Origin of the sequence: Curtobacterium sp. PhB128 (genome assembly GCF_004340725.1) — a bacterium.
Classification (GTDB): Bacteria; Actinomycetota; Actinomycetes; order Actinomycetales; family Microbacteriaceae; genus Curtobacterium.
The window spans coordinates 115343-169383 of sequence record NZ_SLUR01000006.1 but is presented as its reverse complement, the minus strand read 5'-3'; the positions used below and the strand labels follow the sequence as shown (position 1 = coordinate 169383).

60 protein-coding genes, 1 pseudogene and 1 riboswitch (2 of these 62 running past the window's edge) are annotated in these 54041 nt (G+C 71.7%); of the genes and pseudogenes, 38 read left to right on the top strand and 23 right to left on the bottom strand.

The features are described 5' to 3' along the window. Window positions 1-569, top strand: the 3' portion of a protein-coding gene (locus tag EDF23_RS12185; protein WP_131921770.1) for a DJ-1/PfpI family protein. It extends 250 nt beyond the left edge of the window; 569 of the gene's 819 nt are visible here — the last part of the coding sequence; the start codon falls outside the window, past its left edge; its stop codon occupies window positions 567-569. Between the two features lie 50 nt (window positions 570-619). On the opposite strand, the gene EDF23_RS12180 is transcribed toward EDF23_RS12185, so the two are convergent. Together EDF23_RS12180 and EDF23_RS12175 are read right to left on the bottom strand one after the other, a co-directional pair. Next, complete coding sequence (locus tag EDF23_RS12180; RefSeq protein ID WP_123292057.1) at window positions 620-1090, bottom strand: GNAT family N-acetyltransferase; 471 nt, start codon at window positions 1088-1090, stop codon at window positions 620-622. Then, complete coding sequence (locus tag EDF23_RS12175; protein WP_165901112.1) at window positions 1087-1884, bottom strand: LysR family transcriptional regulator substrate-binding protein; 798 nt, start codon at window positions 1882-1884, stop codon at window positions 1087-1089. Before EDF23_RS12175 ends, EDF23_RS12180 begins: the two co-directional genes overlap by 4 nt. A 33-nt stretch (window positions 1885-1917) precedes the next feature. On the opposite strand from EDF23_RS12175, the gene EDF23_RS12170 reads away from it, so the two are divergent. Together EDF23_RS12170 and EDF23_RS12165 are read left to right on the top strand one after the other, a co-directional pair. Next, entirely contained in the window at window positions 1918-2307 is a 390-nt protein-coding gene (locus EDF23_RS12170) for a DUF5997 family protein (RefSeq protein ID WP_123292059.1), read from the top strand. Window positions 2308-2345: 38 nt separating this feature from the next. Next, entirely contained in the window at window positions 2346-2852 is a 507-nt protein-coding gene (locus EDF23_RS12165; RefSeq protein WP_123292060.1) for a hypothetical protein, read from the top strand. Window positions 2853-2871: 19 nt separating this feature from the next. Here EDF23_RS12165 and EDF23_RS12160 read toward each other — a convergent pair whose 3' ends face one another. Further along, complete coding sequence (locus EDF23_RS12160; RefSeq protein WP_131921768.1) at window positions 2872-3312, bottom strand: phage holin family protein; 441 nt, start codon at window positions 3310-3312, stop codon at window positions 2872-2874. A gap of 197 nt (window positions 3313-3509) precedes the next feature. After that, window positions 3510-4985, bottom strand: a complete 1476-nt coding sequence (locus EDF23_RS12155; RefSeq protein WP_111084317.1) for an MFS transporter — start codon at window positions 4983-4985, stop codon at window positions 3510-3512. A 112-nt stretch (window positions 4986-5097) separates the two neighbouring features. On the opposite strand from EDF23_RS12155, the gene EDF23_RS19740 reads away from it, so the two are divergent. Both EDF23_RS19740 and EDF23_RS12145 read left to right on the top strand, forming a co-directional pair. Beyond that, window positions 5098-5664, top strand: coding sequence for a TetR/AcrR family transcriptional regulator (locus EDF23_RS19740; RefSeq protein WP_132100035.1), 567 nt, complete (start codon window positions 5098-5100; stop codon window positions 5662-5664). Between the two features lie 9 nt (window positions 5665-5673). Continuing rightward, window positions 5674-6201: an Lrp/AsnC family transcriptional regulator gene (locus EDF23_RS12145; RefSeq protein ID WP_123292064.1), complete on the top strand. Its 528-nt coding sequence runs from the start codon at window positions 5674-5676 to the stop codon at window positions 6199-6201. Window positions 6202-6241: 40 nt separating this feature from the next. Here the strand turns inward: EDF23_RS12145 and EDF23_RS12140 are convergent, their stop codons facing one another. Next, complete coding sequence (locus EDF23_RS12140; RefSeq protein ID WP_123292065.1) at window positions 6242-6673, bottom strand: GNAT family N-acetyltransferase; 432 nt, start codon at window positions 6671-6673, stop codon at window positions 6242-6244. A gap of 111 nt (window positions 6674-6784) precedes the next feature. Between EDF23_RS12140 and EDF23_RS19735 the strand changes: the two genes are divergently transcribed. From EDF23_RS19735 to ribH, 6 genes and pseudogenes are all read left to right on the top strand, one after another. After that, window positions 6785-8113, top strand: a complete 1329-nt coding sequence (locus tag EDF23_RS19735; RefSeq protein ID WP_165901104.1) for a hypothetical protein — start codon at window positions 6785-6787, stop codon at window positions 8111-8113. Window positions 8114-8201: 88 nt separating this feature from the next. Continuing rightward, window positions 8202-9971, top strand: a complete 1770-nt coding sequence (locus EDF23_RS19495) for a hypothetical protein (protein ID WP_207895486.1) — start codon at window positions 8202-8204, stop codon at window positions 9969-9971. A gap of 91 nt (window positions 9972-10062) precedes the next feature. Then, window positions 10063-12456, top strand: coding sequence for a DUF2156 domain-containing protein (locus EDF23_RS12125; RefSeq protein ID WP_131921767.1), 2394 nt, complete (start codon window positions 10063-10065; stop codon window positions 12454-12456). 166 nt (window positions 12457-12622) lie between these two features. After that, window positions 12623-12757: riboswitch (FMN riboswitch) on the top strand. A gap of 90 nt (window positions 12758-12847) precedes the next feature. Next, entirely contained in the window at window positions 12848-13555 is a 708-nt protein-coding gene (locus tag EDF23_RS12120) for a riboflavin synthase (RefSeq protein WP_131921766.1), read from the top strand. Beyond that, window positions 13555-14178, top strand: a pseudogene (ribB, locus tag EDF23_RS12115) (3,4-dihydroxy-2-butanone-4-phosphate synthase); the annotation flags it as partial. The gene EDF23_RS12120 and the pseudogene ribB, both read left to right, overlap by 1 nt. Window positions 14179-14231: 53 nt before the next feature. Beyond that, complete coding sequence (gene ribH / locus EDF23_RS12110; RefSeq protein ID WP_123292070.1) at window positions 14232-14711, top strand: 6,7-dimethyl-8-ribityllumazine synthase; 480 nt, start codon at window positions 14232-14234, stop codon at window positions 14709-14711. 82 nt (window positions 14712-14793) lie between these two features. On the opposite strand, the gene EDF23_RS19240 is transcribed toward ribH, so the two are convergent. The 5 genes from EDF23_RS19240 to EDF23_RS12090 form a co-directional block, all read right to left on the bottom strand. After that, complete coding sequence (locus tag EDF23_RS19240; protein WP_159574085.1) at window positions 14794-14964, bottom strand: hypothetical protein; 171 nt, start codon at window positions 14962-14964, stop codon at window positions 14794-14796. 66 nt (window positions 14965-15030) lie between these two features. Further along, window positions 15031-15579 (bottom strand): TetR/AcrR family transcriptional regulator, encoded by a 549-nt coding sequence (locus tag EDF23_RS12105; protein ID WP_123292071.1) that lies wholly within the window; start codon window positions 15577-15579, stop codon window positions 15031-15033. Between the two features lie 95 nt (window positions 15580-15674). Further along, window positions 15675-16589 (bottom strand): carbohydrate ABC transporter permease, encoded by a 915-nt coding sequence (locus tag EDF23_RS12100; protein WP_243648906.1) that lies wholly within the window; start codon window positions 16587-16589, stop codon window positions 15675-15677. Then, window positions 16586-17620 (bottom strand): sugar ABC transporter permease, encoded by a 1035-nt coding sequence (locus EDF23_RS12095; RefSeq protein ID WP_111084305.1) that lies wholly within the window; start codon window positions 17618-17620, stop codon window positions 16586-16588. Before EDF23_RS12095 ends, EDF23_RS12100 begins: the two co-directional genes overlap by 4 nt. After that, complete coding sequence (locus tag EDF23_RS12090) at window positions 17617-18927, bottom strand: ABC transporter substrate-binding protein (RefSeq protein ID WP_243648905.1); 1311 nt, start codon at window positions 18925-18927, stop codon at window positions 17617-17619. Before EDF23_RS12090 ends, EDF23_RS12095 begins: the two co-directional genes overlap by 4 nt. A 202-nt stretch (window positions 18928-19129) precedes the next feature. Between EDF23_RS12090 and EDF23_RS12085 the strand changes: the two genes are divergently transcribed. The 5 genes from EDF23_RS12085 to EDF23_RS12065 all read left to right on the top strand — a co-directional run bounded on the left by EDF23_RS12085 (window position 19130) and on the right by EDF23_RS12065 (window position 25562). Then, window positions 19130-21166: an aldo/keto reductase gene (locus EDF23_RS12085; protein ID WP_131921764.1), complete on the top strand. Its 2037-nt coding sequence runs from the start codon at window positions 19130-19132 to the stop codon at window positions 21164-21166. Next, complete coding sequence (locus EDF23_RS12080) at window positions 21145-22176, top strand: LacI family DNA-binding transcriptional regulator (RefSeq protein ID WP_131879331.1); 1032 nt, start codon at window positions 21145-21147, stop codon at window positions 22174-22176. The genes EDF23_RS12085 and EDF23_RS12080 overlap by 22 nt, the downstream gene beginning before the upstream one ends. A gap of 444 nt (window positions 22177-22620) precedes the next feature. Beyond that, the gene (locus tag EDF23_RS12075; protein ID WP_123292076.1) at window positions 22621-24144 is read left to right on the top strand and encodes an MFS transporter; all 1524 of its coding nucleotides are present in this window, start codon (window positions 22621-22623) and stop codon (window positions 24142-24144) included. A gap of 249 nt (window positions 24145-24393) precedes the next feature. Next, window positions 24394-24903 carry a flavin reductase family protein gene (locus EDF23_RS12070; RefSeq protein ID WP_111084301.1) on the top strand — a complete coding sequence of 170 codons (510 nt, stop codon included), beginning with the start codon at window positions 24394-24396 and terminating at the stop codon, window positions 24901-24903. A 44-nt stretch (window positions 24904-24947) separates the two neighbouring features. Beyond that, complete coding sequence (locus tag EDF23_RS12065) at window positions 24948-25562, top strand: superoxide dismutase (protein WP_111084300.1); 615 nt, start codon at window positions 24948-24950, stop codon at window positions 25560-25562. Between the two features lie 84 nt (window positions 25563-25646). Here EDF23_RS12065 and EDF23_RS19235 read toward each other — a convergent pair whose 3' ends face one another. After that, window positions 25647-26222: a hypothetical protein gene (locus tag EDF23_RS19235; RefSeq protein WP_165901111.1), complete on the bottom strand. Its 576-nt coding sequence runs from the start codon at window positions 26220-26222 to the stop codon at window positions 25647-25649. A 154-nt stretch (window positions 26223-26376) separates the two neighbouring features. Between EDF23_RS19235 and EDF23_RS12055 the strand changes: the two genes are divergently transcribed. Continuing rightward, a complete protein-coding gene (locus tag EDF23_RS12055) occupies window positions 26377-27348 on the top strand; it encodes a PfkB family carbohydrate kinase (protein WP_165901110.1) in 972 nt (323 codons plus the stop codon). Window positions 27349-27411: 63 nt separating this feature from the next. On the opposite strand, the gene EDF23_RS12050 is transcribed toward EDF23_RS12055, so the two are convergent. From EDF23_RS12050 to upp, 5 genes are all read right to left on the bottom strand, one after another. Further along, the gene (locus EDF23_RS12050; protein ID WP_131921762.1) at window positions 27412-28869 is read right to left on the bottom strand and encodes a serine hydrolase domain-containing protein; all 1458 of its coding nucleotides are present in this window, start codon (window positions 28867-28869) and stop codon (window positions 27412-27414) included. Then, window positions 28866-30215 carry a deoxyribodipyrimidine photo-lyase gene (locus EDF23_RS12045; RefSeq protein ID WP_131921761.1) on the bottom strand — a complete coding sequence of 450 codons (1350 nt, stop codon included), beginning with the start codon at window positions 30213-30215 and terminating at the stop codon, window positions 28866-28868. The genes EDF23_RS12050 and EDF23_RS12045 overlap by 4 nt, the downstream gene beginning before the upstream one ends. After that, complete coding sequence (locus EDF23_RS12040; RefSeq protein WP_123338832.1) at window positions 30212-30724, bottom strand: MarR family winged helix-turn-helix transcriptional regulator; 513 nt, start codon at window positions 30722-30724, stop codon at window positions 30212-30214. The genes EDF23_RS12045 and EDF23_RS12040 overlap by 4 nt, the downstream gene beginning before the upstream one ends. 278 nt (window positions 30725-31002) lie before the next feature. Further along, window positions 31003-31773, bottom strand: coding sequence for a winged helix-turn-helix domain-containing protein (locus tag EDF23_RS12035; RefSeq protein ID WP_123292081.1), 771 nt, complete (start codon window positions 31771-31773; stop codon window positions 31003-31005). Between the two features lie 497 nt (window positions 31774-32270). Continuing rightward, window positions 32271-32906, bottom strand: a complete 636-nt coding sequence (gene upp / locus EDF23_RS12030) for a uracil phosphoribosyltransferase (RefSeq protein WP_111084293.1) — start codon at window positions 32904-32906, stop codon at window positions 32271-32273. 76 nt (window positions 32907-32982) lie between these two features. On the opposite strand from upp, the gene EDF23_RS12025 reads away from it, so the two are divergent. After that, entirely contained in the window at window positions 32983-33417 is a 435-nt protein-coding gene (locus tag EDF23_RS12025; protein ID WP_123938773.1) for a nucleoside deaminase, read from the top strand. Here the strand turns inward: EDF23_RS12025 and EDF23_RS12020 are convergent. Then, window positions 33398-34354, bottom strand: coding sequence for a cation diffusion facilitator family transporter (locus EDF23_RS12020; RefSeq protein ID WP_123292082.1), 957 nt, complete (start codon window positions 34352-34354; stop codon window positions 33398-33400). The genes EDF23_RS12025 and EDF23_RS12020 overlap by 20 nt on opposite strands. Window positions 34355-34418: 64 nt before the next feature. Between EDF23_RS12020 and proC the strand changes: the two genes are divergently transcribed. Next, window positions 34419-35249, top strand: coding sequence for a pyrroline-5-carboxylate reductase (gene proC, locus EDF23_RS12015; RefSeq protein WP_131921760.1), 831 nt, complete (start codon window positions 34419-34421; stop codon window positions 35247-35249). A 12-nt stretch (window positions 35250-35261) separates the two neighbouring features. On the opposite strand, the gene EDF23_RS12010 is transcribed toward proC, so the two are convergent. Then, a complete protein-coding gene (locus tag EDF23_RS12010; RefSeq protein ID WP_111084290.1) occupies window positions 35262-35927 on the bottom strand; it encodes a TrkA family potassium uptake protein in 666 nt (221 codons plus the stop codon). A gap of 22 nt (window positions 35928-35949) precedes the next feature. Next, a complete protein-coding gene (locus EDF23_RS12005) occupies window positions 35950-37383 on the bottom strand; it encodes a potassium transporter TrkG (RefSeq protein ID WP_131921759.1) in 1434 nt (477 codons plus the stop codon). 74 nt (window positions 37384-37457) lie between these two features. On the opposite strand from EDF23_RS12005, the gene EDF23_RS12000 reads away from it, so the two are divergent. The 5 genes from EDF23_RS12000 (at window position 37458) to EDF23_RS11980 (ending at window position 39124) form a co-directional block, all read left to right on the top strand. After that, window positions 37458-37973: a metalloregulator ArsR/SmtB family transcription factor gene (locus tag EDF23_RS12000; protein ID WP_123292085.1), complete on the top strand. Its 516-nt coding sequence runs from the start codon at window positions 37458-37460 to the stop codon at window positions 37971-37973. A 100-nt stretch (window positions 37974-38073) separates the two neighbouring features. Next, window positions 38074-38268 (top strand): helix-turn-helix domain-containing protein, encoded by a 195-nt coding sequence (locus EDF23_RS11995; protein WP_022902482.1) that lies wholly within the window; start codon window positions 38074-38076, stop codon window positions 38266-38268. Window positions 38269-38396: 128 nt separating this feature from the next. Beyond that, window positions 38397-38495 (top strand): AURKAIP1/COX24 domain-containing protein, encoded by a 99-nt coding sequence (locus EDF23_RS11990; protein WP_003792170.1) that lies wholly within the window; start codon window positions 38397-38399, stop codon window positions 38493-38495. Between the two features lie 84 nt (window positions 38496-38579). Continuing rightward, complete coding sequence (locus tag EDF23_RS11985) at window positions 38580-38834, top strand: glutaredoxin family protein (RefSeq protein WP_123338836.1); 255 nt, start codon at window positions 38580-38582, stop codon at window positions 38832-38834. Further along, complete coding sequence (locus EDF23_RS11980; protein ID WP_123292087.1) at window positions 38831-39124, top strand: Dabb family protein; 294 nt, start codon at window positions 38831-38833, stop codon at window positions 39122-39124. Before EDF23_RS11985 ends, EDF23_RS11980 begins: the two co-directional genes overlap by 4 nt. A 133-nt stretch (window positions 39125-39257) precedes the next feature. On the opposite strand, the gene aspS is transcribed toward EDF23_RS11980, so the two are convergent. After that, window positions 39258-40598, bottom strand: coding sequence for an aspartate--tRNA(Asn) ligase (aspS, locus tag EDF23_RS11975; RefSeq protein WP_131921758.1), 1341 nt, complete (start codon window positions 40596-40598; stop codon window positions 39258-39260). Window positions 40599-40771: 173 nt separating this feature from the next. On the opposite strand from aspS, the gene EDF23_RS11970 reads away from it, so the two are divergent. Then, window positions 40772-41125, top strand: coding sequence for a hypothetical protein (locus EDF23_RS11970; RefSeq protein WP_131879312.1), 354 nt, complete (start codon window positions 40772-40774; stop codon window positions 41123-41125). After that, on the top strand, window positions 41115-41318 hold the full coding sequence (locus tag EDF23_RS11965; RefSeq protein WP_132084018.1) for a hypothetical protein: 204 nt from the start codon (window positions 41115-41117) through the stop codon (window positions 41316-41318). The genes EDF23_RS11970 and EDF23_RS11965 overlap by 11 nt, the downstream gene beginning before the upstream one ends. On the opposite strand, the gene EDF23_RS11960 is transcribed toward EDF23_RS11965, so the two are convergent. Further along, window positions 41295-41669 carry a MerR family transcriptional regulator gene (locus tag EDF23_RS11960; RefSeq protein ID WP_111084475.1) on the bottom strand — a complete coding sequence of 125 codons (375 nt, stop codon included), beginning with the start codon at window positions 41667-41669 and terminating at the stop codon, window positions 41295-41297. The two genes, EDF23_RS11965 and EDF23_RS11960, sit on opposite strands and share 24 nt — an antisense overlap. Window positions 41670-41738: 69 nt before the next feature. Between EDF23_RS11960 and EDF23_RS11955 the strand changes: the two genes are divergently transcribed. The 6 genes from EDF23_RS11955 (at window position 41739) to ccsB (ending at window position 48042) form a co-directional block, all read left to right on the top strand. After that, entirely contained in the window at window positions 41739-43229 is a 1491-nt protein-coding gene (locus tag EDF23_RS11955; protein WP_131879310.1) for a SulP family inorganic anion transporter, read from the top strand. A 68-nt stretch (window positions 43230-43297) separates the two neighbouring features. Next, complete coding sequence (locus tag EDF23_RS11950; RefSeq protein WP_123292091.1) at window positions 43298-43954, top strand: histidine phosphatase family protein; 657 nt, start codon at window positions 43298-43300, stop codon at window positions 43952-43954. Further along, window positions 43951-44571, top strand: a complete 621-nt coding sequence (locus EDF23_RS11945) for a TlpA disulfide reductase family protein (RefSeq protein WP_131879308.1) — start codon at window positions 43951-43953, stop codon at window positions 44569-44571. The genes EDF23_RS11950 and EDF23_RS11945 overlap by 4 nt, the downstream gene beginning before the upstream one ends. 45 nt (window positions 44572-44616) lie before the next feature. After that, a complete protein-coding gene (locus EDF23_RS11940; protein ID WP_123292336.1) occupies window positions 44617-45315 on the top strand; it encodes a cytochrome c biogenesis protein CcdA in 699 nt (232 codons plus the stop codon). Beyond that, the gene (locus EDF23_RS11935) at window positions 45299-47008 is read left to right on the top strand and encodes a cytochrome c biogenesis protein ResB (protein ID WP_243648904.1); all 1710 of its coding nucleotides are present in this window, start codon (window positions 45299-45301) and stop codon (window positions 47006-47008) included. The genes EDF23_RS11940 and EDF23_RS11935 overlap by 17 nt, the downstream gene beginning before the upstream one ends. Window positions 47009-47013: 5 nt before the next feature. Further along, a complete protein-coding gene (gene ccsB, locus EDF23_RS11930) occupies window positions 47014-48042 on the top strand; it encodes a c-type cytochrome biogenesis protein CcsB (RefSeq protein WP_123938775.1) in 1029 nt (342 codons plus the stop codon). Window positions 48043-48161: 119 nt separating this feature from the next. On the opposite strand, the gene EDF23_RS11925 is transcribed toward ccsB, so the two are convergent. After that, window positions 48162-49151: an o-succinylbenzoate synthase gene (locus EDF23_RS11925; RefSeq protein ID WP_123938609.1), complete on the bottom strand. Its 990-nt coding sequence runs from the start codon at window positions 49149-49151 to the stop codon at window positions 48162-48164. Window positions 49152-49284: 133 nt separating this feature from the next. Here EDF23_RS11925 and EDF23_RS11920 point away from each other — a divergent pair, with 133 nt between their 5' ends. Genes EDF23_RS11920 through EDF23_RS11905 form a run of 4 tightly spaced genes read left to right on the top strand, consistent with a single transcriptional unit; the run spans window position 49285 to window position 52846 of the window. Further along, window positions 49285-49695 (top strand): hypothetical protein, encoded by a 411-nt coding sequence (locus EDF23_RS11920; RefSeq protein WP_123292094.1) that lies wholly within the window; start codon window positions 49285-49287, stop codon window positions 49693-49695. A 22-nt stretch (window positions 49696-49717) separates the two neighbouring features. Beyond that, window positions 49718-50647 (top strand): 1,4-dihydroxy-2-naphthoyl-CoA synthase, encoded by a 930-nt coding sequence (locus EDF23_RS11915; RefSeq protein ID WP_111084280.1) that lies wholly within the window; start codon window positions 49718-49720, stop codon window positions 50645-50647. 16 nt (window positions 50648-50663) lie between these two features. Further along, complete coding sequence (locus EDF23_RS11910; RefSeq protein ID WP_131921757.1) at window positions 50664-51794, top strand: AMP-binding protein; 1131 nt, start codon at window positions 50664-50666, stop codon at window positions 51792-51794. 50 nt (window positions 51795-51844) lie between these two features. Continuing rightward, window positions 51845-52846, top strand: a complete 1002-nt coding sequence (locus tag EDF23_RS11905) for a 1,4-dihydroxy-2-naphthoate polyprenyltransferase (protein ID WP_123339055.1) — start codon at window positions 51845-51847, stop codon at window positions 52844-52846. A gap of 12 nt (window positions 52847-52858) precedes the next feature. Here EDF23_RS11905 and EDF23_RS11900 read toward each other — a convergent pair whose 3' ends face one another. Next, a complete protein-coding gene (locus tag EDF23_RS11900) occupies window positions 52859-53194 on the bottom strand; it encodes a DUF4229 domain-containing protein (RefSeq protein ID WP_131921756.1) in 336 nt (111 codons plus the stop codon). Window positions 53195-53258: 64 nt separating this feature from the next. Here EDF23_RS11900 and EDF23_RS11895 point away from each other — a divergent pair, with 64 nt between their 5' ends. Together EDF23_RS11895 and menD are read left to right on the top strand one after the other, a co-directional pair. Then, window positions 53259-53615, top strand: a complete 357-nt coding sequence (locus tag EDF23_RS11895) for a PLD nuclease N-terminal domain-containing protein (RefSeq protein WP_131921755.1) — start codon at window positions 53259-53261, stop codon at window positions 53613-53615. After that, window positions 53608-54041, top strand: partial view of a 2-succinyl-5-enolpyruvyl-6-hydroxy-3-cyclohexene-1-carboxylic-acid synthase gene (gene menD / locus EDF23_RS11890; protein WP_131921845.1) — the 5' end (the start) only. It continues 1312 nt past the right edge of the window; only the first 434 of its 1746 coding nucleotides appear in the window; the start codon lies at window positions 53608-53610; the stop codon falls past the right edge of the window. The genes EDF23_RS11895 and menD overlap by 8 nt, the downstream gene beginning before the upstream one ends.

Sequence of the window (54041 nt, the reverse complement as noted above, 5' to 3'; positions counted from 1 at the left end):
TGGCGGCGACGCTCGACCCGGTGCCGACCGACTGCGGGTTCGCGCTGGTCCCGACGACGACCATCGCCGACGCGGGTCCGGCGGACGTCCTCGTGGTCCCCGGCGGTGACGGCGCCTTCGACGCGATGCTCGACCCCGAGCTCATCGGGTTCGTCCGGCGCGAGGCCGAGCGCGCCACGTGGGTGACCTCGGTCTGCACGGGTGCGTTCGTCCTCGGTGCCGCGGGACTCCTCGCCGGCAAGCGTGCGACGACCCACTGGGCGTCGAAGCCGATGCTCGAGGCGTTCGGTGCGCAACCGGTCGACGAGCGGATCGTCGACGACGGTGCCGTCGTCACGGCGGCCGGCGTCAGTGCAGGCATCGACATGGCGCTGTGGCTGGCGGCCGAGCTCGCGGGGCGGGCAGCGGCCGAGGCGATCCAGCTGCAGATCGAGTACGACCCGCAGCCGCCGTTCGACGCGGGCTCCGCGGAGCGCGCCGACGCCGTCGTGGTCGCCCGCGCACGGGCTGCGGCCGAGGCAGCGCGCGGGGACCGGGTCACCCGCGCAGCGGCTGCCGTCCTGCCGTGACGACACAGCTACCGTGACGAAGCACCTGCCGCGACGACGCGGCAGGGCCTTCAGACCAGCGGCTTCTGCATCTGCGTCGCCGTGACCTCGTACCCGAGCGAGGCGTACAGGTCCTGCGCGCCGGTGTTGTAGCCGAACACGTTGAGCCCGATGCTCGTCGCCCCGTGCTCCGCTGCAGCCCGCTGGCCGAGCTCGAGTGCGCGGCGCGCGTGCCCGCGACGACGGTGCGGTTCGTCGATCTCGACGTCGAACACCCACCAGTCGGTCCCGCCCGGAGCGAACGGCCCGATCCAGAGGTACCCGACGGCCGTGCCGTCCTGGTCGAGGACGTCCCACACCAGGTGTCCGTCAGCCGGGGACCCGCCCGGGAACCACTGGTCGAGCGACTTCTGCTTGTTCGCCTCGGCCTGTTCGCGGGTCTCACCCGCCTGCATCCGCGACGCCACGTACTCGGCCATGGTCCGGTCGAGCCAGGCCGGGAGGCGCGTGGCCGGCATCTCCTGCAGGCGCGTGTCCGTCATCGGTTGCCCTTCGAACCCCGGCTCGGCTTGCCGCGCATCTTCCCGCGGCCGGGGGTGGGGCCCTTGCCGGTGTTCGACTTCTTGCCGCTGCCGGACTTGCCGCTGCCGGGCGACTTCGCCTTCGCCTTGCCGCCGGCGCCTCCGGCACCCGCTCCGCCCTTGGCCGACCCGCCCTTGCCCGATCCGCTGCCGGCCTTCGAGCCAGCTTGCGTCGCACGCAGGGCCTCTTCGACGTCGCGATCGGTGCCGGTCGGCTGGTTCCGCGAACTGTTGGCAGTGCGTCCGCGCACCACGCCGATGAACTCCTCGGTGGTTTCGGTGGCGTCCTCGTCACGCCAGACCAGCGCGATCTGCGTGCCGGGGGCGCCGAAGAGCGGGCGCGCGACGAGGTCCTTGCGGCTCGCCGCGCGGAAGAGCGACTGGGGGAGCACGACCACGCCGACGTTCGCCTCGACCAGGTCGAGCGCGGCGGCGATGTCGGCCGGCACCGGACCGGCGTCGACGACGTGCACCTCGGCGTCGGCGAGGTCCACCTCGGCCAGGTCGGCGAGGGGAGAGTCCTTCGGCATCGCGACCACGGCCGTCTCGGTCCAGAGCGGGATGGCGTTGTGCTGGTCGGAGACGGGCATGCGTGCGAAGACCATGTCGACCTCGCCGGCGAGCGTGTCGTCGACGTCGTCGGACCCGATCGGCCGCAGCCGCAGCTCGATCGAGGGGTGTCGATCCCGCCAGACACGGGCCCACTTGGCCGGGGAGACCCCGGGCACGAATGCGATGGTGAGTGCCGCGGTCATGCAGACGAGCATAGGGGCCGTACTCTAGGGGGCATGGCGCAGGAACAGACCATGAAGCCCGAAACGGCTGCGAAGAAGCTCGGCATCTTGCTGGCGGCCGCTCCGGAGTCCTTCCAGGGCGCTCCCGTCACACGGACCGCCTTCGACGAGCTCCGGACCGAACCCCCGACGTGGCTCGAGGACCTCCGACGCGACGGCCCGCACCCGCGACCCGTCGTGGCGCAGAAGCTCGGCATCTCGATCTCGGGGCTGACCCGTGCGGGGATCGACGACGCGCTCACCACGGCGGAGATCAAGACGCTGCTCGAGCAGAAGCCCGAGTGGCTCGTCCGTGAGCGCGAGACGCAGGCCGCCGTGCACGTCGAGAACGCCCGTGTGAAGCAGGAGCGCGCCGCCAAGGCCGCTGCCCGCGCCGAGGACTGACCCGCCCGGCACCGCGCCGCCGCAGCTGAGGACCCGCCGTGCACGAGACCGTCGCCGACGCCATGCTCGTCGTGCCGCAGTTCGCGTCAGTGTGCTGCATCGTCGGGGACCGCTACCGACCGCGCCCCGGCGTGATCGTGCCGGCCGCGGTGATGCTCGTCGCGATGCTCATGCCCGTCGTGCACGCGGGCGCGGTGTGGACGCTGTTCGCGGCGACGCTCCTGCTGTTGCTCGCACCGCTGCCGGTGATGCGCCGACGCCGTGCCGACGGCCGCCGCGCCGAGCCGATGGACGTGCACCGCGCGCTGTCGGCGGTCGTGATGGCCGGCATGCTCCTGATGGGCCACGCGACCGGCGTCGCCGACGGGCACGCGGGACACGGCATCGCGTTGTCCGCGGTGCTCGGTGCCGGCGTGATCGGCTACTGCGCGTTCAGCGGGTGGCTCCTGCGGTACGAGTGGGCGCAGGAGGACCGCCGGGCTGTGCGCAGCGGCGAGGTCTTCGCGATGACGGTCGCCGTCGTCGGCATGACCCTCGCGATGTAGCGCTCGAGCGTCGTCGGGGTCAGTCGGTCGTGGCCGACGAGTCGCCCGAGTGCGTGACACGGTCCTTCGCTGCGCGGAGGGTGTCCTTCGGCACCGGCGGCACGCCCCGTCGGATGCCTCGGAGTCCGACGACGAACAGGACGGCGGTGACGACGGCGAACACCACGAACGTGATCCCCGTCGCGGCCCAGATCGGCAGTGCCAGGGCCAGGAGCGCCACCACGAGGCCGGCCAGCAGCACGAGTGTGGTCAGTGCGAAGGCCACTGCGGCGCCGGTGAGCACCAGCCCGGTCTTCGCGCCGTTCGCCCGTTCGCTGATCTCCCGCCGAGCCGAGGCCACCTCGTCACGGACGGCGCGCAGCACGGGTTCCAGCGCCTTCTGCACCAGGCCGGCGGTGACGGTGTCGCGGAAGGACGGCTTGCTGCTCGTCGTGGTGTCGTCGTGGTCCGTGGTGCTCATGGGTCTCCTGTCCGGGGCGCGGTGATCGCGTCCACCTGCTGTGACGCGTCCGGTCCGATGATCGTCACGTCGGCGGCGGCCTGTTCGGTCGCTTCCCAGCTTGCGGAGCCGCCGGTGGCGGTGGGCGCGACCGCCGGGAGGCCCGCCCCGCGTCGACGACGCAGGACGGGCCTCCCGGGGTGGTCGGGCCGAGTGCCCTACTCGGCGATCTCCTCGAGGTCGTCGATGCCACGGGCCGCCGCCGCTGCGCGGCGCGCGCGCATCGACGGGGCCGCGAGCGCGGCGAGCACGGCGAGGACCGCCACGCCGGTGCACGCCCAGAACCCGATGGTGAAGGCGTCGTCCGTCGGCAGACCCTGCGGGGTGCTGTGCGAGGTGATGAGCGCCGCGATGACCGCGGTGCCGACGCTCGAGCCGATCGTACGGACGACGGTGTTGGCGCTGATGGCCTCGCCGGTCTGGTTCGCGGGGACGCTCTCGATGATGGCGTTCGAGCACGCGGCGAGGGCCAGGCCGATGCCGATGCCGGTCAGGATGCCGGAGACGACGACCTGCCAGAGCTCACCGTGCGCGATCGCGGGCAGCAGGAACGCGGCGACGATGGCGATCCCGCCGAGCAGCATGGGCGGCTTCGGACCGACCTTGCGGACGAGGATGCCGGCGATCGGCCCGGCGACGATCATCATCAGGACGGTCGGCAGCAGGAAGAGGCCGGCCTGGGTGACGTCCTTGCCGAAGCCGTAGCCGAGTGCGCTCGGCAGCTGCAGCAGGGTCGGCACGAGCACGAAGGTGCCGAACATCGCGAAGCCGAAGACGAGCGCGACGACGTGGGCCGTCCAGACGCCGCGGACGGCGAACAGGCGGACGTCGATGAGCGGTTCGGCGACGCGGAGCTCGACCAGGACGAACGCGACCAGTGCCACGGCGCCGAGGACCAGCAGGCCGATGGTCTTGCCGTCACCCCAGCCCCAGGTCTCGCCCTCGCTGACGGCTAGCAGGATCGAGACGAGCGAGACGGCGAGGACGAACGTGCCGACCATGTCGAGACGGCCGGGCTTGCGGACCGGCGACTCCGGCATGCCGAAGATCGCGCCGAGCAGGGCGATGACGACGAGCACGGCGGGCAGCCAGAACAGCCAGTGCCACGACAGGTGCTCGACGATCGGGCCGGCGGCGACGATGCCGACGCCGGCGCCGATGCCGAAGATCGCGGAGAGCAGACCGATCGTGACGCTGACCTTCTCCTTCGGCAGCTCGTCGCGGACGATGCCGATCGACAGCGGCATCACCGCGCCGGCGGCGCCCTGCAGCGCACGGCCGACGATGAGGACGCCGAGGTTCGGTGCCAGCGCGGCGAGCACGGCACCGACGAGCAGGATCGACAGCACGACGATCAGGACCTTGCGCTTGCCGATCATGTCGCCGAGGCGGCCGAGGATCGGCGTGAGCACCGACGCGGAGAGCAGGTAGGCGGTGAGCACCCAGCTCGTCGCGCTCGTCGAGGCGCCGAGGTCCTGTCCGATGGTCGACAGCGCCGGGGCGACGAGCGACTGCAGGACCGCGAACGACAGACCGCCGAGGGACAGGTAGACGATGATCGCCGTGCTGTTCGGCCGGTGTCCGGCGGTGGTGGGGTGCGAGCCCGTGCGGGGGCTCTGCATGGTGTCGGTCATCGTGCTCCGTGTCTCGGGTGATGTAAACAATTGCTGACTTGACGAGGGTACGCAGTTCTCACGCGATGTCAACACTTGCTTACATCCCGGGCCCGGCCGGTACGCTTCGACCATGAGCAAGGACGCCGCCGCCACCCGACTGCTGCTCGTACGAGCGGCGCGGCACCGGTTCGCGTTCGACGGGTACAAGGCGACGACGGTGCGGGACATCGCCGCCGACGCCGGGGTCAACGTCGCGCTGATCAACCGCTACTTCGGGTCGAAGGAGGGGCTGTTCCGCGCCTGCCTCGACCGGGTGGTGCAGGACCTCGGGGCCGAGCAGCCCGTCGAGCGCGGCCTCGAGCGCGCGCTGGCCGGCCTGGTCTCGCACGTGGTTCGCGCGCCGACCGACGACGACTCCCTCCAGCTCATGCTGCTGCTCCGGTCCTCCGGCGACGACGGTGCCGACGCCATCCGCCGCGAGACCCTCCGCCGGTACGCGGAACGGCTCGCCACGGCCGTCGGCGGCGAGGTCACCGAGGAACTGCTCGTCCGGGCCGAGATCGCGCTGTCGGTGGTGCTCGGGATGACGATGCTCCGGCGGTCCACCGCGGTGGAGCCGCTCGCGTCGGCCGACGACGACGTCGTGGCCGGGGCACTCGACGACGCGCTCCGCGCCCTGCTCGCACCGTCGCGGTAGCGTCGAGCCGTGTCCGACCGACCAGCCCGCCGTCCCGACCCCGCCCCGCGCCTCGACGAGGTCGACGAGCGCATCCTCTGGACCCTGGCCGGCGACGCCCGGATCCCGAACAACCGGCTCGCCGCCGCGGTGGGCATCGCGCCGTCGACGTGCCTGACCCGGGTCCGGGCCCTCGAGGACGCCGGGGTGATCCGCGGCTACCGGGCCGAGGTCGACATCGCGCGCCTCGGCTTCTCGATCGAGGCGATGGTCTCCGTCCGGGTCCACGCTGCGGCCCGCCACGAACTCCGGGACTTCGCGAAGCGACTGCTCCGGGTGCCCGTCGTGCAGGACGTCTCGTTCCTGGCCGGCGACAAGGACTTCCTCGTGCACATCGCGTGCGAGTCGACCGAGCAGCTGCGGGACTTCGTCGCCGACGAGCTCAGCGGCGACCCGTCGGTGGCGACGACCCAGACGAACATCGTGTTCGAGCGGCTCGTCGCCGACCGGTCCACGCAGGGCCGCTCGTTCGACGAGCTCCGCCGCTGGCGCGCCTGACGAGCCCGCCCACGCAGACGCGCCTGACGAGCCGGTCCGGTCAGCGCTGCCGGGTCATCGGGACGTGCGGGATCCGGTCCTCGAGGTACTCGTCCCCGGAGCGCACGAACCCGAAGCGGGCGTACCACTGCTCGAGGTGCGACTGGGCGCCGAGGGCGATGCTCGCGGAGCGGGACTCGGCGATCGCGGCCTCGATCAGCCGCCCGGACAGGCCCTGCCCGCGGGCGTGCGCCGCCGTGACGACCCGGCCGATGCGCTCGGTGCCGTCGGGTTCGCGCAGGAGCCGGAGCGTGGCGTCCACCGAGCCCTGGCCCGCCCAGAACTGCACGGTGCCGGGCTCGAGGTCACGCCCGTCGATGTCGCCGTACGCGGCGCCCTGCTCGACGACGAAGACGTCCTGTCGCAGGCGGAGGATCTCGTGCAGCGTGACGATGTCCAGGTTGCGGGTCGGGGCGGAGAAGATCGAGACCACGGACGGCCTTTCCTGAGAATTTCTTCCAGAACGGGGTGCGTTCCGGAACGGACCGGCGTACATTGCCGGTCAACCAGTCTACGTGCGCAGCCGAGTTCAGGAGGTGAGCGCATGGACACGACGTCGCGCGCACCCTGGCTCGCGGTGCTCCGGATCGCCCTGCTGGGCGTCGGGACCCTCGCTGCCCTCGTGCTGCTGTCCCTGGCGTTCGGGGCCCGTCCGGCCTCGGCTGCCGAGGCCGCGTCCACTCCGCCCGCCCAGACGCAGCAGCGCGGGATCGTCAGCGGTGTGGTCGACGGGCTCGGCGAGACTGTGCACGACGTGTCCGGCGGTGTCGGACAGGTCGTCGGCGGCGTCGTGGACCCCGTCCGCGCAGCGGTTGCGCCAGCTCCGAAGCCGGCGCCGGCTCCGGCTCCGGCGCCGGCGCCGGCAGCCCCGAAGCCGGCCCCGGCACCCGCGGCAGCCCCGGCAGCGCCCGCGCCTGCGCCGGCTCCCGTCGCCCCCGCCCCAGCAGCTCCGGCTCCCGCAGCTCCGACCCCCGCCGCTCCGGCGACCGCGCCCGCGGTGCCGGCCACGACCGCCCCTGCGGCCGAGCCGGCCACGCACCCGGTGCAGGGCGTCGTCGAGCACGTGGGCACCGCCTCCCGGCCCGTCACCGACACCGTCGCGACGGCGCTGCGCCCCGTCACCGGGACCGTGCAGACGGTCACCGACGCGCGACCCGTGACCACGGTCGTCGACACGCTCGACCACGTGGTCGGCAGCGTCCCGGTGGTCGGCCCCGTCGTCGGTGACGACACCCTCGGCACGGTCACCGCTCCGGTCACCGGCCTGGTCGACGACACCCTCGGCGGTGTCGGCACGATCGTCGGACAGGTCCCCGACGTCGTCGCGGGCGTGGTCCCGTCGGTCGGTGGCGTCCTGCCAGGAGGCACGGATCCCGTCATCGACGTCCCCGCACCTCCGCTCGTCGTCGGCACCACCCCGTCCGGCGTGCCCGGTTCGGCTGTCCCGTCCGCGCGACCGCCGCAGGCTGCCGCCCCGGCGACGACCCCGTCCGCGCCCACGGTCGCGTCGACCGACGATCATGCCGCTCTCGGAACGAGCGTCGAGCGCCGTCCCGGTCTGGCCGTCCCGTCCACCTTCGTGACCGGACCGCTCGCCGGCCCCGTCGCTGGTGCCGTGCAGGACGCGACGCTGGGCGGCGTCGCCCTGCTCGTCCCCGAGCCGGGCGACGGCCACGGAGCGCCGTCCGACCGCCAGGGCGGCGCGGGCGTCCTCGGGGGCAGTGCCACCTCGACTCCCGGCGGCGTCGCAGCCGTCGGCATCGTCGGCTCGACCGACGACATCGTCTCCCTCGCCGCGGGGTCTCGCGGCACGCTCTCCGACGACGCGGTCCCCGCATCGGTCGTCGGCGAGCACGACGTCGCCCCTGACTGAGATCGGTGCGCCTGTCCGGCACGGCAGGCACGCACACACACCGACCGCGACCGCGGTCGGCCAACGATCTCGATCAGGGAGTACGACCATGAACAAGTACGTCTCGAGAGGGCTCTGGTTCGCCCTCTTCGTCGGCGGCCTCACGCTCGGAGGGGCGGCAGCGGCGAACGCTGCCACGACCTCCGGAGCGGACGGCGCCGTGTCCGGAACCCAGGTGGTTCCGTCGGTGGACGCTCCGGTGTCCCTCACCGGCAACGCCCTCGGGGTGCTCGGCGACGCGGTGTCGTCGGTGACCTCGCCCGCCGCGGCTCCTGCGGCTCCTGCAGCCCCAGCCGCCGCTCCTGCACCGGCTCCTGCTCCTGCTCCTGCGCCTGCACCGGCCCCAGCTCCCGCGCCGACGACCTCGGGCGCCGACGGCACGGCCTCCGGCACCCAGGTGGCGCCGGCTGTGACCGCCCCGGTCTCCGTCGGTGGCAACGCCGTCGCCGTCGGTGGCGACGCGGTGTCGGCCCCGGCTGCTGCTCCGGCTGCGCCTGCTCCGGCTGCTCCGGTTCCGGCTGCCGCCGCTGCTCCGACCACGTCCGGTTCGGACGGCACCGGCTCGGGGACCCAGGTCGCCGGCGACGTGACCGTCCCCGTCACGGTCGGTGGCAACGCGGTCGCCGTCGGCGGTGACGCGGTGTCGACCACGACGCCGCCCACACCGGCAGCATCCACCCCGGCAGCACCGGCCGAGCCCGCTGCTCCGGCACCGGTCACCTCGGGTGAGGACGGCACGGCCTCGGGGACGCAGGTCGCCCCGGTCGTGTCGATCCCGGTGACGGTGTCCGGCAACGGCATCGGGGTGCTCGGGGACGGCACCGCTGCGGGGTCCGGCCCGGCGGCGACGCCGGCACCGGCCGCTCCGGCCACGACCACGCCGAGCACGTCCGGCGACGACGGGCTGCTCTCCGGCACGCAGGTCGGCGGACTGGTCGACGTCCCGGTCACGATCGGCGGCAACGGCATCGGGCTGCTCGGTGACGGCACCTCGGCAGGCACGACGCCCGCCGCGGGCACCGGCACGACCGCCGGTCCGGCTCCGGCCGCCGGTGGCACGACGGACGGGGCGGACGGCACCGCCTCGGGCACCCAGGTGGCCCCGGTGGTCGCGGTCCCGATCACCATCGGCGGGAACGGCATCGGCGTCGTCGGCGACGGCACCAGCACCGGCGGGGCGACCCCGGCGGGCACCACCCCGAGCAGCACGACTCCGTCCGCCGGGGGTGCGACCTCCGGTGACGGTGACCTGCTCTCCGGCACCCAGGTGGTCCCGGTGATCAGCCTGCCGATCACCATCGGTGGGAACGGCATCGGCGTCGTCGGCGACGGTACCGCCACCACGCCGGGCACCGGCACGACGCCCGGCGACGGCACGGACCCGGGCACCGACCCCGGCACGGACCCGGGTACGGACCCGGGCACGACCCCGGGCGACGGCACAGACCCGGGCACGACCCCGGGCGACGGCACGGACCCGGGCACGACCCCCGGTGACGGGACGGACGCCGGCGACGGCACCGTGGCCGGAACCGTGACCACCCCGGCCGGTGCGACCGGCGCGGACGGGCCGACCCGGGCCTCCACGGCGGGTGTGGTGACCACCACGGTCGCCGCGACCAGCGGGATCCCGGCCGTCACTCGGACGCTGGCCGACACGGTGAGTGCCGCCGGTGACGGCGCGACCGCGCTCGCCTACACGGGAGCGACCTCGCCGATCGTCCCCGTCGGGTTCGCGCTCCTGCTGCTGCTCGCCGGGGCGGGCACGCTCGTGCTCCGTCGCCGGCACTCGGCGGTCGACACCGACGGGCCGCGCTGACAGCAGGTGACCGAGGGGCGTCGCACCGCCGGCGCCCCTCGTCACCGTGCCCGGAGTTGTCCGAACGGCCGGCCGGCACCACCATGAGGGGGTGCGCTCCGCCCTCGTCCGGCAGCCGGTGACGGCCGCCATCACGTTCCTCGTGGTCGCGACCGCGGTCTTCGGCATCGTCGTCCGGGTGCTGCACGGTGCCGACCCGGCCTCGTACGGGCCCTTCCGGATCTTCGCGGCGTCCACCGGCGCGGTCGCGTTGCTCACCACGATCGCCGGCGTCGTCGTCCTCGTCGGTGCCGCCGAGCGGCTGATGGGGTCGTGGCGGACCGCCCTGGCGTTCGTCGTCACCACGGTCGTCGGCACCGCGGCCGGCGCGCTCACCGCGTTCGTCGACACGGACGGCCGCGACCTCACCGGCCTGCTGCTCGGGCGGGCGACGGCCTTCGACCCCTGGACCGCGATCGTCGGCACGATCGTGACCGCGAGCGCGTTCGCCGGACCGCTCTGGCGACGGCGCATCCGGGTGAACGCGCTCGCCGTCGTGGCCGCGCTCCTGCTCTACGCCGGACACGCCTCCGACCTGTACGCGGTGCTCGCCGCCGGGACGGGATGGGTGCTCGGTGAGCTGCTCCGCCGCACCCCGGAGCGCGGCGGATGGGTGCGCAGCTCGCACCGCGAGACCCGGGTCCTGCTCGGGACGGTCGTGCTGGTGTCGGCGATCGGCCCCGTGGTGGCGCTCGTCTCCCGCGCACGGATCGGACTGCTCGCGCCGATCGCCGCGGTGCTCGGCACCGGGCCGGTCACTCCCGTGAGCGGCTGCGGCACCGACGGGGCCGCTGGGCAGTGCCTCCGCGCGCTGCTCGCGTACCGCGCGACCGACCCGTGGACGCTGCTGCTCGCCATCGCGCCGTTGCTCGTCCTCGTGGTGGGCGGCCTCGGGCTCTTCCGGGGCAGCCGGTTCGCCGTCTGGCTCGTGGTGGCGGTCGACGTGGTGACGGCGGTCGCGGCCGCGGTGACCTACGGGGTGCTGCCGGCGCGGGCCGGTGGGCTGCAGGGCACCGCCGACGAGTTCGTCACGGCGCTGTCGGTCGGTGCGTCGATCGTGGTGCCGCTCGCGACCGCGGCCGTCCTCGTGCTCCGGCGCCGGTCGTTCACGGTGCTGCCCTCACGGCGGCGTGTGGTCGCCTTCGCGGTGACCGTCGTCGCTGCGGTCGCCGTCGTGGTCGGCACGGTCGCGGTGTTCGCGGCGTCGGCCCCGGAACACGTCGAGGACCCGCTCCGGCTCGCCGTCGCCGCCCTCGGCCCCCTCTCGCCCCTGACCTTCTGGGAGCAACTGCCCTCGCTCGGCACGGCGCTCCGCATCGTGATCGGACTCGCCGGACCCGTGCTCTGGTTCGTCGTCGCGCTCGCCGCGGTCCGGCCCACCGGCGCAGTGGAACCCGACACCGACGCGGACGGCTCCCGGTCCGACCGCGAACGGGCCCGGGCGCTGGTGCTCGCGGGCGGCGGCGACACCTTCGGGTGGATGACGACCTGGCGCGGCAACGCCTACTGGTTCGCGGCCGACGGGCGCGCCGGGGTGGCGTTCCGGCGCAACGGTGGGGTGGCCGTCACCGTGGGTGGCCCGTTCGGCTACCCGGACGCCCGCGCCGCGGCGATGACGGACTTCGCCCGGTACTGCGACGACAACGGGTGGACGACGGTCTTCTACGGCATCGACGCCGGGACGGCCGAGCTGCTCACGACGCAGGGCTGGTCGACGTTGCCGGTCGCCGAGGACGCCGACCTCGACCCCCGCACGTGGACGACGACGGGCAAGCGCAAGCAGGACGTCCGCACCGCCGTGAACCGGGCCCGCCGCGAGGGCATCACCGCCACCTGGTCGTCCTGGCAGGACCTGCCGCCGTCGACGGCACGGCAGATCGAGGCGATCTCGGAGGAGTGGGTCTCTGAGCGCGAGCTCCCCGAGATGGGCTTCACGCTCGGCGGGGTGGACGAGATGCGCGACCCCGCCGTCCGGACGCTCGTCGCGCAGGACGCCACCGGGCGGGTGCTCGCCGTGACGAGCTGGTTGCCGAGCCACCGCGAGGGGCGGGTCGTCGGCTGGACCCTCGACGTCATGCGCCGGACCGAGGCCGCGCCGAACGGCGTGATGGAGTTCCTCGTCGCGAGCGCCGCCGAACGGATGCGCGACGACGGCGTCGAACGACTCAGCCTGTCGGCGGCACCGCTCGCGCAGGCGGGCGAGAACGCTGCACCGAGCGACGGCGTGCAGAGCCTGCTCGAGCTCGTCGGGGGAGTCCTCGAACCGGTCTACGGCTTCCGGTCGCTGCTCCGGTTCAAGCAGAAGTTCGGCCCCGACCTGCACCCGCTCGTCCTCGCCTACCCCGACCCGGTCGCGCTGCCGTCGATCGGCCTCGCGGTCGTCCGGGCGTACCTGCCGGACCTGTCCCTGCGGCAGGCGGTCGCGCTCGCGCGCGGACGCGGCTGAGGCGGCACGGTCGACGGGCCGGTGCGGTGGACGCGACCGGGCGGCGGACGGGAGGCGCGGTGCGGGCCCGCCCCGGGCCTCCCGGTCGTGCGCCGCGTCGCCCCGTTACGTGCCCCGCTCCGGCCCGACGCGTCGGTCACCGGTCTGGGGTATCGTTCCGACTACGCAAGCGCTCCGGGGTCGGTGCAATTCCGAACCGGTGGTGACAGTCCACGAACTGATGACGGGTGCGAACCCGGCAGAGGTTGACTCGGTGTAACTCCGGGACCGACGGTGAGAGTCCGGATGGGAGGCGCGCTGGCGGACGAGACGACCCACCCTGCGTGGGACGACCCGTCCGTCGATGCCGACGATCGTCGAACACCCCCGGAGTCCCGTTGAGAGGACACCAGTGTTCACCGGCATCATCGAGGAACTCGGCACCGTCACCGCCGTCGAGCAGCACGGCGACTCCGTCGCGCTCACCGTCCGCGGGCCGATCGTGGTCGCGGACGCCAGCCACGGCGACTCCATCGCCACCAGCGGCGTCTGCCTGACCGTGGTCGAGCAGACCCCCGACTCCTTCACCGCGTTCGTCATGAAGCAGACGCTCGACATGAGCGCGCACGGAGCGTTGCGGGTGGGCGACCGCCTGAACCTCGAGCGCGCGGCGTCGGTCGGTGACCGGCTCGGCGGCCACATCGTGCAGGGCCACATCGACGGCACCGCCACCGTGCTCGAGACCGCGGACGGCGACGGCTGGCGCCGGGTGCGGTTCTCGCTCGCGCCGGCGCTCAGCCCGCTCGTCGTCGACAAGGGGTCGATCGCGCTCGACGGCGTCTCGCTCACCGTCAGCGCCGTCTCGCCCGAGGACACCGCGCCGGACGCCGCCTGGTTCGAGGTCAGCCTGATCCCGGAGACGCTCGAGGCCACGACCCTCGGCCTGCGCGTGCCGGGGGACCGGGTGAACGTGGAGACCGACGTGCTCGCGCGGCACGTGCGCCGGATGCTGCGGCTCGACGCCGCGGTCGGTTCGGTCGACGCCGCGGGCTCGCTCGAGACCGCGGGCTCGCTCGAGCCCGTCGGTTCGTTCGAGCACGTCGGATCGGAGGCCCGGTGATGGTCGCCTCGGTCCCGCAGACGCTCGGTTCGTCGAGCATCGAGGCCGCGATCGCGTCGGTCGCGGCCGGCCGCCCGGTGATCGTCGTCGACGACGAGGACCGCGAGAACGAGGGCGACGTCATCCTGTCCGCCGAGCTCGCGACGCCGGAGTGGATCGCCTGGACCGTGGCGCACTCGTCGGGGTTCATCTGCGCGCCCGTGAGCGCCGAGATCGCCGACGCCCTCGACCTGCCGCCGATGGTCCAGCACAACGAGGACGTCCGCGGCACCGCGTACACCGTCACGGTCGACGCAGCCGTCGGGGTCACCACGGGCATCAGCGCCCACGATCGTGCACGCACGCTGCGGGTCCTCGCCGACCCGACCTCCGTGCGCGACGACCTGCACCGCCCCGGCCACGTCGTCCCCCTGCGGGCACGACCGGGCGGGGTCCGCGAACGTGCGGGACACACCGAAGCCGCGATCGAGCTCGTCACCGCAGCCGGGCTCCGGCCCGCCGCGGCGATCTGCGAGATCGTCGACGAGGACGGCAGCATGATGCGGCTGCCGGCGCTCGTCGAACTCGGGGCGCGCGAGGGCGTGCCCGTCATCACCATCGCCGCGCTCGTCGAGTGGCTGGACGCGGCAGACCGGACAACGGCAGCAGCTGCCCTGTCCACGGAAGGAACAGCACGATGAGCGGAGCAGGCGCGGCGGACCGCGACCACGTCGACGGCACCGGGATCCGGGTGGCCATCGTCGCCGGGCAGTGGCACGACACGATCGCGGCGGGCCTCCTCGCCGGGGCGCAGCGCGAGGTCGAACGGCTCGGCGCCACCGCGTCGGTGTTCCCGGTCCCGGGGAGCTTCGAGCTGCCCGTCGTCGCGAAGACCGCCCTCGAGGCCGGGTTCGACGCCGCGGTCGCGCTCGGCGTGATCATCCGGGGCGGCACCCCGCACTTCGAGTACGTGTCCGACGCCGCCACGAGTGGGCTCACCCGCGTGGCGATCGACACCGGCAAGCCCGTCGGGTTCGGCGTGCTGACCCTGGACGACGAGCAGCAGGGCATCGACCGGGCCGGGCTGCCCGGCTCGAAGGAGGACAAGGGCGCCGAGGCCGTGCACGCCGCCGTCGCGACCGCGGTGACGCTGCGCTCGCTGCGCGTGCTCGCCTAGCGCGGCTGGTTCACACGGCGCCCGCACGCGGAACGGCCCCGCACCTCGAGAGGTGCGGGGCCGTTCTGCGTCGGCGGAATGGTTACCGCTTGCCGAACACGTGGATCGGCAGGAAGAAGGAGAGGGTCATCAGGATGAGGCCACCCATGAAGATGAACGCCTGGCCTGAGTCGACCTGGAACGCGAACCCGAACAGGTACATCGACACCAGCAGCAGCAGGATCGAGAAAACAGCGGCGATGACGCGGCCCACGGGATACCTCCGGGTGTCGACGAGTGGAACGTCGCCAAGTCTATCCCCAGGAACGGGGATGGTCGTTCACGCGCCGGGCTTCGTCGCGATCAGACGGTCCACGACGGCGAGGAGCGCCTCCATGTCGACGGTGCTGCGCTTCGGTCGACCGTCGCTCGCGGCACCGAGGGAGGCCTGGTGGTACAGGCCGTCGCCGAGGAGCTTGACCGCCTGGGCGGTGGGCTCGTCGTGGAGGGCGTCGACGAGGGTCACGAGCCACGCGTTCTCGGTGTCGTCGAGGGTCCGGCCCGCTTCTTCGTAGCCGGCCTGCTGCAGGCGGCTCGCGGCGAGGAGCGCGAGGTCGAGCTCGCTGCCGACGAACAGGCAGTTTCGGACGAAGTAGCGGGCGGCACCGTCCTCGGCCTCGGCCATGCGCTCGACGTCGATCGCGGACAGGTCGGAGAGTCGCTCGCACAGCCCCTCGACCAGGGCCGCCTTGGAGCCGAAGTGGTACAGCAGCCCGCCCTTGGAGACACCGGCGCGGGCGGCGACGGCGTCGAGCGTCGCGGGACGTTCGCCGTCTTCGCACACGATGGCGACGAAGCTGTCGAGGACGCGGTCGCGGGCACTGGCCATGGGCACGAGTCTAGGAGGAGTTGTGCACGAGCAGGTGCAGGCGTCGCGGGCCGTCCCGCGACGCCTGCACCCTGCCGGTCGGGGCACTCGGCCCGTCAGCCCTTCAGCGCTCCGGCGGCGATGTTGGCGATGAAGTGGCGCGAGCCGATGATGAACACGCCGATGAGCGGGAACACACTGATCACGGCGCCGGCCATCACCGCCCCGAGGTCGGTCGCGTTCACCGAGCTCAGTCCGGCCAGGGCCACCTGCAGGGTCTGTCCCTTCGGGTCGATGAGGACGATGAGCGGCCAGACGTAGTCGTTCCAGGCGGTGATGAAGGTGAAGATGCCGAGGAACGCGAGCCCGCCGCGGAGCATCGGGACCGCCACCGACCACCAGGTGCGGAAGAAACCCGCTCCGTCCACCCGGGCCGAGTCGATGACCTCGTTCGGGATCGACGAGGTGGCGAACTGCCGGAGCAGGAAGATGCCGAACGCGTTCGCCGCCCCCGGGATGATGAGCGCCTGCAGACCACCGATCCACCCGAGGTTCGCCATGAGCACGAAGCTCGGCACCAGCGACAGGCTGCCGGGCACCAGGAACGTGGCGAGCATGACGGTGAAGAGCGTGCGCTTGAACGGGAACTCGTACTTCGCGAACGCGAACGCAGCGAGCGAGTCGAACAGCATGACCAGGACGGCGGTGCTGCCGGCCACGAGCACGGTGTTCAGGAGTGCCCGCAGCATGTCGACGTTGCTGAACACCGACGCCACGTTCGCGAGGGCGTTGTCCCCGAACCAGAGCGACGGCGGGTAGCCGAAGATCTCGGCGTTCGTCGACGTCGACATCACGAGCAGCCACCAGAACGGGAAGATCGACAGCAGCACCCCGATGATCAGGCAGAGGTGCGTGATGGCGGTCCCGAGCCAGCCGCGGCGGAACCCGCGGCCGCGGTCGTTCCCCGCGGCGCCCGGTCGCCCGAGTGCCGCGGCGGTGTTGGTCGTCGTCGTGGTCGGTGTCGCGGTCATGCGTCGACCCCCTTCGTGCTGGTGCGGACCGTGCGGGCCACGCGGAGTCGTCGTGGGGTCTTCAGACCGTCGCGTTCACTGAGCAGACGCCAGTTGATGATCGCGAACACCACGGAGAACAGGAACAGCACCCAGGCGATCGCCGAGCCGTACCCGAAGTCGAACTGGTTGAACGCCTGCTCGTACTGGTAGAGCACGATCGTCATGCCGGCCTCGTCGGGGCCGCCCACCGCCTGTCCGTTGAACAGGATCTGCGGCTCCGTGAAGAGCCCGAGCCCACCGATCGTCGACGTGATGAGGGTGAACAGGATCACCGGGCGCAGCAGCGGCACGGTGATGCGCGAGAAGATCTGCCACGCGTTCGCGCCGTCCACCTTGGCGGCGTCGTACAACTCGGTCGAGATGGACTGCAGTCCGGCCAGGTAGATGATCGCGTTGTAGCCCGTCCAGCGCCAGATCACCATCACCGAGATGGTGACCTTGATGCCCCAGTACGACGACAGCCAGCCGACCGGGTCCGCGCCGAGTGCGCGCAGTGCCGCGTTCACCAGGCCGAAGCCGTCGGAGAACACCGAGCCGAACACGATCGCCATCGCGACCATGCTCGTGACGTTCGGCACGAAGAACGCGACGCGGTAGAAGCCCTTCGCCCGGATGTTGCCGTGCAGCAGGAACGCGAGCACGAGCGCGAGGAACAGCATCGGGATCGTCGACATCACCCAGATGAGGAACGTGTTGCCGACGGCGTTCCAGAACCGCGGGTCGCCGAGCAGGTACTGGTACTGGGCCAGACCGACGAACGCGGGGGAGCCGACCCCGTCCCAGTCGGTGAACGACAGCACGATCGAGAACACGATCGGGAACAGCCCGAACACCAGGAAGAGCACGTAGAACGGCGCGATCGCGACGTACTGCGGCCAGAACCGGCGGAGCCCGTACCGTTTGCCGGTCGCTGCGGTGGTGATGGAGGACGTCGGGGTCCCGACGACCGCGGGGATGCTCGTGGTCGGTGGTGCCTGCTTGGTGCTCATGCGCGGACCCCCCGCTTGTCGAGGACCCGGTTGGTCTGGTCGACGGCGTCCTGCCAGGCGCGGTCCGGGTCCTTGCCCCCGGCCTCGACGTTCGTGATCTCGGTCGCGAACGCACCGATGAACCGTTCGGAGTTCGAGATGTACGTCACCGGGACGTCCATCGCCGAGGCGTTGAAGAACGCCAGCGGGTCCTGGTCGCCGAAGTAGTCGCCGGGCTTCCGCATGACCCCGTTGTCGAACGACGCCGGGGTGGAGGGGAACAGCTGGATGTCGTTGTACGTGTGCGACTGCACCTCGGGCGAGGTGATCCACTGCGCGAACGCGGCGGCCGCGGCCGGGTCCTTCGAGGTCTTCGGGACGGCGAGGAACGACCCGCCGCTGTTGCCCGGCCGATCCGGTTGCCGGGCGACCCGCCACGTGCCGGCGGCGTCGGGCGCGGTGTCGTGGATGACCTGCGTCCACCACGCGCCCTCGATCTGTCCCGCGACCCGGCCGGACACCCACCCGGCGTTCTGGTCGGTGCCGGACTGCAGGTTGCCGGTGAGGCCGGAACGGACGCAGGCGACGGCGTTCTCCCACGCCTGCCGCACCGAGCTGTCGTCCTGCTCGAAGACCGGCTGGTCGTCGCGGTCGAAGTACCGCGTGGGGCTGGCGTAGACGTACTGGTTGAAGAGCTGGTTGGCGGTGATGACCGTCGCGGCGTCCGCACCCTTCCGGATCTTCGCGCCGAAGGAGCGGAACCCGTCCCACGTCGCGATCGCGTCGGAGACCTCGTCCGGGTCCGTCGGCAGCCCGGCCTTCGCCAGGACGTCCTGCCGGTAGAAGAAGCCGGTCGGTCCGGTGTCGACGGGCCAGAAGCACTGCCTGCCGCTCGGCGTCCGGCCGAGCGCGCTCTTCCAGTCGTAGTACTCGTCCCGCTTCGCCGCGCCGCCGTGGTCGTCGAAGTCGGTGAACAGGTCCTCGTCGGGGAAGTAGAGCCAGCAGTTCGAGTTGACCATCAGCACGTCGGGGATGAACGCGTTCCCGGCGAGTGCCGTCCGGAACTTGGTGTCGTACGAGGCGCCGCCGATCAGGTCGGGGCGGAGCCGCTTGGACCCCTGCCCGGCGATCCCCCCGGCGGCCTGCCGCAGGAACTTCGGGTCGAGCGACCGGTTCCAGTACCAGAGGACGAGTTCGTCAGGGTCCTTGGAGATGGCGGTGCTCGTGGAGCACCCGGCCAACAAGGCGGTGGTGGCGAGGGCTCCGAGGGCACCTGCGCCGGCGAGGAACCCCCGCCTGCTGAGACTGATCGATGGAGATGACGTCACGAAACTACCTGCTCTCGTCGTTGAGATCGGGTTGGAAACAGCGATACCGGGTCCTCGGAGCGTTCGACCGTGAACGCTCACGAAGTGGTCCAGAGCATCCTCTGTGAGACACGCCGTGTCAAGCACTTCCGCATTGATCCGCCGGGCGTGTGGCACTAGCGTCGTCGTGACCGTGAAGGTTCACGAGACGACAAGGATCCGCATGTCAGCGCAGACCGCGAACACCGCCAGCACCCCGACTCCGACGGTCGCCGACCGCCCCGGCTGGGCCGTCCTCGGCCCCGGGGGCATCGCCCGCCGCTTCCTCTCCCAGCTGCCCGCGAGCGGTGGTGCCCTGGTGGCTGCCGGCAGCTCGTCCACCGAGCGGGCGCAGAGCTTCGCCGACGAAGCCGCGCAGCTCGGGTTCGCCGACGTCTCCGCTGCGACCTACGACGAGGTCCTCGCCGACCCGCGCGTCGACGCCGTCTACGTCTCGACCGTGCACACCGGGCACGCGCGGCTCGTCCTCGCCGCGCTCGAGGCCGGCAAGGCCGTCCTGTGCGAGAAGCCCCTCGCCCCGAACCACGGCACCGCCATGGCGCTCGCCGATGCTGCACGCCAGGCCGGCCTGCCGCTGGTCGAGGCGTTCATGTACCGCTTCCACCCGCTGACCGCCGCACTGCTCGACCTCGTGCGGGACGGCGTGATCGGCGAGGTCACGCACATCGACGCCTCGTTCGCGTTCCGGACCGGTGAGCGGACCGGCCGACTGTTCGACGTCGACACGGCCGGCGGCGGGATCCTCGACGTCGGCGGGTACCCGGTGACGATGGCTGCCGCGATCGTGCAGGCCGCGACCGGGGTCGCCGTCGCCGAGCCGACGGAGCTCACCGCCACCGGCACCCTCGGGCCGACCGGTGTCGACGAGTGGACCGTCGCGCAGCTGACCTACCGCGGCGGCATCACGGCGTCCGTCCGCACCGGGGTCTTCGTGCAGGACGACAACGCGGTCGCGGTGTACGGCACGCGCGGTCGCCTCCTGCTCGCCGACCCGTGGACCCTCGGCGCCGACCCGACGATCGAGGTGCACACCGTCGACGAGGACCCGCGCACGCTGTCCTTCGCCGGCGAGCACCCCTACGCCCGTGAGGCCGACGCCACCACCGACGCCCTGCGTGCCGGTGCGGTCGAGGCAGCACAGATGACGATCGACGAGTCGCTCGCGACCGCCCGCACCCTCGACAAGTGGCGCGCCGCGATCGGCCTGCGCTACCCGTTCGAGGCCGAGTCCGCCGACATCCCCACCGTGAGCGGTCGGCCGCTCCGGGTGCAGGACGGCAACCCCATGCAGTACGGCGAGATCCCGGGTGTCGGCAAGCGGCTGTCGCGCCTGGTGATGGGCGTCGACAACCAGCCCGACCTCGCCCACGCCAGCGCGATCTTCGACCTGTTCGTCGAGCAGGGCGGCAACGTCTTCGACACCGGCTACATCTACGGCGGCGGTGTGCTCGAGGGCCGGCTCGGCAAGTGGATCCAGAACCGCGGCATCCGCGAGGACGTTGTCGTCATCACGAAGGGTGCGCACACGCCGTTCTGCGACCCGGAGTCCCTGACGAAGCAGCTGCTCGAGAGCCTCGAGCGCCAGGGCACCGACTACGCGGACATCTACATGATGCACCGCGACAACCCGGACATCCCGGTGGGGGAGTTCGTCGACGTCCTCGACGAGCACCGCCGCGCCGGCCGCATCCGCGTGTACGGCGGGTCGAACTGGACGCCGGCACGCTTCGACGAGGCCAACGCCTACGCACGGGCGAACGGGAAGCACGAGTTCGAGGTCCTCAGCAACCACTTCGGCCTGGCCGAGGCCTACGACGTGCCGTGGGACGGCTGCGAGCACGCGACCGACGCCGCGTCGAAGGCGTGGCTCGAGGAGCGTCAGGTCCCGCTGCTGCCGTGGTCGTCGCAGGCCCGTGGCTTCTTCACCGGCCGTGCGACGCCGGAGGACACCAGCGATGCCGAACTCGTCCGCTGCTACTACAGCGACGAGAACTTCGAGCGGCTCCGTCGCGCGCGGGAGCTCGGCGACCGGTTCGGCGTCCCCGCCACGGCGATCGCCCTGGCGTACGTGCTGAACCAGCCGTTCCCGACGTTCCCGCTCTTCGGACCGCGTACGATCGCGGAAGCCCGATCGTCCATGACGGGCCTCTCCGTCGACCTCACCCCGGAACAGGTGGCATGGCTGGACCTCCGCGACTGACCCAGTCGCCACCGGACGGCCCGCACTCCGGCGGCCGCGCGACGATCATCGACGTCGCTGCGGCCGCCGGGGTGTCCCGGCAGACCGTCACCCGCGCGATGAACGGCATGTCCGGCATCAGCGCGACCACGAAGGAGCGGGTGCTCGCCGTCGCGGCGTCGCTCGACTACCGGCCGTCGCGGTTCGGCCGCGGGCTGGTCACCGGCGGCGACCACCAGCTCGGGCTCGTCGTGAACGACCTGCGGAACCCGTACACGCCCCAGCTCGCGTCCGCCGTGTTCCGGCTCGCCGCCGAGCAGGGGTGGAACGTCATGCTCGCCGACGTCGACCTGGCGAGTGACGCCGACCGGATGGTCCAGGCGCTCGGTGCGCAGACCGACGTGGTCATCGGTTACCTCGGCTCGCGCCGGCACCGGTGGAGCGAGCTCCTCGGCAACGTGCCGATGGTCGAGCTCGACCCGTCCTCCGACCCGCCCACGGCTGCGGTGTGGATCGACCCCGCCGACGCGATCGAGGCCCTTGCCGACCACCTGGTGGCGACCGGGGTGCGGCACCCGGTCGTGCTCGACAACTCGTCACCGGACCACACGAGCGCGCGCGGCCTGCTCATGCTGGACGCGCTGCGCCGCCGCGGCTACCTGCCGGAGCTCCTGCACGCGCCGCACGGCACCGCCGAGTGCGGTGCCGACGAGACGGTGCGGATCCTGGCTCGGAAGCGCCGACTCGACGCGATCCTGGCCTTCAACGACGTGATGGCGCTCGGCGTGCTGCAGGCCTGCCGCCGCGCGGGCGTCGACGTCCCCGGTGAGGTCCGGGTCGTCGGCGTCGACGGCCTGCCACTCGGCGCTCTCGTGTCGCCGATGCTGACGACCCTGGCGGTCGACCTCGATGCCGTCGCGCGCGAGGCCCTCGCGCTCGCGCTCGGCATGCTCGCCGGTGAGCTGCCGCGGCACGGCGCCGCAGTGCAGCGCACCGTGCGCCACAGCCTGCTGGTCCGCGACTCCGCCTGACGACGGCCGGCCCGCCCGCCCCGCCGGTCCCGCCCCGCCCCGCCCCGCCGGCCCAGCCTGCCCCCGAGGTTCCGAGATCTCGGCATGTCGGCGCTCAGGCCGCCCGACATCGGAACCTGGGCGGAGTCCACGCGGCGTGTTGTGGACCCCCGGCACCGGACCCCCGGCACCGGACCCCCGGCACCGGACCCCCGGCACCGGACGCAGGTCGTGCCGTCGCTGCAGCCTCCCGCCCTGGGCGGGACCAGCCGTCGGACGGGAGGCCCGTGGCGAGCCCGCCACGGGCCTCCCGTCCGCTTGATGGTTGCATTTGCAACCATCACCGTCCAGACGGTACACTGACGGAGTCCTGACGGGGCGCGTGTCCATCCCGCGTCCCGTCTCGTCTGCCCCACGCACCGCCCGCCGTCGACCAGGTCCGGCTCGAAGTCCCAGGAGTCCGCCGTGTCCGCACTGCTCACCAGCCCCATCGCCACCCGCGTCACCGGCAGCCGCGCCCGACGGTTCCTCGCGCTCGCCGTGCTGATGCTGCCGGTCCTGCTCATCTCGGTGGACAACACCGTGCTGAGCTTCGCGCTGCCGTCGATCAGTCGTGCGCTCAACCCGGACGCCACCACGCAGCTCTGGATCGTCGACGCGTACCCGCTCGTCCTGGCCGGGCTGCTCGTCGTGATGGGCAGCATCGGTGACCGCATCGGCCGCCGTCGGATCCTGGTGATCGGGGCCACCGGCTTCGCGCTGTTCTCCGTCGCCGCGGCCTTCGCGACCGACGCCTGGATGCTCGTCGCCGCCCGGATCGCGATGGGGGTGTTCGGCGCGATGCTCATGCCCGCGACACTCTCGATCATCCGCAACGTCTTCGTCGACGCGGGGGAGCGGCGGATGGCGCTGGCCGTGTGGTCGACCATGTTCGCGGCCGGCAACGCCCTCGGTCCGCTCGTCGGTGGCACGCTGCTCGCGCACTTCCACTGGGGCAGCGTCTTCCTGGTCGCGGTGCCGATCCTCGTGCTCATGCTCGTCGGCGTCCCGTTCTGCGTGCCGGAGTCGCGCGACCCGATGCCGGGGCCGGTCGACGTGCCGAGCATGTTCCTGTCCCTCGGCGCGCTGGCGCCGATCGCCTGGGCGATCAAGTCGTTCGTGCACCCGGAGGAGCGCGGGTTCGCCGTCGCGATGCTCGCCGTCGGCGTCGTGTGCGGCATCGCGTTCGTCCGCCGGCAGCTGCGGTCCCGCACGCCGATGCTCGACCTGCGCCTGTTCCGCAGCACGGCGTTCACCGGCAGCGTGCTCATGAACCTGATGGCGATGTTCTCGCTGACCGGCTTCCTGTTCTTCATCGCGCAGCACCTGCAGCTCGTGGCGGGGCTCGACCCGTTCGCCTCGGGCGTCGTGCTGATCCCCGGATCGGTGCTCACGATCGTCGCCGGACTCGCGGTGGTGCCGGTCGTCGCACGGGTCGCACCGCGCTGGGTCGTGTCGGTCTCGCTGCTGTTCTCCGCCGCGGCGTACGCCCTCGTGGCGGTCCTCGGACACCACGCGTCGATCGCGGCGCTGGCCTTCGCGTTCGTGCTGCTCGGCATCGGGATCGGCGCGTCCGAGACCGTCACGAACGACCTCATCATCTCGACCGCTCCGGCGGACAAGGCCGGTGCGGCGTCCGCGATGTCCGAGACGGCGTACGAGATCGGTGCGGTGCTCGGAACGGCCGTCCTCGGCACGATCCTGGCGACCACCTACCGGGCGCACGTCGTGGTGCCGGGCGGCCTGAGTTCGACGGCGCACACCGCTGCCCAGGAGACGCTCGGTGGTGCGGTGTCCGCCGCGTCGTCCCTCGGCGGCGGCGCCGGTCAGGCGCTCCTCGAGTCGGCACGGGCAGCGTTCGACTCCGGCGTGACGATCACGGCCGGCGTCGCCGCGGTGCTCATGGTGATCGCTGCCGCAGGCGCCGTCGTCATGCTCAAGCGCCGCTGACGCGCGTCGCTTCGTGAGCGGCTGACGCGCGCCGCTTCGTGAGCCGCTGACGCGCGCTGCTTCGTGAGCGGAAATGGTCGGGTTGCGCCACGCGACCCGACCATTTCTGCTCACGAAGTCATCGCCACGGCGCGCCCGGGAGCCGTCGAACCTGTGAATCGTTGACCTCAACCATGGTTCAGGTCATACGTTGGGACATGCCCGCCCAGTGACGGCACACCCCCGCGCGAAGGAACGACGACGAACACCATGCCCGACGAAGCCCCGGCGAACATCGCCGAAGCGTACAAGTCCGCGTTCCGCGGGCACCCGGCCGGCGTCGCCGTCATCACCGCCGAGGGGCCGGACGGTCCGACCGGACTCACCGCCTCGAGCGTCGCGAGCGTGGCTGTGGACCCGCCGGTCCTCGTCTTCTCGCTGTCCACGAACTCCGGGTCCGCCGGGGTCGTGCTCGGCGCTCCGGTCTTCGTCGTGCACCTGGTCGACTCGCTCAGCGTGGCGCTCGCCCGGCGGTTCGCCTCGACCGGCAGCCCGACCGCTGACGACCCGATCTGGGGCACCCTGCCCTCGGGTGACCGCTACCTGCCCAGTGCCGCGAGCGCGCTGCGGTGCCGCCCGCTCTCCACGACCCCGATCGGCAGCTCGACCGTCGTCGTCGCCGAGGTCCTCGACATCGTCGTCGGCCTCGAGCACGGCGAGCCGCTGGTCTACCACAACCGGGAATTCCACTCCCTCACCGATCGTTCCCGGCTCTCGTGAGCCGCGGAATCCCATCCGCAACCCACTGATCGAAAGGACCTCACATGGCTGAGTACACCCTGCCGGAGCTGCCGTACGACTACGCCGCACTCGAGCCGCACATCAGCGGCAAGATCATGCAGCTGCACCACGACAAGCACCACCAGGCCTACGTGACCGGAGCGAACACCGCGCTGCAGCAGCTCGGTGAAGCGCGCGAGTCGGGCAACTTCGGTGCGATCAACAAGCTCGAGAAGGACCTGGCGTTCCACCTCGGTGGCCACGTCAACCACTCGATCTTCTGGACCAACCTCGGCCCGGACACGAAGGTCCCCGAGGGCGAGCTCGCCGCGGCGATCGACGAGTTCTTCGGCTCGTTCGACACCTTCAAGGCGCAGTTCGCCGCCGTCGCGAACGGCATCCAGGGCTCCGGCTGGGCCGTCCTGGCCTGGGACACCGTCGGCCAGAAGCTGACCACGTTCCAGCTGTTCGACCAGCAGGCCAACGTGCCGTTCGGCCTCGTGCCGATCTTCCTGCTCGACATGTGGGAGCACGCCTTCTACCTCGACTACCTCAACGTCAAGGCGGACTACGTGAAGGCCGTCTGGAACATCGTCGACTGGGAGAACGTCGCGGCTCGCTTCGCCAACGCGAAGTCGCAGTCGTTCGTGACGCTCTGATCCACCGACCGCGGGTCGCGTGACGCGACCGACGGACGAACGGGAGGCACGGTGCCAGCTGGCACCGTGCCTCCCGTTCGTGCATCACGCCGCGGTGACTGCCGCGCCGGCGGCGAGCCGGTCGGCGATCGCCCGGAGCGCGGCGTCGGTGTCGGCGCGCTCGCGGTCGATGATCGCGGTCCACTGGGCACCGCGGGCAGTCGTCACGGCGTCGCGTGCGACGCGGTCGGCGGCCTCGGCGTCGTAGCCGTGTGCGAGGCACCACGCGGCAACCGCTGCCACGTGGTCCCGGTGCAGACCGCGTTGCCGGACCCGGCCGTCCATCGCCTCGACGGACCCGAGCTCGAAGGTGAGCCGGGCGGCGAGGGCTCGGTGCGGGTCGTCGAGGCGACCGAAGCTGGTCACCAAGTAGTCGGCGAGGGCGGAGTGGTCAGCTGCGGGATCGAGCGCAGCGTGGCAGACCGTGTCGGCCAGGTGCACGACGACGGAGTCGATGAGGGCGTCGCGGGAGCCGAAGTGGTAGACGATCGGGTACGCGCTGGTGCCCAGGATGCGCCCGAGGCTGCGGACCGAGACGTCCTCGAGCTTGGTGTCCAGCAGGTGCAGGGTGACCTTCTCGAGGATCGCCGGCTTGAGCGTCGGGTCGGGCTTCCGGGGCATGGCATCTCCGTCGGATCGTCGGCGGCGGGCACACGGCCCGCCACATGGTGGCATTGCGTATGTTACCGGTCGGACAGTGCGATTGGCCACCACGATGAGGGTCCGTGCGGGCCCGAAAACGGAGCTTTACTCGGTTCCCCGTACACTGGAGCAGATGTCCATGCCGCAAGAGGCCTCCGTGCCCGTGTCGCAGCCCGAGGGGACCCGTGCCGGACGGGTGGTCGCGGGCCGCCGTCGTGGCGCCGGAAAACGGTTCCTGGTCATCGGCGACGTCCTGGACGGCGTGCTCGTGCAGACGACCGCGCACACCATCGGGGTGCACGACCCCGCCGCTGTGATCCGCCACCGACCGACGGGTGCCGCCGGCAACACCGCCGCTTGGCTCGGCTGGCTCGGTGCCGAGGTGGACCTCGTCGCGCGGGTCGGCGTCGACGACGTCTACCGGCACGAGCGCTCGCTGGAGGACGCCGGTGTCCGCCCGCACCTGCGCTACGACGCGATGACCTCCACCGGGGTCGTGGTGTCCGTGCGCAACGACAGCGGCCGCACGGCGATGTCCGACCCGGCCGCGAGCGGGAAGCTCACGGCTGCCGACGTCCCCGAGGCCGTGGCCCGACGCGCGGACATCGTGCACCTGACCGGGCACGCGATGCTCGGTGGCGGCGCCGCCCGCATCGCGTCCCTGGTCGCCCGCGCCCGGACCGGGTCGGCCCGGGTGTCGCTCGACCCGTCCTCGGCAGCGATCGTCCGGTCGGTCGGTGCCCCCGCCTTCCTCGAGGCCCTCGTCGGCGTCGACGTCCTCTTCCCCGGCCGGCAGGAGGCCCTCGAACTGACGGGGACGACCGACCTCGACGACGCGGTGCGGCGACTCACCGAGCACGTGCCGCTCGTGGTGGTCACGGTGGGCGCCGACGGCGTGCTGGTGGGGCGACGCGGACGGAGCGTGCACCGGGTCCCCGCGACGCCGGCCACGGTCGTCGACACCGTCGGCGCCGGTGACGCGTTCGCCGCGGGCTTCGTGCGTGCCTGGGCGACCGATCCCGTGCGCGTCGGGGCGGCTGCGCGTGAGGGCACTCGCGTGGCGGCGCGGGCACTCGGGTTCGTGGGTGGTCGTCCACCGGTGTGACGGGCAGTCGCCGGACCGGCACCGACACGGACCGGGCCGGCCCGTCGCGTGGGGTTCGGTGTGTCAGCGCTCGGCGGGCTCCGCCACGACGGTGAGGGTCTGGACCCGTCCTGCCGCGCCAGGGGCGAGCCGGATCTCGACGCGCAACCGCCCGCAGGTGCCGGGCAGCCACCACCGCAGGTGCGACGGCGTCGACGACTGCTCCGCGACGGGAGCGGCGGTCAGGTCGGCACCCACCTCGGCCACCGCCGCCGCGATCGCCCGCCGGCGTCGGTCGTAGGGGACGTCCATCGCCACGTTCGGCGTGCAGACCACGTCCGCTCCGTCGTCCTGCCAGTCGGCCAGGAGGCCCGTCACGGCAACCTGCGCGGCTCGCGTCGCCCGGATGGTCGGCTCGGCGCCGGGGCGGCGCACCGGTCCGGTCGTCATGTCGCCGTGCCCGTCGGACGCCGCCGGACGCGCTGCGTCCAGGAGCAGGTCGTGTGCCTGCTGGGCAGCGGTGGAGACCTTCGCCTGCGTGGCGTTCTCGAACGCGACGACACCGAGACCCGTCTGCGCGGACCAGCGCATGTGTGCCGAGAACCCCGGGTAGCCGCCGGAGTGCGAGACGAGTTCGCCGAACCGGTCGTCCTGTTCGACGAACAGTCCGAAGCCGTAGGCCGTGGCGCGTGACGAGCCGGGGACGACGGACGACGGCACGACCCGCATCGCCTGCTGCATGAGCCGGCGGTCGGCGGGGGAGACCGGGCCGGGTTCCGGAGCATCGGAGGACGCCGACCCGAGGTGCGTGGCCCACCGTGCGAGGTCGCGGACGGTGGAGAACAGTCCGCCGATCGACGAGAACGCACCCGGGCCGGTCATCGGCAGGGGCTCCCAGTCGCCGTCGTGCGGGCGGAACCCGGTGACGACCGGTCCCTGCGCCTCGGCCGCGCTGAACACCGTGTGGTCGAGACCGAGCGGTCGGAGCACGGTGTCACGTGCTGCCTGGGTGAACGGACGGCCGGTGACGACGGCGACGACCCGACCGAGCAGCGCGTAGCCGAGGTTCGAGTACGCGAACCGGGTGCCGGGCACGGAGTCGAACAGCAGACCGCCGCGCAGGACGTCGTCGAGCTCGGCGTCGCTGATCGACTCCTGCCGGTCCGCCCAGGGGTCGTCGGTGGGGAAGCCGGCCGACATGGTCAGCAGCATCCGCACGGTCGGCACGGGGGAGTCCGGTGTGGGCAGGGGCACCGCGCCGAACGCCGGGACGAACGCGGTGATCGGCGCGTCGAGGTCCAGTCGACCGTCGGACACCAGCGTCAGCAGCGTCGCCGCGGTGACACTCTTCGTGCACGATGCGATCCGGTAGACGGTGTCGGCATCCGGCCGCTGCCCGTCGCCGCGGTCGCCGTGGCCCCCGGAGGCGACGAGACCCGTCCGGTCGAACACACCCCACGCACTGCTCGGCGCGACGCCACGGTCGACACGGTCACGGAAGAGCGCGTCGACCTGCGCGACGGCGGTGTCCCACGGGCTCATGACCGACGCATCTCGGCGTACGCGTCGAGCGCGCGCTGCCGGGTCACCTTGAGGTCGACCATCGGCTCGGGCCGGAGTTCCTCCGACGGCACCCACCGGTGCACGTACTCGCGGTGCGGGTCGAAGCGCTCGAGCTGCCGGTCGGGGTTGAACACCCGGAAGTACGGCGCCGCGTCGAAGCCCGACCCGGCGACCCACTGCCAGTTCGCGGCGTTGTTGGCGGAGTCGGCGTCGACGAGGGTGTCCCAGAACCACTGCTCGCCCACCCGCCAGTCGACGAGCAGGTTCTTGACGAGGAAGCTCGCGGTCGCCAACCGGACACGGTTGTGCATGGCGCCGGAGTGCCACAGCTCGCGCATGCCGGCGTCGACGAGGTCGAACCCGGTCGTCCCGGTGCGCCACCGGTCGACCTCGGCCGTCGGGGCGTCCCGCCACGGGAACGCGTCGAACTCACGACGCACGTTCACCGTCGTGATGTCCTCGCAGTGGAAGTACTCGTTCCAGTTGAACTCGCGCCAGGCCAGCTGTCGCAGGAAGGCCGAGGCGTTCTGGCGCTGCTCGGGCTCGAGCGCTCCGTGCAGCCGGTGCCACACCTGGTACGGGCTGACCTCGCCCCAGCGCAGGTGCGGGGACAGGTCGCTCGTGGCGGCCATGGCGGGTTCGTCGCGCTGGTCGTAGTCCTCGAGCGCATGGGTGACGAAGTGCTCGAGCCGCTGGTGTGCGCCGTGCTCGCCGGGCTCCCAGGCATCGCGGAGTCCGCCGGCCCAGTCGGGACGGGTCGGCAGCAGGTCCCACTGGCGCAGGTCGTCGCTCGCGACGCGGGCCGGGGCGGGCAGGTCGCGGGGCTTCGGGAGCGGGTGCCGTGGTTCCGGCATCGCCTGAGCAGCGCGCCAGAACGGGGTGAACACCTTGTACGGCTCGCCCTGTCCGGTGCGGACGGTCCACGGTTCCCAGAGCAGGCTCGCCGCGAAGCTGTGCGCCTCGATGCCGCGGTCGTGCAGGGCGCTCTTGATGCCGGCGTCGACCTCGCGCTCGGCTGGACCGTACCGACGGTTCCAGAACACGGCGTCGGCACCGGTGTCGGCGACGAGGGTGTCGATCACCGCGGCGGCCGCACCCCGTCGCAGCACCAGCCGCGAGTCACGGTCACGCAGTTCGCCGTCCAGCGCGGTGAGCGAGTGGTGGAGCCACCAACGGCTCGCCGCGCCCGCGGGACGGATGCCGGGGGATTCGTCGTCGAGGACGTAGGCCACCGTGACGTCGCCGCCGTGGTCGATCGCGGCACGCAGCGCAGGGTTGTCGGCCAGCCGCAGGTCGTCGCGGAGCCAGACCAGTGCGCCGGTCACACCGCTGCCGGGTCCGACTCGGAGACCGACCGCGCGACGGCCCGTCGGCCCGGGGCGGTGCCGACCGCGAGGCGCAGCTTCGTGCAGAGCTCGGTGAGCGTGCGGAGTTCGGCGTCGGACAGTCCGGCGCCGACCTGCTGCGCGATGCTCGCCGCGTGCTGCACGGCCACCTGGCGGTAGACGTCGAACCCGTGCGGGGTGAGTGCCACGATGACGCCGCGGGCATCGGACGGATCCGGCTGCTTCTCGACGATCCCGCGGGCGAGCAGGCGATCGACCAGACGGCTCACGCTCGGCTGGGTGAGGAGCAGGTGGCCGGTGAGGTCACGCATGCGGCAGCGTCGACCGGGCTGCGTCGACAGGTTGAAGCAGACGTCGTACTCGTTGAAGGAGATCTCGCCGCCGGGGAAGTCCGCGTTGAGGCTCCGCATCACGGTGACCTGGGCGCGGAACAGTGATTCCCAGGCAGCGACGGCGGTCGCCTTCTCGCTGCGGCGTGACTCGCTCACGATGGCGCTCCCCTCTGGTCGGACGGTCCGTCCACACTACCGACGGCCCCCGACAGGCGCGGGTTCGACATGCACGCGCTCGGACATGCACGAGGGCCGGCCGCTCTTCCGAGCGACCGGCCCTCTCCCTTGCACCAAGAGTTTCCTGCAATCACATTCCGCAGGCGGTGCCACAGCAAACACCGTCTGCACCACCGACTGTATAACGAAGCGGTAACGGCGCGCTAGCCTCCGCGTGCGTCGTTCGCTGCGAGTTCACCAAGAGCGACCGATCAGGATCAGAAGAGGTCGGGCGACGGCGTCGAGGCGTAGCGGACGGCCACGTCGGCGTGCCGGTCGAACCGGTAGCCCACGCCGCGGACGGTGCGGACGATCTCCTCGAACGCGCCGAGCTTGGAGCGGAGACGACGCACGTGCACGTCGATGGTGCGCTCGTTCGGGGTCTCGTCCTCGCCGTCGGACCACAGGCCGTCGATGATGGCCGAGCGGTCCACCGTCTGGCCCTCGCGCAGCACCAGGAACTGCAGGAGTTCGAACTCCTTGTAGGTCAGGGGAGCCGCGTCGCCGTCGAGCGTGACGCGCTTGCGGGAGATGTCGATGACGACCCCGGTCTCCTCCGGCTCGGGCTTCTCGGCCTGCTTGCGGGCGGCGACCGCGGACCGGTCCTGCAGGGCCAGTCGGACGACGTCGACGTCACGGCCACCGGACTGCTCCGCGGCGACAGCGACGGCAGCGTAGGTCTCCGAGTTCGGCACCAGCTGCGCGGTCAGTGCCTTCAGCTGCTCGACGACGGCTGCGAGCGTCGTACCGGCCGCTGCCGCCTTCGCCTCGTCGATCCCGACGTAGAGCGCGAAGCCACGGGCCTCGGTGCCCTCGGGCAGGGAGCGGTTGCGCTGCGGTGCGACGACCGGGCTGGTCGGCACGCTCGTCTGCCCGGTCGTGGCCGGCGTCGCGGGACGCGGACGGATCGGGGTGACCGTCCCGAGGTCGGTCGGCGCCGGAGCGGCGGTGCGGAGCGCGGTGCGGGGCTGGGCGATGGTGAGCGACATGGTGGTTCTCCGGGCGATGTGGCCGGTGCGCGTGTGGCGCTGGCGGCGGTGTCGAATGCGTCGACCCGGGTACGGCTGGATGCCGATGTGCCCTGCGGTCCTGCTGCGGACCGGGGCGGACCCGGGGGAACGGGAGACAGACCTCGTGACGTGGTGCGCGTCGCCGACGGTGTCCGTCACCCGGGGATCACACGCTCGCGACCGGGGTGGTGTCGCGGGGGATCCGGCTGGAACGGGTGCCGATCAGGCACACATTCGACAACGCATGACGGCGACCGGCATCATCATGCCGGCAGTCCCCTGGACCTCGGAGAGGACGCGGGTGGACACGGTTGCAGTCATGGGACGAGTATCGGCGGTATACCAAGGTGGTGTCAACCGTCCGAGCAGACGGTGCGTTCCGCGCACCGGTCGCGGTGGACCGGGCTGACGGACGACGGGAGGCCCGTGGCGGTGTCGCCACGGGCCTCCCGTCGATCGTCGGTGACGTCGACTGCCTACTCGGCCAGACCGTAGAGGCGGTCGCCGGCGTCGCCGAGACCGGGGACGATGTACCCGTTCTCGTCGAGCTTCTCGTCGAGGGCGCCGAGGACGATCGAGACGTTGCGGTCGCCGACGGCCTCTTCGACCATGGCGAGCCCCTCCGGCGCACCGAGGATGCACACGCAGGTGATCTCCTCGGCACCGCGGGCGAACAGGAAGTCGATGGCAGCGGCGAGGGTCCCGCCGGTGGCCAGCATCGGGTCGAGCACGAAGCACTGACGGCCGGACAGGTCGTCGGGCAGGCGCTCGGCGTAGGTCTGCGGCTCGAGCGTCTCCTCGTTGCGGGCCATGCCGAGGAACCCGACCTCGGCCGTCGGCACGAGCTTGACCATGCCCTCGAGCATGCCGAGGCCGGCACGCAGGATCGGGACGACGAGCGGACGCGGCTTGGCGATCGAGACGCCCATGGTGTGCGCCACGGGGGTGTCGATGGGCGTCGCGGTGACCCGGACGTTCCGCGTGGCCTCGTACGCGAGGAGCGTGACGAGCTCTTCGGTCAGGGCGCGGAACGTGGGGGAGGGTGTGGTCCGGTCGCGGAGCACCGAGAGCTTGTGGGTGATGAGCGGGTGGTCGGCGACGTGGACTCGCATAGGGTCGAGCCTACCGTGCTGCCGACCACCTGGAGGTCCCGTGGAAGCGCCCGCTGCCCGTCCGTTCGTCCCGGCGATGGAGCGCGCGCTCGACGAGGCCCGGGCCTGCCTGGCGACCGGCGACGTGCCCGTGGGCGCGGTGGTGCTCGACCGCGACGGCGTCGTCGTCGCCGTCGGCCGGAACGAGCGCGAGGCGCTGCAGGACCCGACCGCCCACGCCGAGGTGCTCGCGCTCCGCGCGGCCGCCGCGGTCACGGGGGACTGGCACCTCGACGAGCACACGCTCGTCGTGACCCTCGAACCGTGCCCGATGTGCGCCGGGGCGATCCTGGCCGCACGCGTGCCGCGGGTCGTGTTCGGCGCCTGGGACCCGAAGGCGGGCGCGACCGGCAGCGTCTACGACATCGCCAGGGACCGTCGGCTGCCGCACCGCTCCGAGGTCGTCGGCGGCGTGCTCGAACGCGAGTGCGCCGCGCTGCTCGACGCGTTCTTCAGTCAGCGGCGAGGATGACGATCGCCTCGGTCGGCGGGCGCGGACCGGTGCGGAGCACGTCGGGCTCGACGTAGATGACCCGGGCGATCGGCACCGCGGAGCGCACCCGCTGCTCGACCGTGTCGATGCCCGCGGCGACGTCCCCCAGGCGGCGGTCGCCGTCGACGGCGACCTTCACGCCGACCATCAGCTCGTCCGGGCCCAGGTACAGGGTCTTGATGTGGATGATCGAGTCGACCTCCGGGCCGTCGAGCACCGCGTGCTTGATCCGCTCGACGTCGGCGGCGGTCGCGCCTTCCCCGACGAGGAGGCTCTTCGTCTCGATGCCCAGGACGACCGCGACGGCGATGAGCAGGGCGGCGATGAAGATCGTGCCGATCGCGTCGAAGACGCCGTTGCCGGTGATCGCGGTCAGCCCGACGCCGAAGAGTGCGAACACCAGGCCGAGCAGTGCCGCGGTGTCCTCGAGCATGACGACGGGCAGCTCCGGGGCCTTGGCGCGGCGGACGAACTGGACCCAGCTGAGCGTGCCCTTCTGCGGCCGGGCCTCCTTCAGCGCGGTGCGGAGCGAGAAGCCCTCGAGCCCGATCGCGATGACGAGCACGACGAGCGGCAGCCACCAGTTCTCGAGCGGGTGCGGGTGGGCGAGCTTCTCGATGCCCTCGTAGAGCGAGAAGACGCCGCCGACGGAGAACAGGATGATCGAGACGACGAAGGCGTAGACGTAGCGCTCGCGGCCGTAGCCGAACGGGTGCTCCTCGTCGGCGGCGCGGCGCGCCCGGCGACCACCGAGCAGCAGGAGGAGCTGGTTCGCGGAGTCGGCCAGGGAGTGCACGCCCTCGGCCAGCATCGACGCGGACCCGCTGATCGCCGCCGCGACGAACTTCACGATCGCGATGCCGACGTTCGCACCGAGTGCGGCGAGGATCGCCTTCGTGCCTCCTGAAGCGCTCACAGCTGTCCCCTTCTCCCGATCTGGAAGACGATCCTAGGCGAGGCCGGTCGGTAGGGTCGGGAGCATGACGATCGACCTGCCCCGTACCGCCCTGCTCGGCGTCGGCTCCATGTCCGGCTCGGTCCTCGACGGCCTGCTCGCCGCCGGACTCGACCCGGCGACCGTGACCCTCACGACGAAGTCCGAGGCGTCGGCGGCCGCCCACCGGGAGCGCGGGCTCGACGCCACCGCGAGCGACACCGACCCCGACGCGAACCGCTCGGCCGTCCGTGGCGCGGCACTCGTCGTCGTCGGCGTGAAGCCGTACGTGATCGCGGATCTGCTCGACGAGGTCGCCGCCGACCTGGAGCCCGGTGCGGTGCTGGTCAGCGTCGCGGTCGGCACCACCACCGCGAGCATGGAGGCGCGGGTGCCGGCCGGGGTCCGCGTCGTCCGAGCACTGCCGAACACGCCGATCGGCGTCGGCCACGGCGTCACCGGGATCAGCGCCGGGGCCTCGGCGGACGCCGAGGCCGTCGCGCTCGCGTCGTCGGTGTTCACGGCGTCAGGTCGGGTGCTCGAGGTGCCCGAGGCGCAGCTCGACGCTCTGTCGGCGGTGTCCGGCTCGGGCCCGGCCTACGTCTTCCTGCTCGTCGAGGAGTGGCAGCGCGCCGCCGAGGCGCTCGGCTTCACCCCGGACCAGGCGGCCGCGATGGTGCAGGGCACGCTCCGGGGTGCCGTCGAGCTGCTCGACCGGTCGGATCGCGGACCCGCAGACCTGCGGCGTGCCGTCACGAGCCCGAAGGGCACCACCGAGCGGGCCGTCGCGGTGCTGCAGGACGCCGACCTGGCCGACACGTTCCTGCGCGCGTCGCGCGCGGCGATCGCTCGCGCGGAGGAGATCGCGGCGTCGTAGCCGCGGTCGGGACTACTCGTAGGCGGCGAAGCGCTCCAGGTCCGTCTCGGACCCCGAGACGATGATCACGTCGTTCTCGCCGATGATGCTCTCCGGCGTCGCAGGCACGAACGGGCTGCCCGGCGGCTTGATGCCGAGCACCGTCAGGCCGAACCGCGTGCGGATCACCGTGGTCGCGAGGTCCTTGCCGCGCACCGCCCGCGGCGGGAACATCTTCACCACCGCGAAGTCGTCGTCGAACTCGATGAAGTCGAGCATGCGCCCGGACACCAGGTGCGCCGTGCGCTCGCCGGCCTCGCGCTCCGGGTAGACGACGTGGTTCGCGCCGATGCGGGACAGGATCGTGCCGTGCGACCGGCTGATGGCCTTCGCCCAGATCTGCGGGATGCCGAGGTCGACCAGGTTCGCGGTGATCAGCACGCTCGACTCCAGGTCGCTGCCCGTGCCGACGACCGCGATCGCGAAGTCCTGCGCACCGATCTGGCGCAGGGCGTCGATGTCGGTCGCATCGGCCTGCACGGCGTGCGTGACCCGGTCCGACCACTTCTGCACCAGGCCCGGGTCGGTGTCGACGACCAGCACCTCGCGGTCCTGCCGTTCGAGCTGACCGGCGGTGGCGGCGCCGAACCGGCCGAGGCCGATGACGAGCACGGGTGCGTCGTGACTGATCGCACCCATCGGGTGCGGGGGACGGGTTCGGTCAGCCAACGATCGGCCTCTCCTCGGGACGGCGGAACAGTTGCCGGCTCTGACTCGCGGCCAGGGCTGCGGCGATGGTCACTGTACCGACCCGGCCGAGGAACATGGTGGCGGCCAGGACGTACTTGCCGGACTCGGGCAGGTTCGCGGAGACACCCGAGGACAGCCCACTGGTGGAGAACGCCGAGATCACCTCGAACAGGACACGGTCGAGCGAATCGTCCGTGATCTGCAGGAGCACCACGGTCGCGACGGCCACGATCGTCGCCCCCCAGAGCACGATGGCGACCGCGACCCGCAGCACGTCGCTCGGGATGCGGCGGCCGAACGCCTCCATGCTCTGCCGCCCCCGGGCCTCGGCGACCGCGGCGAGGAACAGCACGGCGAGCGTCGTGACCTTGATGCCGCCGGCGGTCGAGGCCGACCCGCCGCCGATGAACATGAGCATGTCGGTGACGAGCAGGCTCGAGCCGTTCAGCTGGTCGAAGTCGACGAGCGAGAAGCCACCGGACCGGGTCATCGTCGACAGGAAGAGGGCCTGGAACGCGGTCCGGCCGGCCCCTTCCTCGCCGAAGGTCGTCGGGTTCGACGCCTCGAGCGCGGTGTAGACGATCGCACCGCCGATGAGCAGGACGGCGCTCGTGGCCAGCGTGAGCTTGACGTGGATGGGCCAGCGGCGCGGCGTGCGGAGCTGCTTCGTCAGGGTGCGGATGACCGGGAAGCCGATCGACCCCGCGACGACACCGATCATCAGGAGCGTCAGGAACCAGTAGTCGTGGGCGAACGGGTCGAGGCCGTCCGCGTTCGGTGAGAAGCCGGTGTTCGTGAACGCCATGGCCGCGTAGTAGAAGGAGTCGCCGACCGCGGTCCAGAACGGGATGCCGGCGATCAGCACGGACGGCAGCAGCAGCAGGCCGAGGACGATCTCGATCGACAGGGTGCTCACCGCGACCGTGGCGAGCAGGGTGCCGACCTCGCCGAGGCGGACGGCCTGCCCCTCGGGGACCGCCCCGTGGTGGGTGCGGAGCGGGTTCGAGTCGCCAGCGGCCATCAGCTTCGCGCGGAGCCCGAGCTTGCGGGTCACGAAGAGCCCGAGGATCGACGCGAAGGTCAGGACGCCCACCGCACCGATCTGCGTCCCGATCACCACGAGGACCTTGCCGAACACCGACCAGTGCGTGGCCATGTCGACGGTCGCGAGGCCCGTGACGCAGACCACCGAGGCCGCCGTGAACAGCGCGTCGGAGAAGTGTGTGCCGGTCCCGTCGGCCGCCGCCCACGGGGTCATGAACAGCGTCGTGAACACGAAGATGAGGGCGACGAAGACCAGGATCGCCAGACGCGACGGCGACGAGCGCAGGACCGTCGCGATCCGTCCGCCCCGCCGTCGGGTGACGGCCGCGTGCCGCAGGTGCGGCTCGGTACGGTCGAGCATCGTATGCCTCCGAGGACATGGGCCGGGACGGTTCGTCATGGTACATCCGTGGTGCCCCGGCTAGCCTTGCCCGCATGGCCGACATCTTCTCCGTCGTGGCGGACCCCACGAGGCGCGAGCTGCTCGGGACCCTCCTCGCCGCGTACGGATCGGACGTCACCGGCGGGGAACTCAGCGTCGGGCAACTGGTCGAACGACTGGGCGTCAGCCAGCCGACGGTGTCGAAGCACCTCCGGGTCCTGCGCGACATCGGACTCGTCACCAGCCGCGAAGAAGGGCAGCACCGCTTCTACCGGCTCGACCCGGAACCGCTCGTGTCGCTGGAGGACTGGGTCCTGCCGTTCACCGGCGCGGTCGACGCCGACGGCATGCCCGCGACCACGGCCTGGACCCCCGACGGTCAGCCCGTGTCCGTCCGCCGGAACGGTGCTGCCGGCAAGACCACCGTCGAGGTCGGGACCGAGCTCGGACGTGTCATGGCCGAGGCGTCCTACCGGGCCACCGCGGCGATCTCCGGTGCGCAGCAGGGCTGGGAGCGTGTCGTCGACCGCAGCCGCAAGCGCTTCACCCGCCGCGGCGACGAAGACTGAGCCTGGACACTGGGTCGCACGCGCCTCTACAGTTGCCAGTGACCACACAGGTCACACCAAACCCGTGCGCGGATCGCGTGCGAGCCACCGAAGGCGGATCATGACCGGCAGTTTCGACGACGTGCGCTTCCTCACCGTCGCTGAGGTCGCCGAGATGATGCGTGTCTCGAAGATGACCGTGTACCGCATGGTCCACGCCGGTGAGCTCCCCGCCATCCGTTTCGGCCGGTCCTTCCGTGTCCCCGAGTCAGCCGTCGCCGACGTGCTGCGCGGCGGCATCGCAGACGTCGGCTGAGCGCACACCCGTCCGTTCCGGGCGCGTTCGACATCGCGTCAGCCCTCCGGTAGACTCGGCCGGGTTGATTTTCCGCGGTCTCGACGGCCCGGTGTCCGATACATCAGCACAGTCCGAGCGAGGTCCACATGGGTTCTGTCATCAAGAAGCGTCGCAAGCGCATGGCGAAGAAGAAGCACCGCAAGCTGCTTCGCAAGACGCGCCACCAGCGTCGCAACAAGAAGTAGGCCCCGAGCCTGCAGCGTCAAGCCCCGGTTCGCCGGGGCTTTCGCATTCCCCAGGGGACGCGGACCGCGGGCTACGCTGGAGCCATGCCCGCAGTGACGTTCCTGACGAAGCCCGGATGCCACCTCTGCGACGACGCACGGCCCGTGGTCGAACGCGTCGTCGCCGAACACCCCGGCGTGACCCTGCAGGAACGCTCGATCCTCGACGACGACGCCCTCCGCCAGGAGTACGCGGAGGACATCCCCGTCGTGCTGGTCGACGGGCGCGTCCACAGCAACTGGCACGTCGACGCCGACCGGCTCGCACGTGCCCTCGAGAAGGCCGGTTCCCCCGCATGATCTCCCACGTCGTCGCCTGGACCCTGCGCGAAGACCTCGACCGCGCCGCGACCATCGCCCGGATCCGCGAACTCCTGACCGGCCTGACCGGCACCATCGGGTCGATCCGTTCGCTCGAGGTCGTCGAGAACGTCGCCTACCCGGAGAAGAACAGCGACGTCGCCGTCGTCGCGTCGTTCGACGACCTCGCCGGACTCGACGAGTACCAGGTGCACCCGGACCACCAGGCTGCCGCAGCCGAGATCCGTGGACTGGTCACGGGGCGGGCTGCCATCGACTGGCAGAGCTGAGCCGGGCCTCCCGTCCCGCCCCCGGCGCTGCGTGCGCTGCGGCGCTTCGTGAGCAGAAATGGTCGCCTCCCGCATCGGGAGGCGACCATTCCTGTTCACCATGTGCGCTCGCGCGCGGCGCCGCGCGACGTGACTACGGCGTCAGGCGCGTCGGTCCACGGAAGAGGTACGTGACCTCGCGGATGGACGGCTCACCCAACATGAGCATGAGCACGCGCGCAAGGCCCATGCCGAACCCACCGTGCGGCGGCACGCCGTAGCGGAAGAAGTCGAGGTACCAGCCGAGCTCCTCGGGGTCGAGGCCCTTCTCGACGGCCTGCGCCTCGAGCACGTCGACGCGGTGCTCGCGCTGTGCGCCCGTGGAGATCTCCGCGCCGTTGAAGATGAGGTCGTAGCTGTTCGTGAGCGACGGGTCGCCGGGCTTCCGCATGTGGTAGTACGGCCGGATCGACGCGTCGTACTCGGTGACGAACACGAACTCCGAACCGTGGTACTCCTTCGCCCAGGCGGCAACGCGGCGCTCGCCCTCGGGGTCCAGGTCGCCGTCGGCACGGACGACGTCGTGGCCGCTGTCGGCCACGATCTTCCGGGCCTCGGCCAGGGTCACGCGGGGGAACGGCGTCGCGGGGACCTGCAGCTCGAAGCCGAAGGCCTCCTGGATGTCCTTGCCGTACTTTTCCTTGACCGCGGTGATGCCTGCGACCAGGACCTCTTCGTGCATCGCCATGACGTCCTCGTGGGACTCGATCCACGAGAACTCGGCGTCGACGCTCGTGAACTCGGTCGCGTGGCGGCTCGTGAAGGAGGGGTCCGCGCGGAACGCGTCGGCGATCTCGAACACGGCGCCGAAGCCGGCCGGCTGGGCCATCTGCTTGAAGTTCTGCGGCGACTGCGCCAGGTAGGCGGTCGTCTCGAAGTACTCGAGCTGGAAGAGCTCGGCGCGCGACTCGGACGCCGACGCCATCAGCTTCGGGGTGTGGATCTCGATGTAGTCGCGGTCCACCCAGTAGGTGCGGAACGCGTGCTCCAGGGTCGTCTGGATGCGGAAGATGAGGTTCTGCTTGCGGTTGCGCAGGTCGAGGAAGCGCCAGTCGAGCCGCTTGTCGAGCGACGAGTCGTCGGCGATCGGGGTCTCCGGGATCGCGGCGCTCACCACCTCGAGCGTGCCGACCTTGACCTCGAGCCCGCCGAGCTTGACGCGCTCGTCGTGCTTCAGGGTGCCGGTGGCGTGGATGAAGGTGCCGTGGGCGAGGGCCGAGATCTCGGTGGTGGTGGCAAGCGCGGCCTGGGCGGCGTCGTCACCGTCCTCGGCCTCGCGCGTGGCGGGGTTCACGAGCTGGACGGCGCCGGATTCGTCGCGGAGGACGACGAACTGCACCTTCTTCTGGTCTCGGACGGTCTCGACCCATCCGGCCACGGAGACGGGGCCGTCGGGGAGGGCAGCGAGGTCGGCGATGCGGGTGCGTTCGATCACGGTGGTCGAGTCTAACCGTCTGCGTCCGGCGGCGTCGGTCCGCAGGGTGTCCTCCTCCACAGGGCGGCCCGCTTCCGGCGTCGTCCACAGGTCGGACCGGGAGGCCCGTGGGGCGTCGCGTGGGTCCGTAGCGTTCTCGACGTGGCCGGGTCGCGAGACGAGAGGGGGACCGGGTGGGGACGGGGACGGGGGAGCTCGCGACCTGGCCGCCTGCGGCGATCGCGACGATCGTCGCGTCGTTGTTGGCGCTCGGAGGCACCACGACGGCAACGGTCTGGTCGTTCATGCGGTGGCGGCGAGAGCACCGTGCGATCGAGCGAGCGTACGTCTGGCAACAGGTTGTCTGGGCAGCGGAGATGGTGTCGTCCGACGACGTCGGCAAGGCCGAGATCGGACGGATGGTCGCGGGCGCGATGTACGACATGCAGATTCATGGACGGGTCGACGATCCAGGTGTGAGTGTCCTGGTACGAACACTCGGAGAAGAGGAACGCGATGCAACGCATGTTCATGCACATGACCGGTGAGGAACGCCGGCGTGCGCAGGTCCGGCTCAACCAGGTCATCCTCGACGCGTACCCGAAGCGGAAGGCGCGGAAGATGATCGCCATGTTCGAGCGGGTGGAGGCACGTCTGGAGTACTCCCCGGAAGAAGCAGCCGAGGCTGAGCGGCGATGGCTCGCGCGGTACGAGCGCTCAGGGGAGCGAAGCGCGGAGTGACCCCAGGGTGCCGATGAACTCCTCGGCCATGCCGGCGCGCTCGACGAGCTTGGCGTGCCGGGCCCGGGCATCGTCGAGGTACTCGTCGAGGCGTGCAGCCAGCGCGGGCTCGTCGTCGGGGTCCTTCGCCGCCAGCGCATCGACGACCCGCAGCAGGTCCGCCATCTCGTCGAGCGTGAACCCGAGTGGCTTCATGCGGCGGATCACGAGCAGCCGGTCCAGGTCCTGCGCGGTGTAGACCCGGAACCCGCCCGTAGTGCGGCCGCTCGGCACGAGCAGCCCGACCTCGTCGTAGTGGCGGATCGTCCGCAGGGACATGCCGGCACGGTCCGCCAGCTCGCCGATGTGCATCGTGTCCGGGGTGTCGGTGGTGCTCACGGTGCACAACTCTACCCTCACGTGAGGGTAGAGTTCCGATCGATGTCCGTGATCACACACGCGCCGGCGGCCCCGAGCGTCCTCACCGCCCTCCGCTCACCCCGCATGCTCACCCGCGAGGTCCTCGCCGGTGTCGTCACCGCGCTCGCGCTCATCCCCGAGGCGATCTCGTTCTCCGTCGTCGCCGGGGTCGACCCCGCGGTCGGCCTGTTCTCGAGCGTCATCATCGCCGTCGTCATCTCGATCGTCGGCGGTCGTCCGGCGATGGTGTCCGCCGCGGCCGGTTCGGTGGCCCTGGTCATCGCGCCGCTCGTCCGCGAACACGGCATCGAGTACCTCGTGCCCGCGATCGTCCTCGGTGGCGTGTTCCAGCTCGTGCTCGGGTTCCTCGGGGTCGCGCGCCTGATGCGCTTCATCCCGCGCAGTGTCAACGTGGCGTTCGTCAACGCGTTGGCCATCCTCATCTTCACCGCGCAGCTGCCCAACCTGCTCGGCCCCGACGTCCCGTTCGTCGTCTGGCCGCTCACCGCCCTCGGCATCGCGATCATCGTCGGCTTCCCGTTCCTGACCAAGGCCGTCCCCGCGCCGCTCATCGCGGTCGTCGTGATCACCGGCATCACCATGCTCTTCAGCGTCGTCGTCCCCACGGTCGGCGACGAGGGCGAACTGCCCACCGCACTGCCCGGGTTCAACGGCATCGTCACGCCGTTCTCCTTCGAGACGCTGCAGATCATCGCGCCGTACGCGTTCGGTGTCGCGATCGTCGGCCTCATCGAGACCCTGTTGACCGCGCAGCTCGTCGACTCCATCACCGAGACCGGCTCGAGCAAGTGGCGGGAGTCCTGGGGGCAGGGCGTCGCCAACATCGCGTCGGCGTTCTTCGGCGGGACGGGTGGTTGCGCGATGATCGGCCAGACGGTCATCAACGTGAAGACCGCGGGCGCACGGACCCGGATCTCGACCTTCGTCGCCGGTGCTTCCGTGCTCGTCCTGACGATCGTGCTGCACGACCTCGTGGCCGAGATCCCGATGGCCGCGCTGACCGCCGTGATGCTCATGGTGTGCGTGGCGACCTTCGACTGGCACAGCATCCGTCCGCGCACCCTGCGGCGGATGCCCCTCGGGGAGACCGCCGTCATGCTCATCACCGTCGTGGTGGTCGTCGTGACCGAGAACCTCGCGACCGGCGTGCTCGTCGGGGTCGTCGTCGCAGCACTGGTCTTCGCTCGCCGGGCGGCCCACGTCGTCACCGTCGTCCGCGAGCCGGTCGACGAGCACACCGTGCGGTACCGGGTGCGCGGCGCCCTGTTCTTCGCGTCGTCGAACGACCTCGTCACGCGGTTCTCCTACGCCGAGGACCCGGAGCACGTGGTCATCGACCTGTCCGACGCGCACGTCTTCGACGCCTCGACGGTCGCGGCACTGGACGGCGTCGAGCAGCGGTTCGCCAAGCACGGGTCCACGGTCGAGGTCGTGGGCCTCAACACCGGGTCGGTGGCCATCCACGGGCGGTTGTCGGGCGAGCTCGGCTGAGCGCTTCCGCATCCGGTGAATCGGCTGTGGGGCCGGTGAGCACCGGTGGGCGACCTACACTGGAACCCATGCCCGCCACCCGACTCCACCTCGTCCGGCACGGTGAGGTGCACAACCCCGACCGCGTCCTGTACGGGCGGCTCCCGGGCTTCGGACTGAGCGACCTCGGCAAGCAGATGGCCCTCGCCTCGGCGACCGCGTGGAAGGACGCCGGTGTCGACGTGCGCCGGATCGTCGCCTCGCCGCTGCAGCGCACGCAGGAGTCCGCGGCGCCGTGGTCGGCCGCGTACGGGCTCGACGTCACGCTGGACGAGCGCCTCATCGAGCCGACGAACCGGTACGAGGGGCAGCCCCCGGGCTTCACGAAGCGTTCGCTCGGCCGTCCGGCGGAGTGGCCCTGGATCGCGAACCCGTTCCGGCCGAGCTGGGGCGAGGCGTACGAGTCGATCGCGAACCGCATGCTCGCCGCGATGACCACGGCGTGGGAGAGCGTGGACGGCGGCGACGTCGTCCTGGTCAGCCACCAGCTGCCGATCTGGACGGTCCACCGGAAGCTCGCGGGGGAGTCGCTCTGGCACGACCCACGCAAGCGCCGCTGCGACCTGTCGAGCATCACGACCGTCGAACGGGTGCCCGCCACGTCGACCGGTCGGTTCACCGAGGTCGGGTACACGGATCCCGCGCAGGAGCTGCGCGCGACCGCCATCGACGAAGGAGCAGTGTGAGCGTCATCAGCAAGCGGTTCGCGGTCCTCGCAGCGACGGCGGTCGCCGCGGCGCTCCTCCTGTCCGGGTGCTCGTCGGACAACGGTGGCCTCGCCAAGCAGTACGGCAACGGCACCACCCAGAACTACATCTCCGGCGACGGCGCGGTGACCGAGGTCACCGCCGACAAGCGGTCCGATGCGGTCGACTTCGAGGCGAAGGACTCCGACGGCGACACCGTCTCGTCGAAGGACCTCAAGGGCAAGGTCGTCGTCCTGAACTTCTGGTACGCGAGCTGCCCGCCGTGCCGCGCCGAGGCGAAGTACCTCAACGAGGTGCACGAGTCCTACGCCGGTGCCGACGACGTCGCGTTCATCGGCGTCAACGTCCGCGACGAGGCAGCGACCGCAGCCGCCTTCGAGCGCACCTTCGGCGTCGACTACCCGACCGTCCTCGACCAGAAGACCGGCACGATGCAGCTCGCCCTGTCCGGTCAGATCGCCCCGAACGCCGTGCCGGCCACGATCGTCCTCGACACCAAGGGCCGCGTGGCTGCCCGGGTGCTCGGCGCCGTCGACGGCACGAGCATCCTGAAGACCCTGATCAGCGACGAAGTCGACGCCGGCAAGGCCTCCTGACCCGTGGCCTCCAACCCCTTCGCCGAGGCGATCCTGAGCGGCCAGATGGCCGTCGCGCTGCCAGTGGCGGCGCTCGCGGGACTCGTCTCGTTCCTGTCTCCGTGCGTGCTCCCGCTCGTGCCCGGCTACCTCGGGTACGTCGGTGGGATCGCCGAGGGCGGGCAGCGCCGCGGGCGGGTCGTGCTCGGCGTGCTCCTGTTCATCCTCGGCTTCACGGCGGTCTTCGTCGCGTACACGACGGTGTTCGGCGCGCTCGGGTTCTGGCTCGTGCGCTGGCGCGACCTCATCACGCAGATCCTGGGCGTCGTCGTCATCGCGATGGGGCTGGTGTTCGTCGGCCGGTTCACGTTCATGCAGCGCACCATCAAGCCGAGCTGGACACCCGCGACCGGACTCGTCGGCGCCCCGCTGCTCGGCATCGTGTTCGGCCTCGGCTGGACCCCGTGCCTCGGCCCGACCCTCGCCGCCATCAACCTGCTCAGCGTGCAGTCGGGCAGTGCCTGGCAGGGCATGTGGCTCGGCGTCGCGTACTGCCTGGGCCTCGGCATCCCGTTCGTCCTCGTCGCCCTCGGGGCCGGCTGGGCGACCGGTGCGATCCGCGCCGTGAAGCGGCACATGCGCACCGTCAACATCATCGGAGGAGCGATCCTGATCGTCATCGGTCTGCTCATGGTCACCGGAATCTGGTCGGCCGTCATGTCGAGCGTCGGGGCGGTGATCCAGAGCTTTGTCCCCGCGGTCTGATCCCGAAACCGAAGCGACGGGCGCCGACACCGCGTCGGACCCGCAGCGACCGTCCGACCACGTCGACGGCTCCGGACCCGGCGACGCCGGCATCAACCAGCCGAAGCTCGGCTTCGTCGGCACGCTCCGGTTCTTCTGGCGACAGCTCACGAGCATGCGCACCGCGCTGTTCCTGCTCATGCTGCTCGCCCTCGCGGCGATCCCGGGCTCGCTCGTGCCGCAGCGTACCGCCGACCCGAACGGTGTCGTCCAGTACAAGGCCGACCACGCCACGCTCTACCCGATCCTCGACAAGCTGCAGGTCTTCGACACCTACACGTCGGTGTGGTTCTCGGCGATCTACCTGCTGCTGTTCGTCTCCCTGATCGGCTGCATCGTGCCGCGCACGAAGCACCACTGGCAGGCGCTCCGGACACGTCCGCCCCGGACCCCCGTCCGCCTGACGCGACTGGCGGGCTTCCGCACCGTGGCGGTGCAGCCCGACGCGATGATCGACGGCACCACCGGGATCGACGTGACCACGGGCCTCCCGTCCAGCGAGCACGCGGTCACGCGCGCGATGACGATCCTGAAGCGCTCCGGGTACCGCGTCGAGCGCTTCGGCGACTCGGTGAGCGCGGAGCGCGGCTACCTGCGCGAGACCGGCAACCTGGTGTTCCACGCGGCGCTCGTCGGTGTCCTGCTGGCCGTCGGTGTCGGCGGCGGGTTCGGGTTCACCGGCCAGCGGCTGCTGGTCGAGGGGCAGACGTTCTCGAACGTCCTCGGCTCCTACGACTCGTTCAACCCGGGTCGCTGGTTCCAGCAGACCGACCTCAAGGGCTACAACCTGACGCTCGACAAGTTCGTCACGAAGTACGAGGAGCGCAACCTCGACGCCCTCGGCCAGGCGCTCGACTACTCGGCGACCGTGACGAGCAAGGAGAAGGGCGGCGAGTCGACGACCAGCCGCCTGGGCGTGAACGACCCGCTGCACGTGGGCGGCACCAACGTCTACCTGCTCGGCAACGGCTACGCGATGAACGTCACGGTGCGCGACGGCGAGGGCAACGTGGCGTTCCAGGACGTCGTGCCGTTCCTGCCCGAGGACGCCAACTACACGTCCACCGGCGTCATCAAGGTGCCGGACGCGCTGCCGGACCAGCTCGGCATGGTCGGGTTCTTCTACCCGACGGCGTCGAAGCTCGCCTCGGGTGCGTACACGAGCACCTACCCGGACACGCAGAACCCGCTGCTGACGCTGCAGGTCTACACCGGCGACCTCGGCCTCGACAGCGGCGTGCCGCAGAGCGTCTACACGCTCGACACCAAGGGCCTCACGCAGATCGCCGGCCGTCAGTCCGACACGGCGAGCATCGCGCTCGAGCCCGGGCAGACCAAGAAGCTGCCGAACGGTGCCGGGTCGATCACCTTCGACGGCGTCAAGCGCTACGTGTCGCTCGACGTGCACCACGACCCGTCGCAGGCGTGGGTCGCCGCCTTCGCGCTGCTCTCGACGCTCGGGCTGCTCACGTCGCTCTTCGTCCCGCGCCGACGCGTGTGGGTGAAGGTCGTCCCCCGCAACGGCGCAGAGCACGGCGAGTACGACTTGGAGTACGCGGGCCTCGCCCGCGGTGAGGACCCCAACCTCGAACGGGCCGTCGCGGACATCGCACAGCGCCACACGTCGGACCTCGGAGTTAGGATGCCCCAGTGAACGACATGACCACGAACCTCGCGACCTACTCGGTCGTGCTGACGTACTCCGCGATGGCGGTCTACGTCATCGCGTTCATCTCGTTCGCGCTGGACATGGCGAAACGCTCCGGCGAGGTGACGGCAGCGGCGAAGAACGCTGGTGCGGACTCGGACGACGCTGCGGCGACCGCCTCGGTGGGCGCGGCCCGCTCGGCGAAGACCGTCGCCACCGTCCGGGGCGGCACCGTCGTGCTCGAACCGGTCGCGGCACCCCCGGCGAACGCCGGCGGCTCGGCCGCGCGCGGCACGAAGTTCGAGCGCGTCGGCATGGCCATGACGATCCTCGCGCTGGTGCTGCACGTCGCATCGGTGGTCCTGCGCGGCATCGCGGCCGACCGTGTGCCGTGGGGCAACATGTTCGAGTTCTCGCTCACCGGCACGGCGCTCATCACGCTCATCTTCCTGCTCGTGCAGTTCTGGCAGAACCTGAAGTTCCTCGGCGTCTTCATCACCGGGCTGACGATCATCCTGCTCGGCATCGCGACGGTGAACTACTGGGTGCCCGTCGTGCCGCTGCAGCCGGCGCTGCAGTCGTACTGGCTCGTCATCCACGTCTTCGTGGCGATCGCCGGCACCGGGTTCTTCGCGCTCGGTGCGGGGCTCGCGGTGGCGCAGCTCGTGCAGACGTACCGCCAGGGCCGGACCGCCTCGGGCAAGCTCCGCTTCATGGCGACCCTGCCGGACGCCGACCGCCTCGAGGTCCTGACCTACCGCGTCCTGCTCGTCGGCTTCGTCCTCTGGACCTTCACCCTGATCGCCGGTGCGGTCTGGGCGGAGCGTGCCTGGGGCCGGTACTGGGGCTGGGACACCAAGGAGGTCTGGACCTTCATCATCTGGGTCGTCTACGCCGGGTACATCCACGCCCGTGCGACCCGCGGCTGGCGCGGTGCGCGGTCGTCGTGGCTGGCGCTCATCGGCTTCGCCGCCGTGATGTTCAACTTCTCGGTCGTGAACGTCTTCTTCAAGGGCCTGCACAGCTACTCGGGCCTGTGAGCGACGCGCGTCACTGACGCGGCTCTGGTCGCGACCAGGACCGGACGGGAGGCACGGTGCCAGCTGGCACCGTGCCTCCCGTCCGTCGTCCGGTCGCGTGCAGGGCCGGGAAGACGGGTCTACGCGGCGGCCAGTACGGCGTGCACCCGCGCCACCCGCGCGAACCACCACGCCGTGCGCTCCGGCGACGCGGCGTTCCGGTCGAGCAGGTCCGCCGACACCGCGACCCGTCGCACCGGCACGCGGCCCCCGACCGGCAGCAGCGGGTCCACGGTGACGTCGGACGCGAACATCGCGGCGGTCCCGAGCCCGGCTGCGTACCCCGGGGACATCGCAGCCGCGGCGAGGAACGCGCCCATACCGAGCCCCACCGAGGTGTCGAGCGCGCTGGAGACCACGCACGGCAACCCGGCCTCGGCGATGACCGTCCGCGCCGCGGTGACGCCCCCGAGCGGTTGTGCCTTGACGACCAGGACATCAGCCGCTCCGGCTCGTGCGACGGCGAGGGGGTCGGCGGCCTTGCGAACGCTCTCGTCCGCGGCGATCCGCACCCCGAGGCCGTCGATCCGTGCCCGCAGCGCGGCGAGCTCCGGCACGGTCCGACAGGGCTGCTCGGCGTACTGCAGGTCGAAGGGGGCAAGGCGTTCGAGCGCCTCGGTGGCCTGGTCGACGCTCCACAGTCCGTTGGCGTCCACCCGGACGGCGGCCGCGGGGCCCATCACCCGTCGGACCTCGGCGACCCGGGCGACGTCCTCGTCGACGGTGGTGCCGGGCTCGGCGACCTTGACCTTGGCGGTGGTGCACCCGGGGTAGCGCGCGAGCAGTGCGGCGACCTGGTCCGGGGCGATCGCCGGCACGGTGGCGTTCACCGGCACCGAGTCGGCGGCGGCCTCGTGCTCGGTCCAGCCGAAGTCGATCGCGCCCCGGAGCCACGCGGCGGCCTCGGCGTCGGCGTACTCGACGAAGGGTGAGAACTCGGTCCAGCCCGAGGGGCCGCGGAGGACGAGCGCCTCGCGCGTGGTGATGCCGCGGAACCGCACCCGCATGGGCAGGGCGACCACGTGCGCGTCGGCGGTGAGTTCGGCGAGGTCGGGGAGCACGTCGGCCATCCTCCCACCGCACCCAGGGCACCTGCCGGTTCCTCGAAGGGGACCGCCAGGGCAGGGCATTAGCATGCATCGGTCGGCCTCGGTCGGCACTGGTCACGACCCGGATCGAACCGTCCGGAACGAGGGAGGCGCGGTGGCGCGGGAACCGCAGCAGCGTGCGCAGCGCCCCGGTCGCGACACCGACGAGTTCGCGCGGCTCATGCAGCAGAACACCGTCGACGTCCGCCAGACGGCAGGTCGGAAGCGCCGCAGCCCGATCGTCGGCAAGATCGCCCTCGGCCTCGCGGTGGTGTCCGCCGCGGTGGACGCCAGCGCCTTCGCGGTCTTCATGGGCGGTGACACCGAGTTCGCGTTCGGGATCTGCTTCGTCGTGGTCTTCCTGACGCTCATCGCGGCGGTGCTCGGCTTCGTCGCGGCCGTCGGTGGCCTCGGCCGGTGGTACGGGGCGATCGGCGTCGTGGTCGCCTTCTTCGCCAACCCGGTGATCCTCATCGTGATCCTGGTGTTCGTCGCACCCGAGGTCCTGACCGGCATGGGCGCCTGACCGGCGGCGGTACGTTGGGGGCATGGCTGCTCCCGTCTCCGACCTGTTCGACCCCGACGTCTGGACCGCGGCTCCGATCGCGGAGCAGTTCACGGACATCACGTACCACAAGCACGTCTCCAAGGGGATCGTCCGGGTCGCGTTCGACCGGCCCGAGGTACGGAACGCCTTCCGTCCGCGCACCGTCGACGAGCTCTACCGGGCGCTCGACGACGCCCGTCAGGACCCCCGCGTCGGCGTCGTCCTGCTGACCGGTAACGGCCCGAGCCCGAAGGACGGCGGCTGGGCGTTCTGCTCCGGCGGCGACCAGCGCATCCGGGGGCGCAGCGGCTACCAGTACGTCGGCGACGAGGGTGCGCCGCCCGAAGGAGTCGACCCCGCCGCCGCGCAGGCGTCGATGGGACGACTGCACATCCTCGAGGTGCAGCGCCTGATCCGCATGATGCCCAAGGTCGTCATCGCCGTCGTCCCCGGTTGGGCAGCCGGCGGCGGGCACTCGCTGCACGCGATCTGCGACCTGACCATCGCGAGCGCCGAGCACGGCAGGTTCAAGCAGACCGACGCCGACGTCGGGTCGTTCGACGGCGGGTACGGCAGCGCCTACTACGCCAAGCAGATCGGCCAGAAGTTCGCGCGCGAGGTCTTCTTCCTCGCGCAGGAGTACTCGGCGCAGCGCGCGTACGAGATGGGGGCCGTGAACGCGGTCGTCCCGCACGAGGACCTCGAGCGTGAGGCGATCCGCTGGGGCGAGATCGTCCTCGGCAAGTCCCCGACGGCGATCCGGATGCTCAAGTACGCGTTCAACGCCGTCGACGACGGGATGGTCGGCCAGCAGGTCTTCGCGGGCGAGGCGACGCGGCTCGCCTACGGCACCGACGAGGCCGTCGAGGGCCGCGACTCGTTCCTCGAGAAGCGCGCCCCCGAGTGGACGTCGTTCCCGTGGCACTACTGAGCCCGGCGGTGCCGGCATGACCCGTCCGCTGGTCGCGCTGGGCACGTCGGATCCGCTGGCGGTGCTCCGCGGCCTGGAGGCAGCGCTCGCCGGCGGCCCCGCGCTGCTCCCCGTCGCCGAGGGAGCACCGGCGCTGCCGACCCCGCCACCGGCCGAGGTCCGGCAGCGGGTCGCCCTGGTGGTCGAGACGAGCGGGTCCACCGGCACCGGCAAGCGCGTGGCCCTCTCGTCCGAGGCGCTCCTCGCCGGTGCCGCAGCGGCGGACGCAGCGCTCGGCGGACCGGGCAGCTGGGTGCTGGCGCTGCCCACGCACTACATCGCGGGCCTCAACGTCCTGACCCGCTCGATCGCCGCGGGGACGACGCCGGTCGTCGTGGCACCGGGGCACTTCGACGCCACGGCGTTCGCGGACGCCGCGGACCAGCTCGTCACCGGCCCAGCGGCTCCCCGTCGCTACACGTCGCTCGTCCCCGTGCAGCTCGCCCGCGTGCTCGACGACGACCGCGCGACGGCTGCGTTGGGCAGGTTCGACGCGGTCCTCGTCGGCGGGCAGGCGACCCCGGCGGCGCTCCGCGAGCGAGCGGTCGCCGCGGGCGTGCGCATCGTGACGACCTACGGCGCCAGCGAGACGAGCGGCGGCTGCGTGTACGACGGCGTGCCGTTCGGGACCGTCCGCACCGCGGTGGTGGACGACGAGCTCCAGTTGGCGGGTCCGATGCTCGCCGAGGGGTACCTCGGCGACGAGGACCGCACGGCCGCGACGTTCGGCGAGCGCGACGGCCTGCGCTGGTACCGCACGGGGGACGCCGCCACGGTGTCGGACGGGGTGGTCCGGGTGCTCGGACGCCTCGACGACGTGGTGATCTCCGGCGGCGAGAAGGTCCGGCTCGGCGCGGTGGAGCGGCTCGTGCGCGACCTGCCCGACCAGCACGGCGCAGTCGTCACCCGACGGGCCTCGGGGGAGTGGGGCGAGGTGCCGGTCGTCGTCACCGAGCGACCGCTCGACCTCGACACCGTCCGGTCCCACGTGGGCGACGCCCTCGGCCGAGCCGCACGTCCGGCCGCGGTGGTGGTGGTCGACCGGCTGCCGATGCTCGCGTCCGGCAAGCCCGACCGGCGGGCGATCCAGGACCTGGCGTCCTCGTAGGCCCGCGCGTCGGCACCGCGGTGCAGTGCGACGCGGCGCGGATAGGATCGGTGGTCGTGGCACGAACGAAGAACACGACGCACAAGCAGGGCCGCTCGGGCAACCCGGCGAAGGCTGCGACCCCGGTCCGCTCGAAGCGCCGGGCGACCGCGCGGGACTGGATCGGCGGGGCACGGCTCCGCACGCTGACGCTCGGTGTGGTCCCCGTGGTGCTCGGCACCACCGTGGGCTTCGTCGACAGCGGCACCACGGGCGACTTCGGCGCGTTCCTGGCGCAGGACGGGCACCTCGCCATCGCGCTGCTCGCCCTGGCGGTGGCACTGTTCCTGCAGATCGGCGTGAACTACAGCAACGACTACTCCGACGGGGTCCGCGGCACCGACGAGTACCGCGTCGGCCCCGCTCGACTGACGGGGGCCGGGCTCGCGAAGCCCCGCACGGTGCTGACCGTCGCGCTGACGTTCTTCGGGCTGGCTGCCGTCGCCGGGATCGTCATCGTGGTGCTCACCCAGCTGTGGTGGCTGCTGCTCGTCGGCGCCGCGGCCATCGTCGCCGCGTGGTTCTACACCGGCGGCAAGAAGCCCTACGGCTACAACGCGCTCGGCGAGGTCTTCGTCTTCGTGTTCTTCGGCCTCGTCGCCGTGCTCGGCACCCAGTACGTGCTCATCGGCCAGGCCACCACGAGCGGGTGGGCCGCCGCGGTCGCCGCCGGGTTCTTCGCCTGCGCGGTCCTGATGGTGAACAACATCCGCGACATCGACGAGGACCGTCTCGCCGGCAAGCGCACCCTGGCCGTCGTCGTCGGACGACCGGTGGCACGGGTGCTGTACGGCCTGTTCCTGCTGCTGCCGTACGTCGTGCTGCTCTGGTTCGTCCTGCTCTACTTCCGCACGGGCTTCACGTACTTCTCGCTGCTGCTGGCCCTGCCGGCGCTCGCGATCGGGGTGTCGTCGCGCAAGCCCCGTGAACTCATCACGGCACTGCAGCTGTCGTCGTTCGCCTCGCTGGTCTTCGGCGTCGTGCTCGGCATCACGCTCGCCGTCCAGCCGTAGGACTCCGCCGGACTACTCCGCGTCGGTGTCCCGGCGCGCGGCGTGCCGGTCGGCGTCCGACACCGGGCGCACGGTCGGCGTGTCCGCGGCGTCGGTGTCCGCCGCGTCGACGAAGTCGTCCTCGAAGTCGGTGTCCGCGTCGCGCTCCGGGCCACCGCGGCGGTTCGCCAGGCTCAGGGCGACCTTGGTGCGGAGTCCGGCGAGCGCGATGTAGGACACCAGCAGCCCGACGAGGGCGGCGATGATCGTCGCCCAGTACCAGGGCATCGGGGTCAGGAGCCGGAGGAGCACGAGCGCCGCCGCGAAGATGCCGAGCCGGGCCAGGGTGTAGAGGAACCACGCTTTCACCCTGCGAGTCTACGGACGGCCGACCGGCAGGGTCGTCACAGGCTCGCGACCTAGACTCCTGGGCATGGTCCGCTTGTGGTTGATCGTCGTCGTCGCCGCTGTCGCCTTCACGGTGTACGCGGCCATCGACTGCGCGACGATGCCCCGCGAACGTGTCCGATCCCTCAGGCGCGGTGTCTGGATCCTCCTCGTGATCGTCCTCCCCGTCCTCGGTGGGGTGCTCTGGTTCCTGCTCGGCCGCTCGCCGGCGTCCCCGGGCACGACCGCCCGGTACCGTGGACCCGAAGACGACCCGGACTTCCTCGGCACCACGCCCGTTCCGGGGGACACCCTCACGGACAAGGACCAGGACGACGCGACCCTCCGAGACCTCGAAGACCAGTTCCACGACCGAGACGACGACGGCCGCACCGATCGCTGACGGTCCCGCCGGATCGGGCAGTCCGGCGACGGACGCCGCCCTGACGCTGCTGCAGGAACTCGTCCGCGCCGGCGTCACCGACGTCGTCGTCAGCCCCGGCTCGCGGTCCCAGGCCCTGGCGCTCGCGGCCGTCGCCCTCGAGCGGGCTGGCGGCCTGACCGTCCACGTCCGGCTCGACGAGCGCACCGCCGGGTTCTTCGCCCTCGGGCTCGCGGTGGAGTCCGGTCGACCGGCCGCCGTCGTGACGACCTCGGGCACCGCCGTCGCCAACCTGCACCCCGCCGTCCTCGAAGCGCACCACTCCGGTGTCCCGATGATCGTGCTGAGCGCCGACCGGCCGGACGAGCTCCGCGGCATCGGAAGCAATCAGACCACCGTCCAGCCGGGGATGTTCGGCGACGCGGTCGCCTTCGTCCGCGACGTCGA

Excerpts from the sequence above, each read along its gene's own strand:
- EDF23_RS12180 (WP_123292057.1), bottom strand. The coding sequence starts at position 1,090 with ATGACGGACACGCGCCTGCAGGAGATGCCGGCCACGCGCCTCCCGGCC.
- EDF23_RS12175 (WP_165901112.1), bottom strand. The coding sequence starts at position 1,884 with ATGACCGCGGCACTCACCATCGCATTCGTGCCCGGGGTCTCCCCGGCC.
- EDF23_RS12170 (WP_123292059.1), top strand. The coding sequence starts at position 1,918 with ATGGCGCAGGAACAGACCATGAAGCCCGAAACGGCTGCGAAGAAGCTC.
- EDF23_RS12160 (WP_131921768.1), bottom strand. The coding sequence starts at position 3,312 with ATGAGCACCACGGACCACGACGACACCACGACGAGCAGCAAGCCGTCC.
- EDF23_RS12155 (WP_111084317.1), bottom strand. The coding sequence starts at position 4,985 with ATGACCGACACCATGCAGAGCCCCCGCACGGGCTCGCACCCCACCACC.
- EDF23_RS19740 (WP_132100035.1), top strand. The coding sequence starts at position 5,098 with ATGAGCAAGGACGCCGCCGCCACCCGACTGCTGCTCGTACGAGCGGCG.
- EDF23_RS19735 (WP_165901104.1), top strand. The coding sequence starts at position 6,785 with ATGGACACGACGTCGCGCGCACCCTGGCTCGCGGTGCTCCGGATCGCC.
- EDF23_RS19495 (WP_207895486.1), top strand. The coding sequence starts at position 8,202 with ATGAACAAGTACGTCTCGAGAGGGCTCTGGTTCGCCCTCTTCGTCGGC.
- ribH (WP_123292070.1), top strand. The coding sequence starts at position 14,232 with ATGAGCGGAGCAGGCGCGGCGGACCGCGACCACGTCGACGGCACCGGG.
- EDF23_RS12105 (WP_123292071.1), bottom strand. The coding sequence starts at position 15,579 with ATGGCCAGTGCCCGCGACCGCGTCCTCGACAGCTTCGTCGCCATCGTG.
- EDF23_RS12100 (WP_243648906.1), bottom strand. The coding sequence starts at position 16,589 with ATGACCGCGACACCGACCACGACGACGACCAACACCGCCGCGGCACTC.
- EDF23_RS12095 (WP_111084305.1), bottom strand. The coding sequence starts at position 17,620 with ATGAGCACCAAGCAGGCACCACCGACCACGAGCATCCCCGCGGTCGTC.
- EDF23_RS12085 (WP_131921764.1), top strand. The coding sequence starts at position 19,130 with ATGTCAGCGCAGACCGCGAACACCGCCAGCACCCCGACTCCGACGGTC.
- EDF23_RS12080 (WP_131879331.1), top strand. The coding sequence starts at position 21,145 with ATGGCTGGACCTCCGCGACTGACCCAGTCGCCACCGGACGGCCCGCAC.
- EDF23_RS12070 (WP_111084301.1), top strand. The coding sequence starts at position 24,394 with ATGCCCGACGAAGCCCCGGCGAACATCGCCGAAGCGTACAAGTCCGCG.
- EDF23_RS12065 (WP_111084300.1), top strand. The coding sequence starts at position 24,948 with ATGGCTGAGTACACCCTGCCGGAGCTGCCGTACGACTACGCCGCACTC.
- EDF23_RS19235 (WP_165901111.1), bottom strand. The coding sequence starts at position 26,222 with ATGCCCCGGAAGCCCGACCCGACGCTCAAGCCGGCGATCCTCGAGAAG.
- EDF23_RS12055 (WP_165901110.1), top strand. The coding sequence starts at position 26,377 with ATGTCCATGCCGCAAGAGGCCTCCGTGCCCGTGTCGCAGCCCGAGGGG.
- EDF23_RS12050 (WP_131921762.1), bottom strand. The coding sequence starts at position 28,869 with ATGAGCCCGTGGGACACCGCCGTCGCGCAGGTCGACGCGCTCTTCCGT.
- EDF23_RS12035 (WP_123292081.1), bottom strand. The coding sequence starts at position 31,773 with ATGTCGCTCACCATCGCCCAGCCCCGCACCGCGCTCCGCACCGCCGCT.
- upp (WP_111084293.1), bottom strand. The coding sequence starts at position 32,906 with ATGCGAGTCCACGTCGCCGACCACCCGCTCATCACCCACAAGCTCTCG.
- EDF23_RS12025 (WP_123938773.1), top strand. The coding sequence starts at position 32,983 with ATGGAGCGCGCGCTCGACGAGGCCCGGGCCTGCCTGGCGACCGGCGAC.
- proC (WP_131921760.1), top strand. The coding sequence starts at position 34,419 with ATGACGATCGACCTGCCCCGTACCGCCCTGCTCGGCGTCGGCTCCATG.
- EDF23_RS12010 (WP_111084290.1), bottom strand. The coding sequence starts at position 35,927 with ATGGGTGCGATCAGTCACGACGCACCCGTGCTCGTCATCGGCCTCGGC.
- EDF23_RS12005 (WP_131921759.1), bottom strand. The coding sequence starts at position 37,383 with ATGCTCGACCGTACCGAGCCGCACCTGCGGCACGCGGCCGTCACCCGA.
- EDF23_RS12000 (WP_123292085.1), top strand. The coding sequence starts at position 37,458 with ATGGCCGACATCTTCTCCGTCGTGGCGGACCCCACGAGGCGCGAGCTG.
- EDF23_RS11995 (WP_022902482.1), top strand. The coding sequence starts at position 38,074 with ATGACCGGCAGTTTCGACGACGTGCGCTTCCTCACCGTCGCTGAGGTC.
- EDF23_RS11990 (WP_003792170.1), top strand. The coding sequence starts at position 38,397 with ATGGGTTCTGTCATCAAGAAGCGTCGCAAGCGCATGGCGAAGAAGAAG.
- EDF23_RS11985 (WP_123338836.1), top strand. The coding sequence starts at position 38,580 with ATGCCCGCAGTGACGTTCCTGACGAAGCCCGGATGCCACCTCTGCGAC.
- EDF23_RS11980 (WP_123292087.1), top strand. The coding sequence starts at position 38,831 with ATGATCTCCCACGTCGTCGCCTGGACCCTGCGCGAAGACCTCGACCGC.
- EDF23_RS11965 (WP_132084018.1), top strand. The coding sequence starts at position 41,115 with ATGACCGGTGAGGAACGCCGGCGTGCGCAGGTCCGGCTCAACCAGGTC.
- EDF23_RS11960 (WP_111084475.1), bottom strand. The coding sequence starts at position 41,669 with ATGCACATCGGCGAGCTGGCGGACCGTGCCGGCATGTCCCTGCGGACG.
- EDF23_RS11955 (WP_131879310.1), top strand. The coding sequence starts at position 41,739 with ATGTCCGTGATCACACACGCGCCGGCGGCCCCGAGCGTCCTCACCGCC.
- EDF23_RS11950 (WP_123292091.1), top strand. The coding sequence starts at position 43,298 with ATGCCCGCCACCCGACTCCACCTCGTCCGGCACGGTGAGGTGCACAAC.
- EDF23_RS11940 (WP_123292336.1), top strand. The coding sequence starts at position 44,617 with ATGGCCGTCGCGCTGCCAGTGGCGGCGCTCGCGGGACTCGTCTCGTTC.
- ccsB (WP_123938775.1), top strand. The coding sequence starts at position 47,014 with ATGACCACGAACCTCGCGACCTACTCGGTCGTGCTGACGTACTCCGCG.
- EDF23_RS11925 (WP_123938609.1), bottom strand. The coding sequence starts at position 49,151 with ATGGCCGACGTGCTCCCCGACCTCGCCGAACTCACCGCCGACGCGCAC.
- EDF23_RS11915 (WP_111084280.1), top strand. The coding sequence starts at position 49,718 with ATGGCTGCTCCCGTCTCCGACCTGTTCGACCCCGACGTCTGGACCGCG.
- EDF23_RS11910 (WP_131921757.1), top strand. The coding sequence starts at position 50,664 with ATGACCCGTCCGCTGGTCGCGCTGGGCACGTCGGATCCGCTGGCGGTG.
- EDF23_RS11895 (WP_131921755.1), top strand. The coding sequence starts at position 53,259 with ATGGTCCGCTTGTGGTTGATCGTCGTCGTCGCCGCTGTCGCCTTCACG.